This window comes from Rossellomorea sp. NPDC071047 (assembly GCF_050270195.1).
Lineage (GTDB): Bacteria > Bacillota > Bacilli > Bacillales > Bacillaceae_B > Rossellomorea.
Genome location: NZ_JBNNJT010000006.1, coordinates 1 through 57671 on the forward strand (window position 1 = coordinate 1; position 57671 = coordinate 57671).

The following is a 57671-nucleotide window of genomic DNA, read 5'->3' on the forward strand; positions in this document are numbered from 1 at the left end:
CTGATTTGGTTTTTGTTTTTACTTCAGAAACAGTCTAACCAAATTAACCTACGATGTTACGAGTAAGGAGCTAGTTTTCGTTCATGATAACTCGGCTGCGCCTGCGAGGTCTCACCTGTCCAGCTACGGGGCTTAGGGGCTCGAGGTCATAAGCCAAGTCTGTCAAAAAGGCAAAGAGCGCCTTTCCGGCAGACTCGTCTTATGCTTGTCGCCCCTGAGCAAAGCCCCTCCGCTTTTCGTACTGCCCCGCTATTCCCGCAGGAGTCGAGCGCCTTCCGCTACAATCCACTCTGTGATATTACACATTTACTACTTATACATTTTGATAGCTGCAAAAAAGCTCTTTGGGAGAAACTTGTTCATAATCTAAACTTTTCCCAAAAGGTGTTCTATACCAAATTTCTATTAGAACGAAACAAAAGAAAAAGAACGCACCTGGAAAGGTACGTTCTAAGGATGCAGCTTATTTTTTATTTGGGTTCTTTCAAACGTTGACTTCCTGTTTTGCGTTCATTTTTGATGCAACGAATTTAGCCAGGTCAACGACGCGGCATGAGTAGCCCCACTCGTTATCGTACCAGGCCAGTACCTTCACTTTTCGATTTCCCATGACCATCGTGGATAATCCGTCGATGATCGCTGAATGAGGATTTGTATTGAAGTCGATAGAAACTAAAGGTTCTGTTGTAAATTGCAGCACTCCGTGTAAAGAACTAACTGAAGCCGTAATGAAAGCTTCGTTAATTTCTTCTACAGTCACGTCTCTTTTCACATCCACAACCAGGTCCACTAGTGAGACATTTGGTGTAGGTACACGCAATGCCATTCCGTGAAGCTTGCCGTTTAATTGAGGCAGTACCAGTGATAATGCTTTTGCTGCACCTGTCGTGGTCGGGATGATCGACTGGCCGCACGCTCTCGCTCTTCTCAAATCTTTATGTGGATTATCAATATTCTTTTGGTCATTTGTGTAGGCATGGACAGTCGTCATAAGTCCATTTTCAATACCAAATTGCTCATCTAATACTTTCGCAACCGGCGCTAAGCAGTTTGTTGTACATGATGCATTCGAAATGACGCTGTGATCTTCAATATTTAATGCGCTTTCATTTACACCCATCACAATGGTTACGTCTTCATTTTTACCAGGGGCAGTCAGGATGACCTTTTTTGCTCCCGCTTCTAAATGAAGGCTCGCTTGATCTTTAGAATTGAATTTTCCAGTAGCTTCAATCACAATGTCGATATTTAATTCGCCCCAAGGCAATGCTTTAGGATCACGATTGCTTAATAGTAGGACACGTTTTCCATTGACGATTAGTGCATCATCTTCCGTCACCACATCTGCCTGAAATGTCCCATGATTTGTGTCATACTTTATTAAATGTGCTAGTGTTTCAGCCGGGTAGCTTGCGTTAATGGCTACAACCTCTAAGTTTTCCTCTAATATTGCTTTTCTGAAAACCATTCTCCCAATACGCCCAAAACCATTGATTGCAATTTTCGCCTTCATAAATCCGGCTCCCCTCTATATTAATGTTATACTTATATGTTTATTTGCTAAAAATAGTATAACATATTTAGAGAATATGTTAATAAGTATTTTGCGGATTTTTAATGTTTTATTATTCTGACAAATATGCTTATTGAATGTATATTTTTGTGGTTTGAATTCATACATCTTTTTCAAGGCTCTTGACTTACATTTGTCAACGGAGCATGCAATGGTTGAGTTCCGCTACAGGCTGCTCGCTTTCCGCGGGGTGGGCGGTGAGCCTCCTCAGCTTCGCTTCCGGGGTCTCACCTGTCCCACTTCTCCCGCAGGAGTCGAGCAGCCTTCCGCTCCACTCAACAATGTTTTCAGATCTTCACAAAGAAATAAATGATTATTCCATTAAACAGCCAAAAGCTAAAATATAATAAAAAGCCGACAAGGATTTTCCTTGTCGGCTCATAAGTCATTCTATGGTTTTAGATCCCACTTGACTAGCAGCGCATCAAGCTGTTCTTTAGTTTCATGTAAAGAACCGTTGTTGTCTATGACTGCGTCGGCAAGGCCTGCTTTGTCCTTTAAGGGGAATTGGGAAGCGATGCGGGATGATGCATCTTCACGGTTAAAGTTGTTCCGTTCCATTAGACGGGATAGTTGGGTTTCTTCGTTCACGTATACTACGATTGTGCGATCGACCATCCACGTCAGGTTGCTTTCGTATAAAAGGGGGATATCCATGAAAATCGTGTTTTTACCAGCTGCAATGGCTTCATCCTTGTGAGCGAGCATCATGCTTCTGACGGCAGGATGAACGATTCCATTCAGCTTTTTTCGTTTTTCTTCAGAGTTAAAGATGATCTGGCCGAGTTTTTCCCGATTGATGGTGGAATCGTGATTGTGCAGTATGTGTTCACCGAATTCTTCCACAATCGCAAGGTAAGCCGGCTGATCAACTTCAACCACCATACGGGCTGCAAGATCAGCATCAATGATCGTATAGCCTTTTTCATTTAACATTTTCGAAACTGTACTTTTACCACTTGCAATACCACCTGTTAATCCTATAATGCTAGCCATTATCTAATCCTTTCCAGCTCAGCCATTAAAACCTCAGGATCCCTATAAGGATCAACAGAACTCCAGGGAGAAATGACACTCGGTGAATCCACCGTAAATGAGAGAAGAATTCCCCCATCTTCAATCCTGAGAATAAGAACGTAAAGCTCATCACCAGGATGGCTAAAGTAAGTATGAATGGCGAGAAATTTAATAACGCAGCACCAATTCCGGCACCGAATGCATCCAATGACAGTGCGATTCCAAGCATAAATGCTTCAATACCGGTAATTGTACCTGATCTATCAAAGTCTGCCGTTAACGGCCTTCTTAAAATTTGAACCACTAATCCTATGGATTTAATCTCAAAGTTAATTAACGTTTTTTCTTGGGATAATACCGTTTCTTTTTCCGGTCTAAAGAACTGGTACAGTACCGCCGCCCCGATTACAACCAGAATCAGCCCGCCGATCCTTCCAGCCCAAAGCGGAGAGATAATGGATCCGATCGTCTGACCAAGCAACATGGCCAACAATAAGGAGCTCGCCGAACAAATGGATATGATGCTGATTGATTTTGTAGGGATTTTCACTTTTCGTAATCCGTAAGTTAAACCTGTGCTAAAACTATCAAGACTTACAGCAAACGCCAGCAGTAATAAGGAGATTGTTTCACTCATCTAATAGCCCTCCCGAAAATCATTACAATACTATATGGTAAGGGCTTATCAGATGTTAATTGTTCATTCTAACGTTGGCAGTCGGGACAATAGTGCGTCCCTCTTCCTGCTGATACCTTCTTCTCAATGGGAGTACCACATTTTCGACAAGGTTCTTCTTTCCGGCTATACACGAAGAGGTTCTGTTGGAACATACCCATTTGTCCCTGTGAATTCACATAGGAGCGAATCGTACTTCCTCCCATCTCTACGGCTTCGGTTAGCGTGTGAATGATTTCTTTGTGCAAACGTTCAATTTCTTCCTGTGAAAGAGATTTCGATTTCCGGTCAGGATGTATGCCTGCACGAAATAACGCTTCATCCACATAGATATTCCCCAGTCCCACGAGAACCGTTTGATCTAATAATGTGGCTTTCACAATTCTCTCTGTCTTGCCCAGCTTTTCTATTAAGTAGCCAGCAGTAAATTCGGATTGGAATGGCTCCGGTCCCAGCTGCAGGAGGGGAAGATGAAGCAATTCCTCCCCTTTCCTGAATAGGTGCATCGTCCCAAACTTCCGGACATCACGGTATCTGAGTTCTGTGTTATCCGTAAAGTGAAAAATGACGTGGGTGTGCTTTTCAATTGGATCCCCGCTGTCGGACAAGTTGTACTTTCCTTCCATTCTCAAGTGAGAAACAAGGGCAACGTCGTTTAAATAAAAGATCAGGAATTTCCCTCTTCTTCTCATTTCAAGTATTTCCTGCCCCTTCAAGCTTTGAACAAACTCCTCGGATTCGTCGGGGCTTTTAATCATCTTTGGCCAAAAAACCGAGACGTTTTTGATTGTCTTTCCAATAACAAGAAGCTCTAACGTCCTCCTGACCGTTTCTACTTCAGGCAGCTCCGGCACTCTGCCACCTCCTTATGAAAAACTCTACTTCGCGTCATACCATGTTTGACCGTATGAGTAATCGACCTTTAATGGGACTTCCAACTCCATCGCATTCTCCATTACTTCAGGAACGATCTTCTTTAACACTTCGATTTCTTCTTCAGGCGCTTCAAAGATCAATTCATCATGCACCTGCAGCAATAATCGTGATTGAAGATTTTCTTCTTTTAACCTGGCAGCCATATCAATCATGGCCTTCTTGATGATGTCGGCTGCACTTCCTTGAATCGGCGTGTTCATCGCTGTACGTTCAGCGAAACTTCTTAAGTTAAAATTACGGCTGGTGATTTCCGGCAGGTAACGTCGGCGATTAAGCAGAGTCGTCACATAGCCCTTCTGTTTTGCATCCTGTACGATATCATCCATATATTCTTTAACACCAGGGAAACTTTCCAGGTACTTCTTAATGAATTCCCCTGCTTCTTTTCGTGTGATATCAAGGCTTTGAGAAAGACCGTAGTCACTGATTCCGTATACGATCCCGAAGTTAACGGCTTTCGCATGCCTTCTCATATTGGATGTGACCTCTTCCTTCGCCACCCCAAAGACGTCCATCGCTGTTTTCGTATGAATATCCATATCATTTCTGAAAGCTTCAACTAATTTCTCATCCTTGGCGATATGAGCCAGTACACGCAGCTCAATCTGAGAATAGTCGGCAGCGAACATGACCCAGCCCTTTTCAGATGGAATGAACGCCTGACGGATCTTCCTGCCTTCTTCAAGACGGATCGGAATATTTTGCAGGTTAGGGTCCGTCGAGCTTAATCGGCCCGTTTGAGTCAGTGCCTGGTTGAATCGTGTATGAATTTTACTCGAATCTTTATGGACGACCTTCAATAATCCCTCTAAATAAGTGGATTGCAGCTTCCCTAGCTGACGGTAATGAAGGATATGGTCAATGATTTCATGCTTGGATTGCAGCTTTTCCAGAACATCAGCTGAAGTGGAATAACCGGTTTTGGTTTTTTTCACGACCGGTAAGCCAAGCTTTTCAAAAAGAATCACGCCGAGCTGCTTCGGAGAATTAATATTAAAGCTCTCTCCTGCTTGTTCATGTATGTTCTTTTCCAGTTCTTCCAAGCGAAGTGCCAACTCATCTTTCATGGTGAGCAAACGCTCTTGATCCACCTTCACTCCGGTGAATTCCATTTCGGCTAAAATAATGGCAAGGGGGAGTTCTAACTCTGCAAATAATTCATATAAATCATTTTCTTTTAACTCTTCCATACAAGTGTTTTTCAAATCATGAAGAATGAATGCTTTTCGGGCAAGATGCTCTGATAGAATCTCAGTGGAAGGGACCTTCTGTTTGGCACCTTTCCCATATACCGATTCATCCGATTCGATGGAAGGCTGACCGTGTCCTCTTGAAATAGTAGCGAAGTCTTCACTCGATTCAGAAGGATTGATAATGTAAGATGCTAACAGCAGATCGAACTCGATCCCTTTTATGTCAATTCCCTGTCTCTTTAGTGCAACTACCGTTTCCTTCGAGTTATACACATACTTTGCTGCGCTTTCGTTTTCAGCCCATTCCTTGAATGCCTCTGAATTCAATGCGGTTTCAAGCGTAAAGAAAATCGTGCCCTTCTCATTGTGCAGACTCATCCCGATTACTTCTCCGAGATGATAATTCTCCTCCAGCATTTCAATGTATAACGAGCTTTCGTTTGAAAGGTGCTCTTCTTTGATGGTTTCAACTACTTCAAAGGAGATATCATCCAGCTCCTGGGGCTCCTCTTGGGTAGACTCACCCATCTTCTCCAGTAATGAGTTGAAGCCGAGGTCCCGGTATACTTCCTTTAGTTTTCCTTCATTCATTCCATCATAATTCAGCTCTTCCACTCCAATCTCGATTGGAGCTTCCCTTAGGATGGTGGCGAGTTCCTTACTCATGATCGCTTGATCTTTATTTTCTTCGAGCTTTTCTTTTAATTTCTTCCCACTGACCTGGTCAATGGAGTCCAGCAGCCTTTCAAGGGAATCAAATTCTTTTAGCAGCTTGATTGCCGTTTTCTCACCTACACCCGGCACGCCCGGAATATTATCAGAGCTATCCCCCATCAGGCCTTTCATATCGATGATGCGATCAGGTGTGATTTCCCACTTTTCTTTTATATGCTCCGGAGTGTACACTTCGATATCCGTTATGCCCTTTCTCGTAATACAAACCGTAGTAGTCTTCGAGCTTAACTGGGTTAAATCCTTATCCCCGGAATACACTTTCACTTCGTACCCGTCAGATTCCGCCTGCAGGGAGAGCGTTCCGATAATATCATCCGCTTCATAGTTTTCTTTTTCATAGCGCTTAATTCCATATGCATCCAAAAGCTCGCGGATATAGGGAAATTGCTCGGACAATTCCGGTGGAGTCTTTTGTCTGCCGCCTTTGTATTCCTTGAATGTCTTATGTCTGAAAGTCGTTTTTCCTGCATCAAACGCGACTAGAATATGAGATGGTTTTTCGTCTTCGAGTATTTTTTGCAGCATGGTGGTAAAACCGTATACTGCGTTTGTATGTACACCTTTGTCGTTATTTAATAAAGGCAGTGCGAAGAATGCACGGTAAGCTATACTATTACCGTCGATCAATACTAATTTTTTGGACATGTAAGTACCTCCTGTAAAGGCTTCTGATTCTATATGTTTATTCTATCATGTTGGGGAATGAAAGGAAAAAAGGGGACCTTATCAAGTCCAGTGAAAAAAGCTGACTTTGTGGATTTCGACAAAGGCCTTCATAAAAAAACTGCTGAAGAATGAGATTACTCAATCTTCAACAGTTTTTTCTTTTATTCTGTATACCCCATCAACAGCCTTGCATACGGGGAGTCGGATGGTAAGATGATAACCGTTTTATCATCCACTGTTTTCTTATATGTTTCCAACGTTTTGTAGAGGTCATAGAAACCGGGATCCTTGGAGAACGATTTGTTATAGATTTGTGCCGCTTCGGATTCTCCTTCTGCCCTGATGACATTGGCGTCAGCGCCTGCTTTTGCCAGCAGCTCCTTCACTTCACGATCTGTTTCAGCCGTGATCCGTTGTTTCTCGGCATCCCCCATTGAGAGGTATTCCTGAGCCTTTGATTCACGTTCTGAAATCATACGCGTATAGACAGAGTTCTCATTCGCTTCCGGTAAATCCGTACGTTTCATACGGACATCCTGAACAACGATTCCGTATCCATCCCGTTCCAGAAGCTCGTTCACTTTGTCCGTCACCCGATCGTTCAAACTTCCCCGGGAAGACTTTTCATCATTGATGATTTCATCATATTCTAATTGCCCGAGCTCCGACCTGACGACTGAGTAGATGAATTCTTCCATTTTCGTCTCTGCGTTGATGACCGTCCTGGCATTCTTGATCATTTTAAGTGGATCTTCGATACGCCATACCGCATAGTTGTCGATGAGCATCCGCTTCTTATCTTTTGTATTGATTTCAGCTTCCGTTACATCATACGTCATTTGATGCTTAGGCAGGGTCGTAACAGACTGAATGAACGGGAGCTTATACTTCAAACCTGGTTCTTTGTCAATTCTTACGACTTCCCCGAACTGACGGACGACTTTATACTCTCCTTCTTTGACCATAAAGAGACTGGTAAACAGCAGAAGAATGACGGCAGCGAGAATGACCAGGAAGATTCCTAACTTTGTATAACGCTTCCACTCAATAGGTTCTTTCTTCTTTTGATTGATGTCAAAGACGTTTTGATCACTCATTCTCTTCACTCCCTTCCTGCTTCACCGGGCCGTTTTGATTTTCAAGCTGTCGAATCGGGAAGTATTTCAACGTTTCTCCACTATCCTTCATAATGTAGATTTCCGCATTCGGAAGAACATTCTCCAGGGTTTCTAATACAAGTCGTTTTCTCGTAATCTCAGGATTCGATTTATATTCGTTGTACAACTTATCAAATACGGCTACATCTCCACGGGCCTGCTCCACACGTGCAATTTTATCCCCTTTTGCCCTGGACATGATCGCATCTTTTTCACCTTTTGCTTCATTTGATCGCTGGTTCCGATATTTCTTTGCTTCATTGATTTTCGTGTTCATCGTTTCCCTTGCATCCGTCACGGCTGTAAAAGCTGATCGGACCTCTGCATTCGGCAGCTCGACATCCTGCAGTTTCACTGCAAGTATGGAAATACCAATATCGTAATCATCAATCAGGGTCGTTAGTAAATCTCTTACATCCGCCTCGATTTCGGCTTTTCCAGATGTTAATGCATCATCTATCAAAGAGCTTCCTATAATGCTTCTCAAAGAAGATGAAGTAGCATCGTAAAGGATTTCCTTCGGGTTGTCAGAGTTAAATAAGTACGATTCAGGATCCGTGATTTTCCATTGAACCACAAGATCAGCGAGAACGATGTACTCATCTCCCGTGATCATTTTCGTTTCTTTAGGGAAGTCCTTGATCTTCCCGTCTTTTTCTTCATATCCAAATTGAAGACTGAAGGTTTCTTTAGACAGAACTTCCACTGATTGCATCGGCCATGGCATCTTGAAGTGCAGCCCAGGCTCAACGACCGGCTCTCCCGCTTCTCCAAATGTCAATACAAGCGCTTGTTCTGATTCATCAACGGTATACCAGGAAGTCAATAACACAACAATTAAAATAATGGCTGCTACTACCATCCCTGTCACCATGTAAATTCGTTTTAAACTCATATGCGCCCTCCCTTTTCTATCTCTATATCTTATTAATCACCTACTAAGATATACGGACTTACTACAAAAAGGTTTCAAGAATATTAAGAGAAGATGACAAACGAGGGAGTTAGTGGAGTAAGGTCGAGGTGAATGGATTCCTAACTGGATGCATTCGTCAGCGGGCGAGTAAAGTTTTGATCCAAACCAGCCTTCATTAAGCTGATAGCGCTTTCAAAATAAAAAAGCGAAAAGACGAGAACGGGGTTAGTTCTCGCCTTTTCTTAACACCTTGGATGAAGGGGTTTCACTTAGTATCGTAACACCCTTTTATTAACAGGATTTAAACCTATTGTAAATGCAATGTAAAATAATTGTAAACTTACTAAGATTTTCTCTTCCCTTCACCCAACGAATAGCTTGAAGACTGTTTGTATAAGGAGACTGTGAACATCGTACCTTCATTCACTTCACTCTCTACTTCAATTTTCCCTTCATGAGCTTCGATGATATGCTTCACAATGGCTAAACCTAAGCCTGTTCCGCCCGAATTACGGCTTCTTGCTTTGTCCACCCTATAAAACCGTTCAAAAATGCGGGGAAGTTCTTCTTCACTGATTCCCATCCCGTTATCCTTGACGCTCACATGAACCATTTCTTTATCTTCCATCACTGAAATCAAGACATCCCCGCCCTTTGGAGTGTACACGATCGCATTACTGACCAGATTAATGAAAACCTGTTTTAGTCGGTAGGAGTCTACTTCCGCATGGCCTCTTGACTCAAATGACGTTTGAAGGGAAATGTCTTTTGATTTCGCTTTTTCTTTCAATATCGGAATCACATCTTCAATTAAACCGGCAATCTCTACTTCCTGAAGGGAGAGTTCGAACCCCTGTTTCTCAATCTTGGATAATTCCAATAAGTCTTGTATAAGGGATTGCAGGCGGTCGCTTTCCATCAGAATGATATCCAGGAAAGACTTTAACGTATCGGGATCATTCATCGCCCCGTCCAGTAATGTCTCCGAGAAACCTTTAATGGATGTGATCGGTGTTTTCAATTCGTGAGAAACATTCGCTACGAAGTCTTTTCTCATTTGCTCAAGCTTTTTGAGCTCCGTGATGTCATGGAATACCACGACGATCCCTTTCCACTCATCGTTATGACCGATGATAGGAGCCCCATATACTTCATAATGCTTTCTTTCTATTTTGTGAGGAAGAAGGATTTGCTTTCTTAACCGTTCTTCTGTCATGAAGATTTCTTCCACAAGCTTATTCACTTCCTGATAGTGAATGACCTCATGGTATCTGACTTTTTTCAGCTGACTTTCTTTCAGATTAAAGAAGTCCCTGAACGTCCGGTTCGTCAAAACAACAAACCCTCGGTGATCAATTAAGAGAAGGGCACTCCCCATGTTTTCGATCAGCGTTGTTAGGCGATCCTGCTGCATTTCCTGGGAATTCACCATTTCCTGCAGATTACGGGCAAGAATATTAATGGAGGTACTTAACATAGTCGTTTCATCCAGGCGATCTTCATATGTCCTTGCCCGATAATTCCCCTTGGCGAGCTCCATTGCCACATTCGTTGCCGATTCAATGGGTTTTGTGTACCTCACCGTAATTCTTGATCCCAAAATGATAATGAGAATTAATGCAAGACCCAAGGAAATGGACAGCACAAACCAAATTTGCTGTATTCCTTTCTCAAAGGCCTCTACCTCGGTACTCATGATAAGCAACCCATTTAACTGGTTATTTCCGCCCTTTAGCGGGTACCAATAATACCTGTACTCCACACCTGAAGTCACCAGTTTTCTATGCTTTTGCTTTACATCCCAGTTCTCCTGGATTTCATTGATGATCCTCTTTTGCTGAGGGCCTACCAGTGATTCCGAGGTTTCCGTATCATGGACTACACTCCCTGATTTATCAAGAATCGTAATCCTGACATCCAATATGTCACTCAATTCTTTAATCATCTCGGGATCGATCTCTTTCGGTGTCCCGTTTTCTTCAATGGAATTTGCCAATAACCTTGCCTCTTTTTGAATCCGGGAATTAAATGTATCCAGATAGAAATTCTTGAAAATTTGACCCAGAAGCAACCCGAGTCCTATCAATACAGCGATGATCAAGGTAATTAGAGCAAAAAGAAGTTTTGTTCTAAACTTGGTCATCGATTTTTAGGCTCCTCCAATTTATACCCAAGCCCACGGATGGTTTTTATATAAGTGGGTTTCTTCGTGTTGGATTCTATTTTTTCCCGTAAGTGACTGATATGAACATCCACTATTCTGGTGTCCCCGGCAAAATCATAATTCCATACCGCACTTAATAGCTGGTCTCTCGTTAAGACTCTGCCTTTATTTTCTGTTAGATATAAAAGGAGTTCGAATTCCTTAGGTGTCAACTCCATTAGATCACCTTGGAAATAAGCTTCATACTGTTCGGGATAAACCTTTAATTCTCCCACTTCCTTGTAATCTGTCGGTTCGATGGAAGATGGTTCCACCGCTTCCTGTATGGCTTGACTGCGTCTTAGAATAGCCTTGACCCTCGCAACCACTTCACGTGGACTGAACGGCTTTGTCATATAGTCGTCTGCCCCAAGCTCCAGTCCGAGAACTTTATCAAATTCGTCATCCTTAGCCGTTAACATAAGAATGGGGATATTGATCTTCCTTTGTCTCAGTTCTTTACACACTTCGATTCCATCCATGGAAGGAAGCATCAGGTCAAGAATAATTAAGTCAGGGGATTGCTCAATCGCTTTATCTCTTCCTTCTTCACCATCATGTGCCGTTGTAACGGAATAACCGGATTGCTCAAGATTGTACTTTAAGAGTGTTGCAATAGACTGTTCATCATCGACTACCAAGATTTTTTTGCTCATTTGATGTGCCTCCATACAAAAGAAAATTAACCCCAACATCCAACGTAATTATGTAATTGTACTTTCATTATAATATAAATCTTGAGGGTTACCATCATTTAGAGAGATTTAATACTTTTTAGTTTTCTTGCCGTACGTTACTAAACCGCCACAAAACTTGTTATCTTCTTTTATATGATGCACTTCTCCCGCATTCTTTATCATTTTTTTGCATAACAAAAAGAGGCTAGGGCAAAACAAAAAAACACATTTAAATACGAACAATAGATGTGTAGGTTCTTAATACCGCTAATGATTTCCGTGCAAGACTACGCTTTCCGCGGGTAGCCCGTGAGCCTCCTCGGCAAGCCTGCGGGTAGGAAAGTGGAGGGGCTTCGCTCAGAGGCGGTTGGCATATGGCGGATCGGCCTTGAAGGCGTTCTTTGCCTTCATGGACGATCAGACTTATGACATTTGCCTCTAAGCCCTATAGCTGGACAAGTCTCACATAAGCTACTTTTCCCGCAGGAGTCTTCGTCTTGCACTCCAATCAACCGCTGGAAACAGCTTAAATCAAATGGACCGAAATAAATAATAAACCCGAACCAATCTGCCTACCAGTAAGCAGATTGGTTCGGGTTTTACTTAGGCTAAAACACTTTCGTCCCAGCCTCCTTAAGTTGTTTAAAAGTTTTCTAATGCATGGCTATTCATTTTTTCTAATCGGTGAGGGGGGCATACTTTGATGGTACCATTGATGACCTTCTCATCTTCTTCATTGGTAGCTGTTACATCGATCGTTACCAAATGAGTATGGGGATCCACTTCCTTCACTTCAAACAGGAATTGTACTGTTGCGTAGTGATAGACCGGTTTAGGGAATTCAATGTTTTGCTCTACTATATGGGAACCCGGACCCGGTAGATACTTAGAAACGGCAGATGTAATGATGCCCGTTAACATGATTGAAGGAACAATCGGTTTTTTGAATGGCGTTTGAGAAGCATAATCATGCTGGATGTATAATGGATTGGCATCATTTGTGAGCCCTAAGTAAAGAAGCAGTTCGTTATCTTCTATTTTTTCTGTAAGGGTCAGCTTTTCACCAATCGTCATTTCTTCAATTTTTCTTCCCAGTTTTCTCTTTTTCCCTAATAACATAAGAAGCACCTCCGCGTATGTAAACGATTACAATTTTAAATAATAAAAATTGTTTTTATTATCTGTCTATTACTATTTTATCATTTATAGGGTTTCCATACAAAGAGTTTTTACGCGTAGGACAGTGATTTTTAATAGCAAACTATTTGTACGTTATCTCGCAGCTAACTTAGCTGTTACGCCATGTTCTTTGAGTTTGATGATTGAAAGTGAGAAACGGCTTAACTTCTCTGGAGAGAGCTAAAATCTAAAAGAACATTGAATAAAAAAACCAAACTAATTTGCCTCCTGGCATGCAAATTAGTTTGGTTTAACTTAGACAAAACACTTTTGACCTAGTCTTTATATACGTATAATTATTGTTAATTAGCTTCTTCTACCTGTGACACTACTACTTCACCATTCTTATCTAATAAAGGGGTAAGAGCGCATCCTTGCGCACTCCATGTGTATAAATAATTTACACCTGTTTGACGATCAACCCATATAGATATTAAACTTCCCTGCTGAGAATTTTGCACCAACTTTTCATCAAAACGTTTATCACCTTTTTTTTTTGAACATCATTTACCTCTCCTTATAAATAATTTTTGATTCTTAGTCTAAATATTCCTGGAATCATACAGTAAATTTTCCCCAGTAGTTAACTATCTAATCCATTTTTCTTGTACGCATAAACAAAGATAACTAAACAAATAATGAACCAACCGAAGAGAATGCTAATATCAGTTAGGTTCCATTGATATCCAGTCTCAGAAAATATGCTGTTTGCAAAGTTTGTTAACACACCTGTATAAGTGTAGTCCAGAATTTCCGACAAATCTTCTTTGAAGAGTTTTACTGCAGGCACTGATGTTAAAAGTAATGTAATAGGCATTGTATATAATGATGTTTGTGTTTGGTTTTTTGTAAGAATTCCAATAATGTATCCAATTAAAAGGCTGATCAAGCTAGCTACTGTTGTCATTAACATGTAACTTCCAAACTGAATCTCTCCAAAAGAGGATCCACTTACAGGAATCATTAGAATATTCACTAGAATCAGGATAAATAATGGTGGAAGAAGAGTCCCAATCAAGTACTCTAAGCCGTTTACGGAAGATGTCATTAGAACTCTTAAAGTGTTTTTTTCCTTTTCTTCTGCTAAAGGGCTACTGCTCATTGAAATACCAGCTATTGCAATATTAAAGATAATCCCGAAGCTAAGCACAAATGCATTCGTAGAAAAGCTAATTCCTTCCTTATTTACATCTATATCTGGCATTATATTTTTTATAGCAAATACAAACCCTAAGGCAAGAATGGGTCCTAACATAACACTGGTATTACTTAGCAATGTCTGAAATTTCATTCCTATGATTGCTTTTATCTTTCTTATTGAAATTCTCACAGTAATTCCCTCCCGGTCAATTCTATGAAGACCCTTTCTAATGTCGGTTCAGTTGAATGAATGGTTACAAGTTCATTGTTAGCTATCCACTGATAAATTTTTTTTGCCGTATCATCAGAGTGAGGGAGTGTGAACTCCTTTTCACCCTTTAACACGATCTGATAGCTTTTATCCTTATTGTACTTTAGGCTTAAAGCTTTAGGAGTTCCATGCTCTACAATGATTCCATCATTCAGAAGGGCAACATTATCGCAAATTTTCGTCGCCTCGTCCATATTATGGGTCGTAAGGAATATTGCTGTCCCATTCCCTTTTAATTCAGAAAGTAGTTCATGAACTGCTAAAGCTGTACTGGGATCTAACCCGCTGGTAGGCTCATCTAAGAAAAGTACCTTCGGCTGATGTAAAAGAGCTCTTGCAAGGACTAATCGTTGGGCCATTCCCTTGGATAATTTACTGGCAATTTTATCTTTATGTTCAAATAAACCAACTCTGGTTAGAAGGAAATCAATACGTTCTTTCTCAACATCTAAAATGTTTGCGAAAAATTTCATATTACTGTAAACGGTCATTCTTTCGTATATTCCGCTATTGTCTGTGACAATTCCCACTTGTTCATAAATACTTTCATTAATTTGTTCAACGGGTTTTCCTAAAACCATTGCCTTTCCCGAAGTTTGCACTAATTGTCCAGTCAATATTTTGATAGTTGTTGTTTTTCCTGAACCAGAAGGTCCAAGAAAACCAAATATTTCTCCCGAATGAACTGAAAAGTTGAGATCTTTTAAAGCAGATTCGTTATTGAACTTTTTTGATAAATGTTCAACACGAATCACTGTGTGTTTTTCCATTTGCTTTTCTCTCCTTTTTTAATAATGAAGAATGTTTAGGTGGACTGGAAAAATTTTGTATAAATACCAAAGTCCATTTTATATTGCCCAACTGCTTTTAGTTTAGAAAAAAACAATAGAAAAGTCGTAAATATCCGGTGAATAGTACTATAAAATTGCTCGAATGTAACAAAATGAGGTTGAAATGGACTCATTTCAACCTCAAATGCACCTCAAAACTCTATTAATTTTTTCATATCTTCCAACCGATTTCGAGAAAGGGGCAGTTTCACATTAGATTTACCTCTCAAAATTAAGGTATAACTATTCTTAGAATAGCTAATCAATTCAGACACCCGCTGCAAATTAACTAAATAAGAACGGTGACACCTGAAGAATCCAAATTTCAACAATCTCTCTTCCAGTTCATTCATCGTTAAGTCAGTTGGAAAATATTCATCATCTATCCGTATATTACTTACGCTGTTAACACTTTCAATAAAATCAATTTCATCAGGACTGAAAAAAATCGTTTTATTCGCCAACTTACAAGTCACTTTGAAGACGTTGTTTGGTATGAAATTTTCGCTATCATTTTTTTCCCCAGAGATTGAATCAGGTTCGTTAGTAAGATCCGTTTTTTCAAGTCCATTTAATCGGTTATAGCGATAGATTTCGTTGCTTAACAGCAATAAATCTTCTATAGAATTGGAAGTGAATAATGTGGCAGTATTAGTTGAACGAAGATGCTCCAATGCTTTTAAATAAAGTTCAATTCCTTCGCCTGTTAGATTATTAAGTGGATTTTCAATTAATAGAACTTCTGGGGAAAATAGAGACATTCGGAGTAAACTCACCCTTTTCTTCTGGTCGTCTGTCAGTTTCTTAATTTTAGTTCGCCAAACATCTAAAAGCGAAAATGTTGCAATGGAGTTTTGTAAAGGGTGAGGAAAACCTGCGATTTTTTTAAAAAAATTCAAGTAGCTTTGAACAGTTAAATTATCGTATAAGCCATCATCTTTATATTCTGATACTATAAATTTTGTTTCTCTCTCAATATAACCACTGGAAGGGGGGATTTCCCCTGATATCAGATCAAATAGTACTGCACTTTCTTCACTGGCCATTTTTATCCCAATATGTGAAGTTTTTTCAATAATTAAATCTATATTTTTCAATACAATGCGATTCTCTTCTTGTTTCATTACTTTTTCTAATGTAATTAACCTCAAGTTATACACACTCTCTTTTACTTATTTATATAAATTATACACTGTCAGATTCAGCAAATGAATTTATAGAGCAGTTCCTCATTTTTTCCCCCTTCTTCTGTTGAGTAGTTTTTTAAAAATCACTCTGAGTTACTACCTCCCTTAAATAAATTTGATTTATTATATATGGCTAACTACATCAATTTCCCCTTTAACTGTACTTTAGCTGAATTCCATTCTTTCATAGTGTTATTAACATGTGAAGGTTCTAGTTGCATCATTTTAGGTCACCTGTAAAAATGAGTTATAAACTGCCCGTTTGTTGAATAAAAACACTGTTGTGAATCATTCAAAAAAGTTTTTTACGGTCACTTATAATACAAAAAAACTGGCCCTAAAAAGAGAGCCAGTTTTGGAATGAATGTGTATTAAGCCAAAGAAGACATGACGTTTTTGACAGCGTCTGCGGAGTTAGCGAGTGCAGCTTTCTCTTCTTCGGTTAATTCGAGTTCGATGATTTTTTCCAGTCCATTACCGCCAAGGATGGTTGGGACACCGAGGTAGATACCTTCGAAACCGTATTCACCTTCCAGGTATGCAATGGCCGGGATGACGCGGCGTTGATCCTTAAGGATGGATTCTACCATTTGAACAAGAGAAGCAGCAGGAGCATAATAAGCACTACCGTTACCCAGAAGGCCTACAATTTCCCCTCCGCCTTTACGGGTACGCTCGACGATCGCGTCTAAACGGTCTTTAGGAATTAATGTTTCCAGAGGGATGCCTCCAGCGTACGAGTAACGAATAAGAGGAACCATGTCATCCCCATGGCCGCCAAGAACGAATCCTGTAATATCTTTCACAGAAAGGTTTAATTCTTGAGCGACAAATGTGCGGAACCGGGCTGTATCCAGAACGCCGGATTGTCCGATCACGCGCTCTTTAGGGAACCCGGATTCTTTGAATACTGTATAGGTCATAGCATCCACTGGGTTTGTAAGAACGATGATGTAGCAATTTGGAGAATACTTAACGATTTGCTGCGTGACTGATTTCATGACCTTTTGGTTGGTTTGAACCAGATCATCACGGCTCATTCCCGGTTTACGGGCAATTCCTGCAGTGATGACAACAATATCGGAATCCTTTGTATCTTCATAATTGGAAGTACCGATAATGTTTGAATCAAATCCTTGTACCGGGCTCGCTTCAAGCATATCCAGCGCTTTCCCTTTCGTTGGGTCTTCATTTTGAGGAATATCAACCAGTACAACATCTCCAAGCTCTTTCTGAGCAAGCATCAATGCTGTAGTCGCCCCTGTAAATCCTCCACCGATAACAGATACTTTTCTACGTTTAATAGCCATCATAATTCCTCCTATTCGTGTCATTATGTAAAGGAAGGAGTGCTCCGATTCGAAGCACCCCATCCCTATTTTAAATTGAAATTATCCCATGTTTTCGATTAAAGCAGAACCGAACTCAGAGCATTTCACTTCTGTTGCTCCATCCATTAGACGGGCAAAGTCATATGTTACGACTTTAGAAGCGATAGTTTTCTCCATGGATTTTGTAATCAGGTTAGCAGCTTCTGTCCAACCAAGGTGCTCAAGCATAAGTACACCGGAAAGGATGACAGATGAAGGATTCACTTTATCCATACCTGCATATTTTGGAGCTGTTCCATGAGTCGCCTCAAAGATTGCATGTCCTGATTCGTAGTTGATGTTTGCTCCAGGAGCAATACCGATTCCACCAACTTGAGCAGCTAATGCATCAGAGATGTAATCTCCGTTTAGGTTCATTGTTGCCACTACATCAAACTCAGCCGGACGAGTAAGGATTTGCTGTAGGAAGATATCAGCGATTGAATCTTTAACGATGATCTTACCTGCTGCTTCAGCCTCTGATTGAGCTTTGTTAGCAGCTTCCAATCCATCAGCTTCTTTGATCTTGTCATATTGAGCCCAAGTGAATACTTTATCGCCGAATTCTTTTTCAGCAAGCTCGTAACCCCAGTTTTTGAAAGCTCCTTCAGTGAACTTCATGATGTTCCCTTTGTGAACCAACGTTACTGATTTACGGCCTTCTGTGATCGCGTAATTGATTGCTGCACGAACAAGACGGTTTGTCCCTTCTTCAGAAACAGGCTTGATTCCGATACCGGATGTTTCTGGGAAACGGATTTTGTTAGCACCCATTTCATCTTGAAGGAAAGTGATTAATTTTTTAACTTCATCAGAACCTTTTGCGTATTCGATACCAGCATAGATGTCTTCAGTGTTTTCACGGAAGATGACCATATCTGTATCTTCAGGACGCTTAACCGGTGATGGAACACCTTCGAAGTAGCGTACAGGACGCAGGCAAGTGAACAGGTCTAATTCCTGGCGCAGCGCAACGTTCAATGAACGGATTCCGCCACCGACAGGAGTTGTAAGTGGACCTTTGATCGCGATGAAGTATTCACGGATTGCTTCAAGTGTATCATTTGGAAGCCATTCGCCCGTTTTGTTGAATGCCTTTTCCCCTGCATATACTTCTTTCCATGAAATCTTGCGCTCACCTTTGTATGCTTTTTCAACAGAAGCGTCTAATACGCGTTGAGCTGCTGCCCAAATATCTGGACCCGTTCCGTCACCTTCAATGAATGGGACGATTGGATTGTTTGGCACATTAAGCTGGCCGTTCTGGTTTGTAATTTTTTCACCTTGTGTCATTATGTAACCTCCATTTATTCATTATCAAAGGGGATGACCATAAGTGCCCTATGCATTTAGAGTCAGTCCCCTTCTCATATTCATTACACCAATATTTTCACCATTTGTAAATATTGATGTTTACCCTCTTTGTTCTACAGGCACATATTCCTGCTTGCCAGGCCCTACGTAATCAGCACGAGGACGGATCAGGCGGTTGTTTGAATACTGCTCAAGAATATGAGCTAACCAACCGGATACACGGCTTACAGCGAAGATCGGAGTGAATAGGTCATGATCGATGCCTAAGCTGTGGTAAACGGATGCTGAATAGAAATCAACATTAGGCGGTAAGCCTTTATTAGACGTAAATACATCTTCTACCTTAACGGACATTTCGTAGTATTTACTTTGTCCAGTTAATTCAGTTAATTTTTTCGACATTTCTTTAAGGTGCTTGGCACGCGGGTCTCCTTGACGGTATACACGGTGACCAAAGCCCATGATTTTTTCTTTCTTCTCTAATTTGTCGAGGATATACTCTTCCGCTTTATCGACAGAACCGATTTCAGTAAGCATCTTCATTACCTGCTCATTTGCTCCACCGTGAAGAGGTCCTTTTAAAGCACCGATTGCAGCAGTGACGCCTGAGTACACATCAGAAAGAGTAGCGACACATACACGTGCAGTGAAGGTAGAAGCGTTTAACTCGTGATCCGCATGAAGAACAAGTGCCTTATTGAACGCCTCGATTTCAACCGGCTCAGGATTTTTCCCTGTTAACATATATAGGAAATTAGCAGCGAATCCTAAATCTTTGCGGGGAGTAATCGGCTCTTGTCCATTGCGAATTCGTGAAAAGCTCGTTACGATTGTAGGAATCTTCGCTTGAAGTCGAACGGCTTTCAAATAGTTTTCCTTTTCGTCCATTACATCTGCTTTATCATCATATAATCCAAGTAAAGAAACGGCAGAACGTAAAGCTGCCATAGGATGGACTTCCTTGATGTTGTACATCTTGAAGTGCTCGATGACCTCTTTAGGCAATTCAGCGTTATCTGCTAATAGCTCTGTAAATTCCTGAAGCTCTGATGAAGTAGGTAATTTCAGATGCCATAATAAGTAGATAACCTCTTCAAAACTGGCATTGTTTGCTAAATCATCAATGTTGTAGCCAACATATGTAAGAGTATCATCAATGATCGAACTAATGGATGATGTTGTTGCTACAACCCCTTCTAACCCGCGAGTTGCTGTCATAATAACCTCTCCTTTTGTTAAGTATTTCTCTTTACCCATTTTCATATGAGCATAAAACCCTACAAGACTATCAAATAAGTCAGTAGGCTTGTTTAAAAAGAACATAAATAAAGGTTGAGCGATTGCTCAATTCCTATACAAAAAATGATTCCCGGCTCTTCCTATGATATCACGAGAGCTTGGGATGCGCTTACATTTCCTATTATAAACAATTATCTGACTTTTGTGAATGAAAACGCATCAATTTCTATAAAAATTATTTTTCTAGAAAAATAAACCATAGCATTGAGGCACACAAACGGAGTGGTGACAGGGGTTTCTCATCCTGTTATAAAAGCACTAAATATGTCGAAGGTGTATAATCAAAGTCAAATGATATCAATTTGAAAACTCTCATCTGAGAATGGGAGATGGATTCTCAAACCGGCAGAACTCCGGTGGTATTCTATAAGAATAACTCGTATAATTTCATCGCAAGGTACGCAATACCTGCTCCAATCAGCGGTCCGACAGCTACTGCTTTAAAAAATGCCACCGCTAAGACTGTACCGAGGACAAGAGCTGTCGTAATATGAGGATCCTCTTCCAACAGTGTTAACCCGCTCTTCGCAATCAACGCCACAGCCATTCCAGAAGCGAGGGCAATCCACGCATAAGGGGACTTTAATGAGTCATACAGTTCTTTAAATCCGATCTCACCTGTAGCGATCGGTGCCAATACAGCAATCGTTATGATTGTTACACCCCAGTTAATTCCTTTGGACTGAATGGCCGCAAACACTTTTTCATCGATACCTGCCAGCTTAAGAATGATTAGAAATGTTACGGCTATAATAATCGACTGGTTTTTTGCAACGAATCCAATTCCCAATAGTAGCAGCAAAAACATGAATGCCTGTGACATAAGTAACCTCTCCCTTTCGTAATCATTATCCTGCCATATCAACTTTTATCATTTGTTGTAAATTTGAGCAACCTCGTTAAATTAAACTTCCTTTCATTTCCTGTCTCCTTTAAAATAGAAGTAGAAGATCGGGTAGGAGGGAAGCCCTTGAATGTAGAATATGTTTATCGAACGATCCGGTTCATAATCGTTTTAGCCATCATTATGCTCTCATTGATTTCACTCTATTACATATGGAAGCTTGCTTATCCGTTTATCATTGCCATTGCCATCGCGTTAATTATTAATCCTCTTGTGAATTGGCTTGAAAAATGGCTGCCGCGAATATGGGCAGTTGCTTTATCTCTCATATTGATTATTGCGATTTTTGCTGGGCTTATCACCTTATTGATTGCTGAGATTGTTTCCGGAGCGAATTATTTAGCTGAAGAGCTTCCTAAGCATGTGCAGACCTTGGTCAAATATGCTGAGGATTTCATCGTAGGTCAGGTGATTCCACTATACAACCAGCTATCAGGTTTATTCAAGAACCTTGAAGCCGGTCAACAGGATACCATACTAGAAAATGTCCAGACCGCAGGAACGAAAATCGCCACATCTGCAGGGGATTTCCTGCAAAACTTTTTCACCAAATTGCCTCAGTTGATATCATGGATTCCCAACGCGGCATCCGTCCTGATTTTTGCCGCTTTAGCTACATTCTTCATCAGTAAAGACTGGTATTCATTATCTGCCAAAGCAGAGAAAATCATTCCCGGAAAGGCAATGAGCAGCGGGAGAAAAGTATTCATCGACCTGAAAAGGGCCTTATTCGGATTTGTAAGGGCACAGTTCACCCTCATATCCATCACGGCTATCATCGTGTTAATCGGATTGATCATACTGAGAGTGGATTATGCTATCACCATCGCCCTCGTTACGGGTCTCGTAGATATATTACCGTATCTTGGAACAGGAGCGGTTTTCGTACCTTGGATCATTTATGAGTTTATTACAGGGAACGTCGGATTAGGAATCGGTTTATCCGTTCTTTATTTGGTTGTTGTCGTACAGCGCCAAATCATGGAGCCGAAAGTACTGTCATCAAGCATTGGACTCGATCCACTCGCCACTCTGATCGCTCTCTTTGTCGGCTTTAAGCTCATCGGGTTTCTTGGCTTGATCGTTGGTCCGGTAGTACTGGTCATTCTATCCACTCTCAAAAGAGCCGGTGTTTTTGAAGATACGTGGAAGTTTATTATGGGTGTAAAATAGCAAAAAGCACTGCTCCCCGAGAGCAGTGCTTTTTGTATTATCTGTATATGATCACATTCCCATTGTTGATCCAGCGCTTGAATAGCTTATAAATGAACGGTTTGAACATTTTACGTGTAGGTGGGAGTAATAGCAGGAATCCTATTGCATCGGTAATAAAACCAGGCGTTAATAGAACGACCCCTCCGACCAGGATGCACAATCCATCAATGATGGCATCTCCAGGCAGCTGACCGTACTGCATATCCTGCTGTGCTTTTCGAAGTGTTTCCATTCCTTGTTTTTTCGCCAAATAAGCTCCGAGAATTCCTGTTGTAATAATCAGTAAAACGGTTGGGATCAATCCAAACGCTTGTCCGGAAAGAACTAGCAACCCAATTTCCAATGCGGGCACGATAATTAACAATAACAATATATATCTCATGAGGGATTCCTCCATAATTTTATTACTTATTACTCTCTATTATAACATATTAAGTATTTCAAGGTATTATGTGAGGATTGTCTTAGTTACGTACAAAAAGCCAGAGTCCATTCCCAGACTCTGGCTTTTCATATTTAAACTTATAATACGCTTGCGTGTCCGTTATAGATGACACCGCGAGTAGCGTCTACTGTAATTTCCTGACCATTTGTGAATAGAGAAGTGGCATTGTCCACACCAACGACTACAGGAATTCCCAGGTTGATACCTACAACTGCTGCATGACTTGTCAGACCGCCTTCTTCAACGATCAAGGCAGAACATTTCTCTAGAGCAGGCATCATGTCTTTATCAGTCCCGATTGTCACAAGAACTGATCCTGGCGTAGTATTCTTCACTGCTTCATCTGCAGTCATCGCCACTACTGCTTTACCGTAAGCAGATCTGCGCCCGATTCCTTGACCTTTTGCAACGACGTCGCCTACCACATGGATTTTCATCAGATTGGTTGTTCCAGATTCACCGATTGGAACACCAGCTGTGATGATAATGCGATCTCCATGCTTCGTCATTCCTGAATTGACGCTTTCTTCTACTGCCATATCAAGCATTTCGTCAGTAGTCGTCACTTTACGTCCGACTGTAGGGTAAACGCCCCAGACAAGTGCCAATCGACGTGATACGGAATCTGTTCCCGTTACTGCTACGATTGGTGCTTTTGGACGATACTTGGAAATCATGCGTGCTGTGTGCCCGCTTTCCGTTGGTGCCACAATCGCATTAACGTCAAGGTTAAGAGCAGTGTGGGCTACAGATTGACCGATGGCATCCGTCATATTATGCTCACTGTCTTTACTGCGTGCTGCCAGGATGTCATTGAAATTAAGAGCTGTTTCTGCTCTTGAAGCGATATTGTGCATCGTTTGCACCGCTTCAACAGGGTACGTACCTGCAGCTGTTTCACCAGATAGCATGATCGCATCTGTACCATCGAAGATCGCATTAGCTACGTCACTAGCTTCCGCTCTTGTCGGTCTAGGGTTGCGTTGCATGGAATCAAGCATTTGAGTTGCCGTGATGACAGGCTTACCAAGAGAGTTACATTTCTTGATCAACATCTTTTGGACCAATGGTACTTCTTCAGCAGGGATTTCAACACCAAGATCTCCACGAGCCACCATCAATCCGTCTGATACTTCAAGGATTTCATTGATATTGTCTACACCCTCTTGATTCTCGATCTTAGGGATGATTTGAATGTGGGAAGCGTCGTGTTCTTCCAATAATTGACGGATTTCCAGTACATCAGAGGCACGGCGAACGAATGATGCCGCAATAAAGTCGACACCCTGCCCAATACCGAATACGATATCCTGAGCATCTTTATCCGTAATACCCGGAAGGTTTACGGAAACTCCCGGTACGTTCACACCCTTTTTATTCTTTAAAACTCCGCTGTTGGCAACATACGTATGAATCTCGCCATTCGCTTTATCAATTTCCGTTACTTCCAATCCGATCAGACCATCGTCAAGAAGAATTTTGGAACCAACATGAACATCATCGATTAATCCTTCGTATGTAACGGAGAATTTCTCAGTTGTCCCGAGTACTTCCTTCATGGAAACGATGACGTTTGAACCTTGGGTTAATTCGATTGCACCATCTTCCATATTATTCGTACGGATTTCCGGACCTTTTGTATCGAGAAGGATCCCGACTGTTTTACCGGCTTTTTCGGCTGCTTCACGGATATTGACGATTCTCTGTCCATGTTCTTCATGGTCACCATGTGAAAAGTTTAAGCGGGAAACATTCATCCCGGCTTCGATCAGTTGCGATAACTTCTCTACACTCTCACTTGCAGGACCGATCGTACATACTATTTTCGTTTTTCTCATTTTCTTTACCTCCTGAAATCTTACAACAATTTAGATTGAAAGCTCTTTGGAAAGTCTGTACATGTCCAAGTCAATTTGATGTGGCTTGGCAAGTGCTTCAATAATATCGTAATCAACTAGTTGATTTTTCTCAATCCCTACTGCTCTTCCACCTTTTCCTTTAACCAACAGCTCTACTGCGCGTGCACCTAAACGGCTTGCCAACACGCGGTCAGATGCAGTTGGTGTTCCACCACGCTGAATATGGCCCAGGACAGAAACACGTGTATCCATCCCCGTCGCTTCAGTGAAACGATTAGCAAATTCATTTGCAGACATGACACCTTCCGCCACAATGATGACACTATGTTTTTTCCCGCGCTCCTGACCTTTTTTCAAACGGGTCACGACATCATCAAGATCGAATTTCTCTTCAGGAATCAGGATGGTTTCAGCACCGCCTGCAAGACCGGACCAGAGGGCAAGATCTCCTGCGTTACGTCCCATCACTTCAATGATGAAGGTTCTTTCATGAGAGGTTGCCGTATCACGAATCTTATCAATCGCGTCGATGACCGTGTTCAAAGCCGTATCGAACCCGATTGTATATTCAGTTCCCGGAATGTCGTTATCGATCGTTCCCGGTACACCCACACATGGATATCCCCATTCGGTTAAAGCTTTTGCTCCTTGGTACGATCCATCTCCACCAATGACAACAAGACCTTCAATACCATGCTTCTCTAATTGTTCGATACCTTTTTTCTGACCTTCTTTTGTTTTGAATTCTTCACAGCGGGCTGTATACAACATTGTACCGCCACGATGAATGATATCTCCAACAGAACCAAGTTCCAGCTTCTTGATGTTTCCGTTAATTAATCCGTTATACCCTTGATATATACCGTACACTTCGATGTCAAGGAAAATAGCTTTACGCACAACCGCACGAACAGCTGCATTCATACCTGGTGAATCCCCACCACTTGTTAATACACCAATCTTTCTCACTACGATCACCTCATTAAGAAATATTCCTTTATATGTAAATGAATGTTACAACTTGTTAATGGTTTCACATATATCTAAAAAAAGGAAAATGGAACAATCTATCCTGTGCATTCATTACATTATTATGGACCAATAGACTATGGATTATTTCTAAAATAACACGAAGATACAAGGTTCTCAACAAGTTACTAGAAGGAAATGCTAAAGACGAAATAATCTATTAAATGGAAGCGTTTTAATTGTTAAAACCTTCAAAATACCGTCACAAATCTTTAATTTGATGGAAAATTAATGAAAAAGACTGACAAATGGTATTTCCTATTTGTCAGTCCATAGTTCATTATGATTTTACCCCAATTAAATCATTTAAAACAGAATATTCACCCATCGCTTTAAATTTTTCATAGCGATGCTGTATCAATTCATCTTTCTTCATTGGAATTAGTTCTTTCAAGGATGCCTTTAGTACATCATTGATATATTGTGCTTGCTCTTCGACATCTTTATGAGCACCGCCTTTGACTTCCGTGACGATTTCATCAATGATTCCAAGCTCCTTCAAATCCGGTGCTGTGATCTTCATGGATTCCGCCGCGCGTTTCGCTTGTGTGGAATCCTTCCACAGAATGGCTGCCGCCCCTTCAGGTGATATCACGGAGTAAGTGGAGTTTTCAAGCATATGAATATGGTTCCCCACTCCAAGTGCGAGGGCACCTCCACTACCACCTTCACCGATGACCATGCAGATAACGGGAACGGTCAAGCCTGCCATCTCTACAAGATTTCTTGCAATGGCTTCACTTTGACCTCTTTCCTCTGCCGCTTTACCGGGATATGCACCCTTTGTATCAATAAAGCAGATGATCGGTCGATTGAACTTGTCCGCTTGCTTCATCAGGCGCAGGGCTTTTCGGTATCCTTCCGGATGAGGCATCCCAAAGTTCCTGCGAATATTTTCTTTCGTATCTTTCCCTCTTTGGTGGCCGATGATGGTCACCGGGACATCATGAAATTTCCCTACGCCAGAAACAATGGCTTCGTCATCCCCGTACAGGCGGTCTCCATGCATTTCGATGAAGTCCGTAAAGAGATAGCCGATATAATCAAGAGTCGTCGGGCGATTGGGATGTCGTGCTACCTGAACCCTTTCCCAAGGCTTCATGTTTTCATAGATATCATTTTCAAGCTTCGTGAGCCTGCTCTCCAATTTTTCGATTTCATTTGATAAATCGACGTCTGAATTTTGAGTGAACTCCTTCAGCTCGGCTATTTTTTTCTTGAGCTCAAGTACAGGCTTTTCAAATTCCATCTCATTTACCATGGCAGATCACCGTCCCACTGATGTATATCAAGTACTGTCCCGATTTTCTCTTTTAACTCGAGCCTCGAGATGACTCCGTCAAGTTGACCATGCTTCAATAAAAATTCTGATGTCTGGAAGTCTTCCGGTAAATCTTCCCTGATCGTCTGCTCAATGATCCTTCTGCCTGCGAAGCCGATAAGTGCTCCAGGCTCAGCAAAATTATAATCCCCTACGGACGCGAAACTTGCGGATACCCCGCCTGTCGTCGGGTGCGTCATGATCGAGATGAAGAGACCTCCATTTTCGCTCAATCGATTAAGGGCAACACTGGTCTTGGCCATTTGCATCAAGGAAAGGACACCTTCCTGCATTCTCGCGCCTCCAGATGCCGTGAAGATGATGAATGGGACTTTTCGCTTGTCGGCTTCTTCGATGGCTCTCGTAATTTTCTCTCCGACCACAGAGCCCATACTTCCCATTCTGAAGCGTGAATCCATGATGGCCGTCACCACTTCGATTCCGTTTACCTTACCTGAACCAGTTAATACTGCTTCATTCATACCTGTCTTCTTCCGATCCTTCTCCACTTTACCTTCATAATCAGGAAAGCCCAGGGGATTCGCGGAAACAAGATCATGATCAAGCTCCTTAAAGGTACCTTCATCTATAAAACTATCGACTCTCTCTGGTGAGCTCATCCCATGATGGAATCCGCAATGGATGCACACCTTTAAGTTTTTTTGAAGTTCTTTCGTGTACATGATCTTTTTGCAATCAGGACATTTGGTCATGATGCCTTCTGGAACGTCATGTTTAGCCGCTTCAGAAGGGATCGTTGCATATTTTTTCTTTTTGGATTTATTAAAAAGTTCCTTAAGCAAGGTGAAACCTCCTTAACTAATTACAGTAGCTTATACGTCTTCTGAAGGAAAATAATGAAGGTGAATTTAGCTTAAAATTCAATTTCCCAGGGACAGCTTCCGCTTTCGTTTCTAGTAGTAAATGCACGATATATAACTGCTTGACTATCAGTTTAATGGAAAGGTTTAAAAAAAGATGTTGGAAATTGTCGCATCCTTATCGACAATTTCCCTGACCCTTTTATACGTCTCTTGCACGGTTTTTTTATCTTCGTTTTCTATTCCTTGAAGCATTCGGGCAATTTCTTCTCTCATTTGATCCGTTATCTTGATTTCTCCACAAATCAATGTTTCAAAATCATTTAAGATATTCCAGATACGTTGAGCCAAATGATTGGCGTTCATCATCACGATGTCACGGAACACATCATCCAGGTTTTCCGCTTCTGACACTTTCTCGAATAGAGCATCCATCTTCTTTTTCTCTGAAAAGAGATCTTTCAGCGCTTCCTTTTCAATCATCATTTTTGTATAAAGAATATCTTCCTGGGCTTTGTGGTCCTCGAGGATGAACATTCCCAACAAATCGATGAGGTGATGATCCCGAAAATCCCTTAAGAAGGTACCTTCGCCTCTTTTAGTTTCAATCAGGCCCAACAATTCCAATGCCCGTAATGCTTCCCTTACAGAAGAGCGCCCAACGTTCAATCGTTCGGACAGCTCTCTTTCAGAAGGGATCTTATCGCCCGGCTTGAGGCCGTCTTTAGATATCATTTCTCGTAATTGGTGAACAATTCCAATATATACTTTAGCGTGGGAATGGAGAGAGTTCACTTCTGTCATCATTCACTCTTCCCGATTACCGCTAAATCTTCTGTCTTTTTGCGAATATCTTCCGGATCCACCTTCAAACGGGCTACTCCCGTCTCCATGGCGGACTTCGCGACTGCAGCTGCTACAGCAGGTGCTACACGCTTATCAAATGGTGCAGGGATGACGTAATCCTCATTCAACTCGTCTTCTCCGATTAATGCCGCAATCGCTTCAACAGCAGCTTGTTTCATCTTCTCATTGATGTGGGTAGCGCGAACATCCAGTGCCCCTCGGAAAATCCCGGGGAATGCAAGGACATTATTTACCTGATTAGGAAAATCAGATCGACCGGTTCCGACCACTTTTGCTCCAGCCGCTTTTGCCAACTGAGGCATAATTTCAGGAACAGGATTGGCCATGGCGAAGATGATCGGGTCCTGTTTCATAGAAGCGACCATTTCTTCTGTTAACGCTCCTGCTACGGACACGCCGATGAACACGTCTGCATCTTTAAGTACTTCTGTCAATCCACCTTTGATCTGATCACGGTTCGTAAACTTGGCTACTTCATCCTTGATTCCATTCATTCCTTCAGGACGACCCTCATAAATCGCTCCCTTGGAATCACACATAATGATGTCTCTCACGCCATAACGATAAAGAAGCTTAATGATCGCCATGCCCGCAGCACCGGCTCCATTTGCCACTACTTTGATTTCTGACATCTTCTTCCCAACAATCTTGAGCGCATTCACCAGACCTGCCACAGTTACAATGGCTGTACCATGTTGATCATCGTGAAACACAGGGATATTGGTTTCTTTCTTCAAGCGCTCTTCAATTTCAAAGCAATTCGGAGCTGCTATGTCTTCTAAATTCACTCCGCCAAAGGTAGGCTCAAGAAGTTTAACCGTTTCTACAATCTTGTCCACATCCGTTGTGTTCAAACAGATCGGAAACGCATCAACACCCGCAAAGCTCTTGAAAAGAACCGCTTTACCTTCCATAACGGGCAAGGAAGCTTCCGGTCCGATATTTCCAAGACCCAAAACCGCCGTACCATCTGAAACAACGGCTACCATATTCCCTTTCATTGTGTAATCGTAAACCGTTTCAGGCTTGTCATAAATGACTTTACACGGTTCTGCCACCCCTGGGGAATAAGCCAGGCTAAGGTCTTCCGCATTCCGGACCTCCACCTTGGATGTTGTTTCTAATTTTCCTTTGTTTACCCGATGCATATGCAGAGCTTCTTCACGCAATGACAATCCACTCACTCCTTCTGTTTCTTTACATGCTATATGTCGATTCATGATTCACATGAATCTTCTGAATGTACATGATTTATATTGAAATTAATAAAGTTATAGAGGTGGTCTGACCACCTTTTTCTATTAAACAATAATATAAATATTGGTTTTAGTAAAGTATGTTATTGTAATATGACATTCGCCTCACCCAGAATCCCCTGCATTTCCTTAAGAGCCTCTTGAGATGGGGAAACGCGTAAATGGTCCGGAAGCTTAACACTCTTTTTTTCACGTTCATAATAAATGATGACAGGATTCTTCCCTTTGAATCGGTTGATCGTTTGATGAATATGCTGCGTACACGCCTCTTCATCCTGATCGATGGGGATTTTCAAATAGAGCTTTTGATCCCTTGCTTTCACTCTCGCCTGCACTTCTTCCATCGCTTCCACCTGATTCACAATGAACTGTAGCTTATCGTTACGTTCTTCAACATTTCCACCAAACAGGAGTATATTCCCTTCTTTTAGTCGAGTCATATTATTTCGATAGACATTCGGAAACACCACCGCTTCGATCTCTCCACTTTCATCACCGATTTCAAGGAAGGCCATCACTTCCCCTTTTTTCGTCCGGATGGATTTCACTCCGGTAATATAACCGCCGAATGTGATTTTCGATCCCTTTTGAAGATCCGCTATTTGCTGTAAGCCAAGATCATCGTACAGTTGACGGTAGGATGAAACGGGGTGGTCAGATAAGTAAAGACCCAGCACCTGTTTCTCGAATTGAAGCTTCGTATCGATCGTCATATCTTCTACTTCGACATACTTAGGCTTTAAAAGGAACGCCTCTTCCTCATGAAACAGATCGGGATCACCTTCAGGGTTCACAAGCTCCGCATGCTGGGCCGCTACATCAAGGCTCGCAAGCAGTGTGGCACGGTCCATTCCGAATTCATCGAACGCCCCGGACAACACCAGGTTTTCAAGGATTTTTCGGTTAATCGTTTTGGAAGAAACCCTCATGCAAAAATCAAACAGGTCCTGAAATGGCTTTTCTTTTCTTGCACGAATGATTTCCTTTAAGGCTGCTGCCCCTATTCCTTTGATTGCCCCTAAGCTGTAACGGATCTTATTCTTTCCTTCCACCGTAAAGACAAATTGACTCGTATTAATGGATGGGGGCAGGATCTCAATATCATAAAGCTTTGCTTCCCGTATATACTGAGCCACTTTCGTCTCATTTCCCACTACCGATGTAAGGAGGGATGATAAGAAAAAAGCAGGGTAATGTGCCTTTAAATAAGCCAATTGATAGGCGATCATACTATAGGCAACAGCATGGGAGCGGTTGAATCCATAATCTGCGAATCTGACAATCAAATCATAAATGGTATGTGCGACTTTTTCGGTATATCCTTTCCGAGTTGAACCGGATACAAAATGCGCCCGTTCCTGATCGAGGACATCCTTTTTCTTCTTCGAAACCGCTCTTCTGAGCAAATCTGCTTCCCCGAGGGAGAAACCGGCCATTTTTGATGCAATTTGCATGATTTGTTCCTGGTATACAATGACGCCGTATGTCATTTCAAGAATCGGCTTTAAGTCAGGCAAAGGATATTCCACCTTTTCCACGCCGTGCTTCCGTTTGATATACGTCGGGATGTTTTCCATTGGCCCCGGTCGATACAATGCATTTACGGCCACGATATCTTCAAAAGAATTAGGCTTCAGTCTCTTTAATACATTCCGCATTCCTTCTGATTCAAGCTGAAAAATTCCATTGGTCAGTCCTTTGCTTAATAATTCAAAGGTTTTAGGATCATTCATGGGAATCGACTCAATGGAGAATGACTTATTTGTTCCCATTTGAACGTTCTTCACGATTCGCTCTAAAATACTTAGATTACGCAGTCCCAGGAAATCCATTTTCAACAATCCGATTTCTTCCAGTATATCCATAGAGAATTGAGTCAGATGGATGCCGGATGAACTTCCCTGGATGGGTACCCATTGCACTAATGGAGCTTCACTCATCACGACTCCCGCCGCATGGGTCGACGTATGTCTTGGAAGTCCTTCCATTTTAAGAGCCGTCTGAAATAATTTCTTATAATGATCAGAGCTCGTCACAAATTCCCGGAATCCCTTGGACTTTTCATAAGCTTCCTGCAGCGTGATCCCCAACTGATTCGGAACAAGCTTGGATACTTGCTCCTGCTCCTTCATATTCAAGCCGAATACACGACCTGTATCACGCAGGGCTGCCTTCGCTGCAAAGGTCCCGAACGTAATGATCTGGGCAACGTGAAGGCTTCCATACTTCCCTTCCACATATTCGATCACTTCGTCCCGTCTATGATCGGGAAAATCGATATCAATATCCGGCATGGACACCCGCTCAGGATTTAAAAATCGTTCAAACAACAAATGATGTTCGATCGGATCCACATCTGTAATCCTCAATGCGTAAGATACCAAGGAACCCGCTGCCGATCCCCTTCCAGGTCCAGTCAGGATCTTTCTTTCCTTCGCATACTTCATAAAATCCCAAACAATCAGGAAGTAATCGCTGAATCCCATCCTGCCGATGACTTCAAGCTCATAATCCAATCGTTCTATGTACTCATCGGAAACCGACTCTACCCGTTCACTCAGGCCTTTCTCACAAAGGTGGGTCAATTCCTGAAGGGCTGATACTCCCTCAGGCAGAGGATATTTCGGGAGGAGCTGCTGATGGAAAGGGATGGTCAGTTGGCACTGATCAGCAATCTTCATGGTGTTTTCAAGCTCCGTTACATGATCAGAAAACAACTCCACCATCTGTTCTTTGGACTTGAAGTAGTACTCCTGTGAACCCAATACATCCCGGTCATCTTCAGAGAGCTTCACTCCGTCCCTGATCGCACCCATGCATTCATGGGCGAAATGCTCCTCTTCTTCTAGGTACTGCACATCGTTGGTGGCGACCATCTCCGTCCCTGTCTCTTCCGCCACTCGCTGCAGTAGGGGAATAAGCACATCCTCAGCCGGAATCCCATGCTTTTGAACGCTTAAATAAAAGGAGTCCCTCCCGAACATCTGCTGATAGGTGCGGACGCACTCCTTCGCTTTTTCACTTTCATCATTCAATAATAGTCTCTCTATCTCCCCTTTGACGCCTGGAGTGATGGCGATCAATCCCTTACTGTAGGAAGAGAGCCACTTTAGCGGTAATCCCTCTTTCGACTTTGCCCCGATCGCACTCGAAATCTTTAATAGATTCTGATAGCCCGTCTCGTTTTTCACGAGGAGAACAAGGGGGTAGGATCCTTCCTCTGACGCAATATCTGCAGTCAACCCGATAATCGGTTTTATGTTTTCTTTTAAACACGCCTTATAAAAAGGGATGGCGGCATACATCATATTTTTATCGGTTAAAGCCAATGCTTTATACCCTGAATTCTTCGCTTTATGTACAAGTCCATTTATCGATATCGTGCTAGACAAGAGACTATAGGCACTCGCTACTTGTAAATGAACAAATGACATGTTATGCACAACCTTTTTCTCAATATACTTTTATTATAGGAAAGAAACCGCAAAAAAGAAAATATGTTCTCCCTCATATCTTGTCTACTAATCCCATATAGTTATCGTAAAGACACGTAATAGATGGAGATGATGAAATGGCAGAAGCTTTCTTTCCGGAATTATTCAAAAGCTTCTTTATCGCTATGGGGGTATTACTTGGAGGGTCACTCCTCGGCGGGCTCGCTTCATTCGCCATGGGACAGCCTTTATTCATTGAAATGAGACGACTATCCGATTTCCTGCGAATCTGGGCCATCATCGCAGCGATCGGAGGCACATTCGATACGGTCTACAGCTTTGAAAAAGGATTTCTGAACGGGGAGACAAAAGAACTCTTCAAACAATTCCTTTTAATTCTTTCCGCTTTAGGAGGAGCCAACACCGCTGCCATGATCATCTCATGGCTCACACAGGAGCATATGCCGTCATGAGAATCCCACCCTTTTATCGGCTTCCTTCCTGGCAGCGATTCTTCGCAGGGATGGTTGTAGGCGGAATCATCAGCTGGATGATCTTCTTATTCATGTTCGGAACCATGCATGAGAAGCAGGCCCAAAAGATAGAAGAACAGAAAAACGACATCAGCAAGCTGAAGAACACCTTGTCCTATCTTCAGGAAGAATACAAACAATTAAATACCGAAAACGAAGACGAACTCACCATCCAGGAAGTAAAAGTGAAAATCATCAACAATACAAAAACAAAAGTCGAGTTACTCAGTATACACGAAACCGAGGATCAATTGAGCGAAGATTTGCGGAGCCTACTTACTATGAACCTGGAGACAGCCTATGGTAATAAAGAGCTTGTCAAAAAAATCATTGAAAACAAAACGGTGGAACTGAATGATAAGTCCTTCAACTTGAAAGTGCGTGAAATGTACTTTTATACGACTACACAGATTACGTTGGAGTTGAAGTATGAGGAATGATGTTGCTGGACGAACCTTCCCGAGAGGTGATTGTGCCTTTTGATGAGAGGTTCGTCTTTTTGTTGGTTAATGGCTTTTTCTTTGCTGAAAATGATTCATTTATTTGAAAACAGTTGGGATATTCTTTTCCTACCTTTTGAAAGCTCTACTTAAAAGGCATTTCGAGTCTATTTTTTCAACCTTTTCGATTGTGATTGCGTCGTTTTCCTTCACAATTGCGTCTAAATGATGTTAATTGCGTCATTTTAGTAATTATTGCGTCTGAAATCATCATAATTGCGTCTATACTCTTAGTTATTGCGTCAATTCCCATATTATTACACAATCGTGATAACTGATGAAAATGATGGAATCATCTATACCCTTTCATTCCACTCTCAAATGCTTCCCGATCATCATTCTCAACTCCGTGGAGAGCTTCTTGCAATGCGAATGTGCTCTTATAAAAGGTCATTCTTTCAAAGATTTTTTCCCCATCCGGATACATATTCAAGCACCTTTTAACGAATGGCTGGCCGTAACTGGATAATAAACCTGCAAAGTCATATGCAGGATCGCCTATTTCCGTTTCCCCAAAATCTATGATTCCCGTTATCTCTTCCCGTTTTGAATCCCACAAAATATTAGATGCTCCAAAATCTCCATGGATAAGGACGGTGTTGAATGATAGAAGTTCCTTATTCGATAAAAACCTTTCAAAAATATGATCGATTTCAGACTTGGATGTTTCATTCATATACGGGAACAGCTTATCTTTAAATTTCCCATATAAATTTACGATCGAATTCAGTGCGTCTACTGCGCTCTTCTTCTCAATTCCTAAGCTGTCGACAGGTTGGGAATGCAATTCCGTCAAAAATTGAACCAATTGGGAAGCTATGCGTTCTTCGTTATGAATGTTCTTCATCATATCGGGCCATAAGGGAGTACCCCCAATGCGTTGATAGCCAGTGAACACTTTTCCCACTTCATTGGTTTCCATCGATCTGTACTGAGGATATGGGATGGATAAACTGAGCTTCCCCTTTATCTGTTCCAGGACTTCGGTTTCTTTTATTAATTTTTTGATCCCTTCCACATACTTCGGGAACCTGAAAACGAGGTTATCATTTACGATTAGTACATCATTATTCTGACCAAGATCGATCACTTCACTATGATTTATGTTTAACTCTGGATATATTTCTCTTATTCTTTCTTCATGCATCAAGTACCTAAACCTCCTCACTGTCTTCTTTCTAAAGAATCATCATGATTTTCCTTTAAAAACAAATCATACTCTTCACCAAATTGCTCTGCCTCTTCCAGGAATGGATAATGGTTACTTTTCTCAAAGATTATTAATCTTGAGTGAGGTATACCTTCAGCCATTTCAATCGAATACATTAAAGGACATTGGACATCATATCTGCCACACATGACTAACGTGGGGACTGATATGAACTCCAGTTTCCTACTGACATCATAAACTTGTAATTCACGGATAAAAAAATTCATTCGTGCAGCAGACATCCCTTTATGTATGTTCAGTGAAAAAAGCTCACCATATTTTTCAGGAGAATATAAAGACAATTTCGTCCTTTCCACCGCTAGTTCATTTCTTTTTTTCAATGGTAAATCAGACTGTTTTAACGTTTCTATCAGTTCCTGCATCCTGTGGAAATCCGGGTGCGCAGGATTGTAAATGCAATCTTTTGAGAAGGTCATATATTCTCTTGCAGCTGCCCCGACGATTACATTAAAATGGAGGCTTTCTGAAAAGTGGATTCCGTAAAGTATCCCTAACATCCCTCCTGTTGAATGACCGGCGAATCCCCATTGAAGAAACCCTAAAGCTTCACGAATCGCTTCCAAGTCGAATATGGATTCCAGCATACTCAGCTGATAGGGTTCGCTTGCTTTCTCCGATTGACCTGCTTCCCGTAAGTTGATTAAAAAGACTTGGTTTGTCCTTGTAAATGATTCTGCAAAATAGTCACCGGTTTGGTTAAATTCTGAATAATGGTGGGTCACACAAAGCGGGGCTCCCTGACCCTTGATAAACAGCTCAAATACTCCGCGTGTTGTATGTATTAATTTCCTTTCCCATTTCCCCATAATCACGTCCCTTTCTGATATACAGCTTTAAAAAAGGTCTCCCTAAATGGGAAACCTGATTTATCACGATTCTTCAAAACTGACACTTAAAGGCTTGTTTAGTTTTTTCAAAAGAGGATTGGCCAAGAAGTATACGGCAAAGATCAGGTAACCAATACCTGAAATCACCAATAGATATCTCCCCGAAGTGAACTCTCCTATGACGCCACCAAGAAAATATCCTAAAGGACTCAATGACCCCAACAACGAAGAAATAAAAGCAAATCCAATTCCTATATATCCTTTTGGAAGGTTTACTTGAATTAAGGTCTGTACAAAAATACTCAAGATTCCAATACCCATCCAGGATAAAGCAAACAACATATAAGGAACTATCGACACCTCAATCAATACAAAAGCCAGCAGCCAAAACAATCCAGACCATAAAGACAAGGCTGGAAGAATGCGATTAAGAGCAAATTTCTCTACCTTACTGGATAGAATGGTCCCTGTTAAAGTGCCCAAAGAGATGGCCGTCAACCAGAATCCGTATTCCATAGAAGAGTCCGAAATAACCGGAAGCATGGCAATCCCCATAGTTGCCATCACATTCATCCCAACGATACCGATCACCATGCTTAAAAGCGTATGACGTTTCTTCACGACCAGAAATCCTTCTTTAAAATCCTCCTTATACTGCTTGATAATGCTAAGGGTTTGAACCTCTGTTTCCTTTTTCGATCGAGGAACCTTTAAATAGAATAAAAACAGCATCCCAGTACCGATTAATAAAACGCTATTTGTCACATAAATCAGTCCTAATCCAATAAAGGCAATCAGGATTCCCGATACAGCATCACATATGATATCCAACGTTTGATAAGAAAAAGCAAAAATCGAGTTAACCTTTGTCAGCTTATCACGTGGGGTCAGGCTCTCTATCAGGGCACTTTCGGTAGGGTAAGTACATTCCGACAAGGAAAGGGCCAGGAACATCAACGAAAACAATAAAGGTAACCATAAGAGATTCGTAAAGTATAAGACTGAGATGACGCTGACCAGGACACCCTGTCCCACCATCGCGAAATAAAGAATCTTCCGTTTTGAAAAGCGATCGATAATGGGTCCATAAAGAAATTGTATGGTTACGGGCATGATCGCCACTGCACTTGTCAGGCCGATCAAAAAGGGAGAAGCCGTGGCAGACTTCACGTACCAAATTGTTGCAATCATGTAAAAGCTATCTGCAAAATTAGTGATTATCCTGCCAATCAATAAAATCAGTAATTGTCTATTCATCTTTAAAATCCTCCTTAAAAATTAACAAATAACCCGTGTTATTTTGTTAATCTTAAGGCGGTTTCCACACAATATATGAGGTCTAATGATCAAATGGATTTAGAAAAAGGATAAGGATCATTTTAGTTCTCCTTTCATTTACTAGTAATGGTAATTATTTCATAATTATTTTGAATCTTCAACTTATGTTCGAAGGTGGATCTATCTACATTGGTATCTTAATATGAAGCTAAATAAGAAAATAAAAATATTAACACCACATATTTATAAGCATTGCTTGATGATTTTTCAGTGTGCGTTCTCCTATTTATGTCTATGGTTAAAAATCCAAGTAAAACAATGATCAATACATATGTAATATCTTCCTTTATTGACGACAGTCCATTCATAAGTGTAAGCAGTAAAACTGAACTCACGATGAATATGAACGTTATAGGAATGTACTCAAGTTTAAATTTGACGTTTTTCAAGTGAATCACCCAAATATTTCCCTTCGTTTTCATCAGCTTGCTCTCCTTTTAGAATGAATTAGAATAAATAATCGTAAGTTTAACCTAAATCACTTTCTCTCTCAGAGCATCTTTCATCTCCTGATGTAATATCATAGTTTTGTCTTAATGAACAAAAAACTGAGACATCCAGGCAATATAGTATGAGCCCGGGATAAAGATCAGTTGAGCGATCACTGTTCCAAACAGTCTAGAAATGATCATCATGATGGAAAGACCTTTTAATTCTGTATAATTCCCCTTCCCATTTGCCACATCATCAGCCAACACGGAAATCTTTGGATCAATGAACAGGGTAAGTAAAATGGTTGCGATACCATTGATCAACCCCGAAGCCATGGTCGCACTGTGTCCTCTATCAGGTACGATGATAGCAGCATATAGCGCAGATAGAACACCAATCGTGTAAACCGCTGTAATCATCATATTGATGAAAAACAACCTCTTGGGAATTGCCCTGAAATTGATCCCCGTCAAATATCTTCTACCCGGTTTGGCGAAATGATTGATTCCTCTTTTATAATGGTCATTTTTAAACCCAAGCTTGATCAATCGGGGAACAGAACCTCCCTGCTCTGAAAGATGGATAATCCCTCTGGAGAACAAAGCAACGAATGTAGGCAATAATACAATTCCCAGGATTGTCCCTAAAGTCGATGCACCAATCAACACCCTGAATTGCCCTTCTATCACTTCTAATTCTCTGCCCTCAGGTGCAGCATCGATGAGACCGCCTGTAAAAGGCTGCTGCATCATATTCGACATCCTTGAAACAATGACCATCATATTAAACAAAGAAAGACCCGAAGCAATTAGCTTCACCCTTGCCCCGGATAACCGGACAGCATAAGCAAGGGTTTCAATGCTATGTATAATCAGAATAAATAGTGCAATCGATATAACTGGTAACGAAACAAACTCCACGACTACAGCTCCCTTTTTTATCCAAAACATATTATAGCATTAAAAAAAGGAACATTCCGTATTTTTGAAATGTTCCTTAAATTCGTTATTTTCTATATGCCTCATACCAGTGAAAAGGTTGTACTTCTTTTAAAGTCTTAAATAGTAGGTCACCTTCAGGATGAAAAATTCCAACCTTCACGCTCGTTCCCCAATAAAACAGCCTCTCCTGACATATACCACAAGGTGTTAGAACTTTGTACTCGGAGTTTTCATCATCACGCACGACACAAATGGAATGAGTCACTTCAGTATCCAGTTTATGTGCTTCCAGTATGGCTCCCGTTTCGATACATAGTTCTGTTGAAGCATTAATGATTTCCGGGGAAACACTAGTGAGGATTTCTCCGCTTTTTGTATACATGGCAGCAGCACCTCCCCAGCCTGTCGGGTATCTTTTTTCGATTAAGGCTACCGCTTCTTCGAAAAGTGTTGTTTCAATATTCATCTATTAGCCCCCTCTAAAATGTAAATTACAAACTTTCTATGTACTCTATACTACGTTCGACATTTTCATTTTACCAGGCGAATGAGGACTGAAATCTTTCTTTTCTACCTCGAATTCTATTGAAATCAAATGAAATATTTGTATTTTTGTTTAAATGAGCACTTTTACAGAGTAAAACCCTCACTCAGTACTCTCTCCAGCGTTTTATGATCCGGTTTTGGGAACTTATGATCCTTAATTTCTGTATATAATCCCGATTATCATTTTATGACCCGTTTAGGGCTTCGATCGTCTTCCCAACAAAAAAGAAAAGCTCCCAGGCATTTGATCAAATACCTGAGAGCTTCGGTACAGTTTATCCTTTTACTTCTGAACCGCCGGAAAATGTGGTACCACATACTCCCCCAGTTCCTGAATAACTTCATCAGCCGGACGCTCACTGTCAAACAGTGCAAAGAAGAGATGATTCACTCCGGCGGCCTTATAGATGTTCAGCAATTCTATGAGATAGTTCCGGCCGATCCGGAAGCCAAGGCGGATCGGTGATGGGATTTCATTCGGATCCTCGGCAAGATCGAGGTGCATCGGTTGGCTGAATGGCTTGAAGAGATCTGGATGGTACTCTTCTACAAGGCTTCTCCAACGGTGGATGGTCACCTCTTGATCATGAGGACTGCGTGGATAGTACATCCACCCATCTCCATGTTCAGCGAACCACTTCATGTCCTGCTGGGCATAGCCGGTAATGAAAGTCGGGATGCGTGTGGTCGGTTTTGGAACCAGATTCGCCACGCGGATATCCCCTCTCGTTGACTCAATATGAGGAAATTCACGGTACAGGACGTCCTGTAGATAATGATAGGCTTCTACGAATGTCTGCCCCCGGTCCGGATGGGATGCACCGAGTGCGGCAAAGTCAGCCCGTCGGTCACCCGATGATACACCGAGCAGAACCCTGCCAGGGAACAATTGATCAATAGTGGCGATTTCCTTCGCGACACGCAATGGATGGCGAAGCGGCAATACCGCCGCAGCCGTTCCAAGTGCAATATCATTGGTCTTCCCTGCGAGATAGGTTAAATAAATCATCATGTCATAGATCTGCCCGACTGCGGGATCTCCAAAGTTCGGATCCACGAGGAGAACATCCCTGAACCAAAGGCTTGTGAAACCAAGTTTCTCTGACAATTGTGCCAGTTCTACCTGATTCTCCATCGTCGGAGTGTCGAAACGGTAATTTTCAAGGGGAATGTGAAGGCCTAACGTCAATTCTCCCTCTTTATACATGCAGTTATAAGCTTTGTGATGTGAGAATGGATTCATCTTTTCCTCTCCCTTTTTTCATTTGGCAGGTGGCGGCGTATTGGGCCGCCACTGTCCAACTGGTCATGAGAATATCCTTTTTGCCCAAACAATGGTTCGCTCTTTCCATGCTCGAAACTTTCTAACTTCCTTAGTCTGATTTTCGTTCAATGCCGCGGAGCCATGCTGTTAATACAACGGCCCCTGCCACCATGATGGCACCGATCCACGGGGTATGGATCAAGCCGATTCCATCCACGATCATTCCGCCGACAAAGGAACCGATGGCGATCCCGACGTTAAATGCAGCGATATTCATGGCTGACGCCACATTGACTGCTGACGGTACATATTTTTCAGCCAGGTTCACAACAAGGACCTGTAGCCCTGGCACGTTCATGAAAGCGAATAATCCCATTAGGAAAATCGCGATGAGACCTGCCACTTTAAATGGTGCTGCAAAGGTAAGAGCTACCAAAATGATGGCTTGCAGAACAAACATCCAGAATAACGCTTTTAACGGATTTTTATTGGAAGCTTTCCCACCGACTACATTTCCAATGGCAACGGCAATCCCGTATACGAGAAGGATGATACTTACCCATTTCGCGCTGAATCCTGTTACGTCTTCTAATAATGGTGTTAAATACGTGAACGCGACGAACGTTCCGCCATACCCAAGGGCTGTAATGGCAAAGGCTAATAATAACTTGCCGTTTGTTAGAATCTTCAACTGTTCACTGAACTTGGCAGGTGGTGATTCTTTCAAGTTTTTCGGTACAAGGATGGAACTGGCAATGATTCCTACAATCCCAAGAAGAGCAACTCCCCAGAATGTGGCTCTCCATCCGAATGCCTGTCCGATGAATGTTCCGAGTGGTACTCCTGTAACTGTTGCAACTGTCAATCCTGTGAACATAAAGGCAATCGCACTGGCCCGCTTATGTGCAGGCACTAGATCGGCCGCAATCGTCGATCCGATCGAGAAGAATATCCCGTGTGAAAATGCTGTGATAAAACGTGCAACTAACAATAGTCCAAAGCTTGTGGACATCGCAGCAACCGAGTTTCCTACAATGAATACGAGCATCAAGGACATAAGCAGAGATTTTCTGCTCATCTTACTGGTCAATGCCGTCAACACCGGTGCTCCGATGGCCACTCCAATGGCATAGCCTGAAATCAATAATCCTGCGAGTGTGATCGATATCGATAAATCATCGGCAATCGATGATAATAATCCAACGGGAACAAACTCTGTCGTTCCTATTCCAAAGGCACTGATGGCCAGGGCAAGTAACGCCGGTGTGCCGCCTTTCGTTTTTGACTGATTTATAGTAGCTGAAGTTGTACTCATAACGAAACTTCCTCCTTAAATGTTTGAATGAAATGAGAAACGAAGGCGCCTTCCGTTTCTCTGTACACATAATGATAATGGGTACAAATATTTATTAGAAGTACGCACTTTAAAGTCATGTAGGTACTTTTTTGTAACCTAGAGACTATTTAGTGCCTATATACCTTTCAAACCTCTTCCGCGAAATCCGGTAGGTACTGTTTGAAAAGCTAAACTGAATTATGAAGGATAGCTAACTTTTTGGGAAGAACGCACTTTGAAGTGGCATAGGCACCTGGAAGTACCTATGAACGGTAAGCTCTTTCCTAGTCAAACGCCTGGGAAGTGGGTACACTAAATAAGGAATGATGTTATAGAGGAGAGTATATGATGAAAGCACTTGTGTTTGAAAAATTTGGTGGACCGGATGTCCTGCATTATCAAGAGATCGATGTGCCCGAAATCGGACCGGATGACGTTTTAGTGGAAATGAAGGCAATCGGCCTGAACTTCGCCGATGTATATAGAAGAAAAGGAAACTATCACTTAGCAGGAAATCCTCCGTACATATGCGGTTATGAAGGGGCAGGGGTTGTCAAACGTGTAGGTAGCAACGTGAAAAATATCGAAGTAGGAGACCGTATCGCTTTTGCCGATGTACCCTATGCGAACGCTGAACTTGTGGCCGTACCAAAGGAAAAAGCCATTCCGCTGCCGGAAGATATATCGTTCGAAACAGCTGCCTCCCTTTTATTACAAGGGCTCACTGCTCATTACTTAACGAAAGACAGCTATAGTATCAAAAGTGGGGATACAGCTTTAATCCATGCGGCTGCAGGCGGAGTGGGACAGCTCCTTGTCCAAATCATCAAGATTTTAGGTGGCACAGTCATTGGGTTAACTTCTTCGGAAGAAAAAAGGACAGCTGCCCTGTCTATTGGAGCTGACCACATGTTTTTATATAGCGAAGACTGGAAGCAGCGAGTCGAGGATGTGACTAATGGTAAAGGCGCGGACGTAGTATATGAATCCGTAGGTTCCACGTTAATGGACAGTTTTGAGGTCACCCGCATCGGAGGGACGGTCGTATTCTTCGGTATGGCTGGAGGCGATCCAGTTTCCGTTGATCCCCGAATGCTGATGGACACCTCGAAAACTCTGACAGGCGGAGACCTATGGAATGTATTGACGTCTCACGAAGAACGGGTGACCCGCTCTCACGAATTATTCGGATGGATTCAAGAAGGGAAGTTGAAGGTTTCTGAACCAACGGTCTTTCCATTAAGCGAAGGCGCAAAAGCCCATGAATACCTGGAAAGCAGAAAAAGTACAGGAAAGATTTTATTGATTCCTTAAAAAGGACAGACCTATTTACGCACATCCATTCACACATCTTTCCAAAACGCTGATTGATTATAGAGTGATCATTAGGATGACGAATTCAGCTGTTAAATGAACCTAAAGAAAGCCATAACGAATTCAGCTATTCGTTATGGCTATAACGTTAAATGTAATTTCGGTTATCTTCATACTATGAAACAACCTCAAATTTCAAGGTGTTTCGATATACTTGGATATACTCACCGGTTGACTTATTCATTACTTGAGACACTTCGTTGGTATGCGTTACCTCAAACCAATCATTTTGTATATCCACCATTAATTTTATTTCCACATCACTTTTTCCATATTTTAATCCACTAAAAGATAATTTCGCCATCATTATCATCCCTTTTAAATGAAGATTATGGGTCGACACTTCATCAGTTTCTTAACTTTATTATAAGGTATTTTCCAAAAAAATAGTGTAATTATCCTTATGAATGATAGTGCATTTTCACATGTAAAAAACGATGTTAAAAGTAGTTATATTTAGTGTTCACTTGTAGGGACCGGGTCTTTTTTCAGTTTCTACCTCTTGCCCCCCTGCCGTCTATAAATCCTGAGCTAACCGAATCATATCCCGGCACTGAATTCCATTCTCAACTATTTCTTCTGAATAGTGTCTGATGAAAAAGTCCATATCCACACCAACGATCCTAAATCCACATTTCTGATAAAGAGCCAATTGGCCAATTCCAGAATTCCCGGTACCCACTTCAATGGTCTTGTAGCCTTTGGATCTTGCTACCTTAACAGCATCCATCACCAGCTGCTTTCCAATCCCTCTGCCATGCATCTCTTCCGCAACCGCCACATTCACTAATTCGATGGTCTCAGGTCTTGTTGGAAGGAGTACATACACTCCAACCATTTCCTGTTCAAGTTCAGCTACAAAGCACTCTCCGCGAGTAACATATTCTTTTACGATTTCTTCTGAAGGATCGGCCAATAGCAGTAATTCCATTGGGAGATCTTCATCTGGCTTTCGTTTTCTAATGATCATTTTTTACCTCGCTTAAAAAATTTGGGATTTCTAACATAAATCATTATACTACCCGTTTACTGAAAAGATAAAAGGCAACGATTTCTTATGAGTGGTGTTAAGACCGATACCACAAAAAAAGACCCAACCGTATGGCGAGTCAAGATTCGTTTGCTTTTTTTAAAATAGGACTTTCCCCAGGAATTAGTTCTTGTAAACCGTCAACTTCTCTTCTGCTGATGTTCGCTCCCTCACCTGAGGTACTTTATCAAAGTATCCCATATGCAAGAATCCAACAATTTTCTCGCCAGGCTTCACGTTTAATAAGTCACGCACTTTTGGATCATAAATATGTGGATTCGTTTTCCATACAACTCCAAGCTTTTGTTCCCAAGCCAGCAACTGAAAGTTTTGTATGAGCGAGCTGACCGCACCAAAATTCTCTTCCCATTGCTTTTGTCTCGGATCTTCCTCCATGACCACAATAAGGAATGCAGCCGGTTGGCTGAAATAATTCCTTCTATTCTCCTGCATGTCTGGAGAAAATGTCTTCACTAACTTTTCTACAAAGCCTTCCTTCTCTTTTGTCGATACAAAAATAAAACGCCAAGGCTCTCTTAATCCATGGTTCGGTGCCCAGATGGCATCGTCCAATATCTCAAGCACGGTTTCCTCTGTCACTTCTTTATCTGTATATCCACTTTTAATCGAACGGCGTTCCCGAATGATGTTTGCTAAATTCGATTTTGTATTTTCCATTGTACAATCCCCTCACATAATAGATACCATATAAATGATAACAATTATCATTCTCATTTGTAAAGGTATATTTCTGTAAAACTCTGATATATTACCCTGGCTCAAAAGGACCTCCAGTGCGGCTCACTGGAGATCTTATTCTTCAACTATTAAATTTCAATATCGCGCCTATTAAAGCCAATAAATCCTGCCACTGTCAGTACAACGGCAATCATGCATAAAAGTAGAAGTGGCATGAAAGAAAAGTCATCAATTGGTGTTTGCGGCACGTGACCATAAGGTGAGATGTTGCCAATCCAATCCGAAAATTGGAATAATCCTCCCAGATACAACACGATAAAAGAATAAAAAACATAAAGCCATATCATGCTCGTAAGCTTTGGCAAATACCCCATAAGAAATACAGCTATACTGATCATGACGAGCATGGCTGGATAGTAGGACAGGGCTGCGCCAAAGATCATCTCAAAAGATAATCCTCCTTCCACCACTGCATTCCCCGCCGACCATAGTCCGAGCGCTGCAAGGGAAATCATGACAAAACCATTAACAATAGAAATGATGAAGTAACTGCCCAATAGTTTTGTTCGTGAAACGGTTCTGCTTAACAGGTGGAAAATTCGTTCCTTCTTCTCCTCCCCGCGCAGTTTATTCATGGACATAACGGGAGGGACGGTTGCAAGCAATGAAATGACGATCATCAACATAGGGATGAATTGTTCTATCAACGTGACCCCTTCCGCTGGTTGAAGCAGTTGTTTCATTGCTTCGCTTTCAGAAAAAAAGGATTCGAGATCTCCTAAAACAGATCCATAAGAGGCACCTAACACATACATACCAATGGCCCAAGATATGATTCCGGTTCGTTGCAATCTTAATGCAAGACCGATTGGACTTTGCAAAAAGCGGGATGCATGTTTTTTTCCTGGTTTGGATGGTAAAAAGCCACGATCCAAGTCACGAATGGCGTTCAAATAATTCGCTGCGGCATAAAGAACGATTGAAACTGCAATCATTAAAATAATCGGCCACCAATTATTTGTATCGTATACTTCTGCTTTTGTTACCCATGCCAGTGGTGAAATCCACGATAGCGCTTCGTTGCTTACGTCCGTGATGGCCCGAAGGAGATAGGAAAGAAGAAGTACGGCCATTGAATATCCGATGGTACCTCGTGAACTGTCCGACAACTGGGCAAATATGGCTGTTACTCCGGCGAAGAATAAACCAGTTGCCCCTAATGCCGTACCATACAGTAAGGAACCTTCCAGATCAATGCTATCAATCCCAAGGGCAAAGAGACCGAAACCATTGATCAATGCGATTCCAACACACGTAGCCGTTAAGACAAGTAAGACTGCATTTAAGTAGGAAAGACGCCCCGTCGGTAACGATCGAAGCATTTCCAAACGTCCATCCTCTTCGGCAGCTCGCGTGTGGCGAGTGACTAGCAGGATGGACATTAATCCTACCACTGCAGCGGTCATGAGTAACATCTGATGAGCTGTCATGACACCAATCGTATAGTTGCTTAAATCAGCTGGACCCGTCATGGCAGTCATCGCGGGGTTGGCCATTGTTTGGGCCATCGCATCTCTTTCCTGTTGAGAGCTGTACAAATCCTTAAATGCTGTTGGGACTACTAATGTAAAAAATGTAAGGGCCATGATCCAGATTGGGATCCGGATACGATCAAGACGGAAAATGAACGTAGAAAGGGAAGCCGTTTTAGCCATTAAATTGGCTGCCATCAGTGAACACCTCCCACTCCTGTATCCTTTTCTCCTTCATAATGACTCATAAATAAATCTTCCAATGTCGGTGGGGCACTTTCCAGCTTAACAATACCAAATGGACTAATATGCTTCATAACAGCATCCATTTGCTCAGTATCAACCTGAAACGAAATACCATGTTCGCTTTCTTCGATTTCATGGATGCCTTTCAGCTCATTTAAACCTGTTAGCGGCATCTTGGTATCGACCAGCATTTGTGTTCGTGTTAAGTGACGAAGCTCGCTTAAGGACCCAGACTCAATAATCTTACCCTGGCGAATGATACTGACTCGGTCGCACAACTTCTCTACCTCTGATAAAATGTGACTGGAAAGCAGAACACTTTTTCCTTGTCTTTTCACATCCATCACACATTCCTGAAACACCTTTTCCATTAATGGATCGAGTCCAGAGGTGGGTTCATCCAGAATATAGAGATCTGCATCAGATGAAAAGGCCGCGACTAAAGCTACCTTTTGTCGATTCCCTTTGGAATATGTTCTACACTTCTTGGATGGATCTAAATCAAATTTTCTTATCAATTCTTCCCGTCTTTCCCTATTCGTTGTACCATTGAGTTTCACGAATAAATCAATGACCTCTCCTCCTGTCAGGTTTGGCCATAAATTCACATCCCCGGGAACATAAGCAATGTTCTTGTGAATGTCTACAGAATCCTGCCAGGCGTCTTTGTTGAAAATTTTCACCTCTCCATCTGATGCCTTTAAAATTCCTAATAGTACGCGGATTGTGGTTGATTTACCTGCACCATTTGGACCGATGAACCCTACAACCTCTCCTTTATTCACCTCAAGATTGATCTTGTCCAATGCAGTAAACTTGCCAAACTTCTTCGATAAGTTGGTTACTTTCAATAAGCTCATTTGTTCACTCCTCCCCATCTTTATAGAAACATCGCCTCAGAATTTCGGAATAGCTGTTCCATTCATTGAATATCTCCACTCCAACATGATGAAAAGAATCTAACTTCGCCATTTGTAATTCTGCAAATCCAAGCATTGTCCAATTAAGGATATGCACTGCTTTTTCCGGATCTACACCCTCTCGGAATTTTGACCAATCTATATTTTGATAGATCCTATTCAAGCCATCATCCAGAATGCTCCCCCTTATCCGCTCAATATCAGATTTTACTTCCGGTGCTTTCTCGTCACCAATCGATTTAAGGAAATCAAATACTAAGGGGTATTTTTGTTGAATATTTAATTTAACCAATCCCACCTGATAGATCCTTTTGAAAAGGTCCCTTTCATTCATGTCGATTTCCTCAAAAATTTGTTCGATGATTTTCGTTGAATTTTCAATTAAAAACAGGTACAAATCCTTTTTATTTTTAAAATAGTTGAATAGGGATCCTTTTGAAATCTGTGCTTCCTTTACTATTTCATTCGTTGATGCCTTATCATAACCACTGTTAACAAACTCTTTCATTGCTGCATTGATAATTCGTTCTTGTTTTTCTATTTTCAAATTTTTAAATTTAGTACTAATATTTATGCTGCCTCCCTTCACAAAATGACCACTTTGGTCATTTTTAATATAACAATAAATGACCATTGTGGTCAATATTTACTTTTTAAGGATATAGAGAGCCACAAGAGAAAGGTGATCAGTAATAAGAAATGGCCATTCATTTGAACGGCCATTTTTAGCGTTTAAAGTAAATCTAGCAAAGATAAACTCCCTCTATAAAGATAGAACATGAAATTTCTTAGCTGCCAGCTCACATTGTTTGTTTAGTAACAACTCAATAGCTCTCAAACTTTGATTTTCCGTTCGATCATTCTTGCACATTCTTCTGGAGATGTCTTAGTTGTATCAACTGAAATATCATATTGCATACCTTCGTGTACCGCAGCAGCCTGCGAAACGGCCATACCTTGAATTCGGTCCCCTCGTCCCCTCTCCCGGACTGCCGCTACAGTGGGATCACACCTGACACCGACCCACAGAACCTGCAACCCATCCAAGGAAATTTCCCATCTTTTACGAGCTTCTATTCCACTAAGGAAGACATCGTCAATAATGATCCTTGCTCCTCTTCGTGCCATCTCTCCCATACCGTGCCTCCATGCAGATTCCAGGGCACGAAATTCCGTACCTGGAATGACCGACCCATCTTCAACCAGCTTAATTCCGCTATCTTTCTTAAGCATGGCATCGGGCATAGCCTCAATCAAATCGTCAATACTGAACCTTAGCCATGACGCTGTCGATGTATTCTGAAGACATTTCGCGATCGTCGTTTTTCCGGAGCTGGATCCACCGTTTAGGATGATTACGTCTGTCATATGTATAACCTCACTTTAAGAACGATTTGTTCATTTTATCCTACTTCCTATCAGCACATCTTTTATCCCGACGACATTTTTGACAATATAAATGGGATCAGACTCGCTTATCTCTTCAAACGAACCATATCCATACGTCACCCCAATAGAGTCGATTCCGGTATTATTTGCCCCGATAATATCGTGCTTCCTGTCTCCTATCAGAATAAAGTTACCTGGTTCATATTCATTATAGATATCCAGAATGTATTGAATGATCTCAGTTTTTGACGTTCTCGTACCATCAAGGTTGCTTCCTGCAATCAGGGCAAAGAACTGTTCTATATTGAAATGCTTTACTATTTGTTCAGCAAATACAGTAGGCTTTGAAGTTGCAACAACTAACGTAAATCCCTTTTCTTTTAACGTTTCCAATAGTGATGGAATATTTGAATAGAGCTTATTCTCAAACATCCCCTTCTCCTTGTATCGCTCTCTGTAAAAATCAATTGCTCTTTGTGTTTTCCCCTCATCAAAATCGTAATACTCAGCAAATGACACTTGTAGTGGTGGGCCAATAAAACATTCGAGCTCTTGAACATCAGGCACCTCAACATCCAAATTCTCTAATGCATATTGAACCGATTTAGTGATCCCTTCCTTTGGGTCGGAAAGTGTTCCATCTAAATCGAATAAGATGATTTTATAGTTGTTCATATAAGCTCCTTTCAATTGATTTCGGGAACTTCTGAAAACGGATGTTTCTTTTCAGTTGGACAAGAAAATGAATAAAGGTTCGTTTACTATCTTTCAATCTTCAAGACATCCTCAGAAGGAGACAGATGCTCCTTTTCCCCAATCGAAAAATCCGTTTTTTGACGAGAGATTTCTGCATACTGAACAACGTTCCCATCATTAAGAAAAACGATTAAGTAGATATCATCTCTACTCCTGATGTTGCTCGGATCTTCAAATTCAGCCCCCATCCGCTTTTCAATATGCTCTTGAGGAGTATATGGTTCAAACAAGTAAGCTTTATCCCACTTGAAGTCCGTTAATGGTTTGATATTTATTTCCTTAGTATGTTGATCTTTAACTATTGAGTACATGGTTTTCTCAAAGTCTATATTATGTAGAACATCACTTTTGCCACACCCTACGATCATAACTACTATAAGAAGGAAAGAAACTGTTAGTATCCTCATTGGTAACGGTCCTTGATGTCATGCAGGGTCAATTCCCTGAGGTAAACCTTTGGCCATTGAATTGTTATCATTGCTGTTCTCCCTCTCACCTTTTCAATTCATTCTACTGTGTCTAACCGATCGACACTAAACCTGTTCTGTTTGATTAAGCTTATATCGTTCTAATATTTGGATTAGCACCTGTTTATTATATTTCGTTTTCCTCTGAATTCTATCAGCCCATTCTTCTACCGTTTCCAACCTGGAATCCTTCATTAGCCCTTCTGTCGTACTCAGAAAGCTTTCCCAATTATAGAACTCCCAATGAGCGATTTCAGATCTGTATGGAATTCTGCATTCCAGCAATGGGTTATTCTTTATCAAATGTTGAGAATGCTCGGCAGCCTTTAGAAACGCATTCATTTCAATCCGTTGGGTCTGGAAAATTTGTTTCGATACTTTTCCATTCGGTCGATGATACAGAATTTCTGTGCCTGAAGGATGATCTTGAACTTGAACCTCTGCTGCAGGGAAGAACCCACTTACCTTTTCGTTGGTATAATCCATGCTATCCGTATCTATTAAAATGGGGTTCAACCATTGATCACCCAGGTCACAAAGAAATCGTTCCCCTTTATCATTCAATGCGATAACGGCCGCATGAGCATCTTCCGAGTTCAGGTTATGACCGACGGGATACGCCTCGACCCCATCCCTCTTAAACTCATCAAGTAACCATAGTGCAAGATCAAAACAATTCCCGGACATGCCGAATTGTTCCCTGTGCTCACGCATAAGAGAGACATCCCGCTGTTTCTTAATGGTTCCCTGGTAATAAAACCAAACTTTCGTTAACGTCTCCATGGGAAAATCATTGAATTTCCCCCATGTCCTTAAAATGCTTTCTGAAGCTAACATTTGAGTTCCTACCTTCTAAATTGGATTCCGAGATATGCAGATTAATAGGATTATATAATTCATTGATAACGTGGCATTTCTTATCTGGTTTCACTTTATTTCTTTGATCTCCAACTTCTAAACCCGTTATTTTTTTGTACATTCATTCAACTTTCTCTTCCACAAATCAACGATGTGATGGCCAGGACCCCTGCATCTTCCTAATTTGAATTATTTGACCCGTATGGTATGCATCGTGAAGCATGATGTCTAATAACTTCTCTTCAAGAGAATTTTGTTCTAGCATTTCAATTGTCGTTTTACTGAGTGCTTCTCTTAATCCGCGATGAGCCGTTTCAACACGTTCAACGACTGCTATCCATTTTTTGTCATCATTTAATTGATCGGTAAGGTAGAAGGTTTCATTACCATCGAGGGTTTGTGTCCATTCACGTCCTTCTAATTTTGCTGTTAACCTTTCTTTATAATAAATAAGGTGATTAACATTCTCCCATATGGTTTTGGTCGCCTCTCCAGCCGGTCTCCACCTAGCCTGTTCTGCAGTGAGCCCTTCTATTGCAGGTTTGAATGGGGCATACCAGCTCTCCTTGTCAAACGTAGTATCGAGCACTCTTATGAGCAAGTCAGTTCTGTTCATTAGTATCTTCCTCCTTGATAAGGATGTTCCATATAGATAGTACTTCATCAAAAAGTGAATAACTCCTTCTTTAAAAGAGACCATAATAAAAAATGAGGGCCGTACCTCATCTTTCCTTCCCATATACAAAAGCGATCTGTGGATAGGGAACAGTGATGGAACTGTAGGTAAGGAATGGCCCCGTGATATCGAGGAGTTTGTCATTTATGGAAGTTACCTACGAACAAAAGAAAACAAAATCCAAAAAAGCCGGGCATAATCCCGGCTTAACAATTGTTCAATCACAAATCACTTAAACAAGTCACTTCTCAATCCCCAACACAATCACATCAAATAACTTCCCATCCCCGTAAAGCACGAACGCCCACTCACCACGTTCAGGAATAGTAACAGCCGATGGAGTATGAACATCAGCACCATTATTCTCCCCGCCTAGTGGAATGGTCCAGCTCTCACCGTTATTCAATACGGGGTGGATGGTTCCCGTTGTTCGGTGATAACCAACCACTGTTAGTTCTGAAGCCTCCGTGTCCCACAGATGCCACATCCATTTTTGTGGTGTCAAGCTTGGCATATCCGCACCAATGATACCTGATTGATGTTCATTTCCGATAATATTACGTCCAAATATGCTTGCTTTTCGATCCCAGTTGATTTTGTCAAAATCACTTTTCTTAACGTAGTCCGGGATATCTTTCGGTAAAACGACAGGCGTCTCTTCTTCCTTTTCAGCCACACTCACGACAACATCACCGTAAGCCTCGCCGTCAAGGTAGACTTCATACCTCCATAAACCACTATAAGGAACTTGAAAGCTGGTGGTGAAGCGCTGTAAACTTGAGTACCCTGGTGATGGTTCGGTTATTTTTTGAGGAGATAATACTTCAATACGTTGACCCGTTTCCTTGTGAACCGCCAAAATGGAGAGTTCTTTTTCTTTAAAGATATCAAAGGGCTCCTTGAAACTGAAAATATAGCCATAAGGCTTTCCCGCATGAAGTTCAGGGTCAGGAAAGATGCTGAATACGACTTTCTGATTCTCCTTATAATCGTGTGTTACTTGCCATGTGTCTGGGCTGCCGTTGATGGTTTCATTCTGTTTGATCAAAAACTCAGTTGAAACGAAGAAGCCTATTAAACAGATGGCGAAAGTGGTCATGAGGAAAATTACGAATGTATTAGGGCTTTTTGTCTTGACCGTACGATTTGTATGAACCGCATTCCTAATCTTATTTTTTTGAAATTCCGTAAAGTGAAGACCTTTGTGAGTCGTAGAATCCATCGCGTTCTTTAATTCTTTAAGCTTGCTCTCCATCATTCCCCCACCTTTCCATCATATCTTTCAGCTTTGTCCTGCCTCTATTCAATCTCGTTTTGATCGTATTGTGGTTCAGACCTAAAATCCCTTTAATTTCTTCAATCGAACATTCTTCATAATAATATAGCGTGATCACTTCACGGTACTTTACAGGCAAGGACAATACACACTTGGAAAGAAACTCTTCCTCACTTCGCTTAAGAAGACTCATTTCAGGTAACAAGTCCCTTGATATGAAAAGGGAAAAAAGACTTGAATTCATCACCACTTTCTTAAATGAAGAACTCTTCAAGACATCCTTCGATTGATTAATGACCAGGCGATAAATCCACGCTTTGAAAGATTGAATCTCATCTATTTTTTCATGATGCTTGTAGCATGTGATAAATACGTCTTGAACAATGTCTTCGGCCTGTTTCCATTCTTTCACATAGTTATAGGCTAACTTGGTGAGCCGTTCGCCATACTCATCCATTATCGTTTCAAGCCAGGCATCCCGATCTTCAAAGTACTCCTCATCCTTAACTTTTCTCACACGATCCTCACCTCATTCCCCTTTAATGCTAAGACGAATCAATCAGGGTTTGGTTTCATTTTTTATAAAAAAACTAACTCTAACAGGTTGTAAGACAAGAGGGACGGACCTATGCTTACCTAAAGCTGAAGGTCCGTCCCTCTTCTCTTACCAAATGATATTATTTTTCACTTACTCTAAGTCTCACTTAACCAGCGCTGCTCTAAGGTTGACACCATACTCCATGTATCCTTTTAAGCATGTCAGCATGTATACCCAGCCCTCTTTATTGTCTAGTAATTGACTGATAAGGTTTTCGTTGGTCTCATCGAACCCTTCTTCTTTGACTACTACAATTGTGCTGCTTTTTTCTTCTTGCACAAATGTTATGGTTACTTTATGGTTTACTGCCCACTCGAAGACAATCTTCTTATGCTCTTGAATTTCTTTTATGTCTATATCACCTTGTGCATCATATTCTTCATATCTTAAAGTAACAGTCTTACCTTCCTCCCACCTTTCAGAACTTGAAGAAAACCAAAAGTTACCTATTTTATCTGGATCAACAAATGCCTCAAAAATTTCATGTGCCGGTTTTTGAATTCTCATTTGAGAGAGATTATTCACACATCTTCCACTCACTTTCATATATTTTGCGTTATTTTATTTATATACTGTCTCTATTTCTTGTCCATTTATTATACCATTTCGTTTTCAATAATCTTATTTCTTGAAGCGGTACCCAATGCCCCAAGTGGTTTCAATAAATTCAGGGGTTGAAGGCACCCAGGAATCAATTGTTTATAATAGGGACTATCCGGTCTATCCTATTTGTCCAAATACCACCATTATAACTCTCTGGAACACGCTCAAGGTCTGCCTTCTCATCAAATCCTTCTGACCAGTCACCATCACCGGCAACAAGAATAACCCTCGTATTGACATCTTCCATTCTATTAATAAACTTATCGGGGAACCCCCAAAGGTAAGAAGCATACTTCTCGGGTATATGAATTTGCGTATTTTTACAAGAGCCAGGTATATAGCCTGTCCAACTTAACGCTTCATAAGAGAGTAGACAACTCTTTAGTGTCTCTTTTGACATGACCCGCATTTCAGGCAATTTCTTCTTTAGAGTCTCAATGGGTTCATCCCCGCCATATACTGATAGATCACCTATCCTTTCCTTTGAATACGCAGAAAGGTAATCGGCTAACCGTTTTCCTTCCGTTGGATCGTTACTCTTAATGTGAATTAAAAATTCCTTGTTTGGAAAGTGGGTTAATACTTCATTTAATGTTGGGATCTGTCCTATGCCTTTTCCTCTAAAAGGATACGTCTTTCCATTGTCAGCAGTGTAACCATATCCTATATCCAGCTTTCTCAGTTCTTCCATTGTGTGGTCTCTTGTCTTCCCAGAACCATCCGTTCTACAATCAAGGGTCCAATCGTGGAAAATGGCAAATTCCCCATCTTTCGTAGGCTGAATATCCATTTCGACTATATCCGCTCCCGCTTTGAAAGCTGCTTGCATTGAAGGAATGGTGTTTTCCAGGTAAGGGTGTTCGGGTTCAAAGATAATTTCTGCTGTACACGTTTCGCCCGTAATACCTTCCATAGGAAAGGTTTGAGCCAAGCCCCGATGAGCCAAAAGGATTGGCTCTCCTTTTCTTTCTTCAGTAAACACAGAGCTATTATTTAGATAAACAAAAATTGTTAATGTAAGGCAGACTAGTATCGTTAATTTTAAGCATTTTTTCATTCGTTTCCCATCCCTATCTAACATCATAAATTCACTATCCACGATTTAAAGTTGTAGAATTTTCAGACAGTGTACCCTTTACATATATTTAATTCCCTTTCATTACATTTGTCTACTGTTAACAACACTCATGCTTTATAAACCGTATGTAAAAAGCGACGCAAGTGTATATTTTGCGCCGCTTCATATAATAATTGACATGAATCATATTTGTGTCTGTTTTGTCGTAATCTTAGTGGTTCCCCATGGTGACACACCGCTCAGTTACCTATCCGTGTCCATTACAACAATTCAATATACCCCTCTGTTCCATTCACGCGAATTCTTTGCCCGTCTTTTATCCTTTTGGTAGCATTTTCGACCCCAACTACTGCCGGTAAGCCATATTCACGTGCGATAACGGCACCGTGGGTCATCAGACCACCAACTTCGGTGACTAAACCTTTTATTGATACAAATAATGGTGTCCAGCTAGGGTCGGTAAAGGTGGTGATTAATATATCACCATCTTGCAGGTCTGCTTCTTCCATGTTTACAATCACACGTGCGCGCCCTTCAATCACTCCTGATGAGACAGCTAAACCAACGATCGCTCCTGCCGGAAGATTTTCCCGTTTGTATTCCCCGGTGATGATTTCACCCTCAGACGTGATCAAACGTGGAGGAGTTAGTTTCTCATATAAGGTGTACTCGTCTTTTCGCTCATGGATGAGATCCGCTTCCAGTTCGTGGGTCCGTACGACTTCCCGTAATTCTTCAAACTTAAGATAGAAAATATCCTCTTTTTCATGTAGGATGTTCTTTTGAACGAGTTGTTCGCCTTCTTTCAATAATGCCTGCTTATAGACGAAGTAGCGATTGATCATGCCGTATTTCGGATATTCACGATACCCGCTGAAATTCCGTATGATGTTGATCCTTCTATTCGTTTCTCTCACCTTTTGTTCACCATCGGGTAATGACTTCAATCGCTCTAGTAATTCTTGTTCTTTATGAATCGCTTCCAGCCGTCCTTCCTCAAATTTCCGCTTGCTTGCATGTGGCTCAAAGTTTTTGATGTTACTAAGAATCATCGGGAGAAGTGACGCTGGCTTTTCGCTCCAACGTGCTTTCGAAACATCGATTTCTCCGCTGCATCTCATTCCAAATTTGGTGAGAAAAGCATCGATGGCTTCCCGGGCTTCCTGTCCACCATCGACTTTCACCAGTTCATCCAGAAAGGGATCCTCTTTTACATGTCGTAAAAGATCAATGACTTCCGGATATGGACGCAGCACATCGGCTACATCCATCAGGGCAAGGCCCATTTCAGAAGTAATATTGTTCGAAACAGATTGAGACAGCGTATCCGCCACATTTTTTTCTCCTAACCACTCGTACATATGATCATTGATCCAGAATGAAGCATCCATCGCAGCCATAATCACCCGTGAACTTTGAAGGTCGAAAAGAATCTTCTTTAATTCCTTGATGTCTTCTAAGATGAAGTCGAATAATTCGGATCCTGATTTCATTTGAATGGTTCGTTTTAATTCTTCTATCGAGGTTTCACTTCTTTTGATCAACTCAGCGACGATTGAAGGATCACTGTCGATTGGATCCACACCCGCCTGACTTGGAGCAGGTGTTCCTTCATCATCTACTGTTTTGAGGAATCCTTCCCTTTCTACGATTGTGGTGAGGGCGTCTTTTATGAGTGGTTCGGATTTCCCCAGTGAATCGATGAATGTTTGTCTATTGGCTACAGAAGCT

General features: G+C 41.4%; 52 protein-coding genes and 1 pseudogene (1 of these 53 running past the window's edge). 4 read left to right on the forward strand and 49 right to left on the reverse strand.

Going from position 1 to position 57671, the window contains the following annotated elements:
- Positions 1-484: 484 nt before the first annotated feature.
- The 18 genes and pseudogenes from ACQKFO_RS18485 to ACQKFO_RS18570 all read right to left on the reverse strand — a co-directional run bounded on the left by ACQKFO_RS18485 (position 485) and on the right by ACQKFO_RS18570 (position 21162).
- On the reverse strand, positions 485-1513 hold the full coding sequence (locus ACQKFO_RS18485; RefSeq protein WP_427600308.1) for a glyceraldehyde-3-phosphate dehydrogenase: 1029 nt from the start codon (positions 1511-1513) through the stop codon (positions 485-487).
- Positions 1514-1963: 450 nt separating this feature from the next.
- Positions 1964-2569 (reverse strand): dephospho-CoA kinase, encoded by a 606-nt coding sequence (coaE, locus tag ACQKFO_RS18490; protein ID WP_427600309.1) that lies wholly within the window; start codon positions 2567-2569, stop codon positions 1964-1966.
- Positions 2570-2594: 25 nt separating this feature from the next.
- Entirely contained in the window at positions 2595-3227 is a 633-nt protein-coding gene (gene ytaF, locus ACQKFO_RS18495) for a sporulation membrane protein YtaF (protein ID WP_148969893.1), read from the reverse strand.
- Positions 3228-3295: 68 nt separating this feature from the next.
- Entirely contained in the window at positions 3296-4120 is an 825-nt protein-coding gene (mutM, locus tag ACQKFO_RS18500; RefSeq protein ID WP_427600310.1) for a DNA-formamidopyrimidine glycosylase, read from the reverse strand.
- A 24-nt stretch (positions 4121-4144) separates the two neighbouring features.
- Entirely contained in the window at positions 4145-6775 is a 2631-nt protein-coding gene (polA, locus tag ACQKFO_RS18505; protein WP_427600311.1) for a DNA polymerase I, read from the reverse strand.
- A gap of 182 nt (positions 6776-6957) precedes the next feature.
- Complete coding sequence (hflC, locus tag ACQKFO_RS18510; RefSeq protein WP_427600312.1) at positions 6958-7893, reverse strand: protease modulator HflC; 936 nt, start codon at positions 7891-7893, stop codon at positions 6958-6960.
- On the reverse strand, positions 7886-8848 hold the full coding sequence (hflK, locus tag ACQKFO_RS18515) for an FtsH protease activity modulator HflK (protein WP_427600313.1): 963 nt from the start codon (positions 8846-8848) through the stop codon (positions 7886-7888). The genes hflC and hflK overlap by 8 nt, the downstream gene beginning before the upstream one ends.
- Before the next feature lie 364 nt (positions 8849-9212).
- A complete protein-coding gene (gene pnpS / locus ACQKFO_RS18520; protein WP_427600314.1) occupies positions 9213-11012 on the reverse strand; it encodes a two-component system histidine kinase PnpS in 1800 nt (599 codons plus the stop codon).
- Complete coding sequence (locus tag ACQKFO_RS18525) at positions 11009-11728, reverse strand: response regulator transcription factor (protein WP_427600315.1); 720 nt, start codon at positions 11726-11728, stop codon at positions 11009-11011. Before ACQKFO_RS18525 ends, pnpS begins: the two co-directional genes overlap by 4 nt.
- Positions 11729-12391: 663 nt before the next feature.
- Positions 12392-12868, reverse strand: coding sequence for a MaoC family dehydratase (locus tag ACQKFO_RS18530; protein WP_427600316.1), 477 nt, complete (start codon positions 12866-12868; stop codon positions 12392-12394).
- A 362-nt stretch (positions 12869-13230) separates the two neighbouring features.
- A pseudogene (locus ACQKFO_RS18535) lies at positions 13231-13395 on the reverse strand (DUF6440 family protein); the annotation flags it as partial.
- 116 nt (positions 13396-13511) lie between these two features.
- Positions 13512-14258, reverse strand: a complete 747-nt coding sequence (locus tag ACQKFO_RS18540; RefSeq protein ID WP_427600317.1) for an ABC transporter permease — start codon at positions 14256-14258, stop codon at positions 13512-13514.
- Positions 14255-15109: an ABC transporter ATP-binding protein gene (locus tag ACQKFO_RS18545; RefSeq protein WP_427600318.1), complete on the reverse strand. Its 855-nt coding sequence runs from the start codon at positions 15107-15109 to the stop codon at positions 14255-14257. The genes ACQKFO_RS18540 and ACQKFO_RS18545 overlap by 4 nt, the downstream gene beginning before the upstream one ends.
- 212 nt (positions 15110-15321) lie before the next feature.
- The gene (locus tag ACQKFO_RS18550; protein ID WP_427600319.1) at positions 15322-16320 is read right to left on the reverse strand and encodes a LytTR family transcriptional regulator DNA-binding domain-containing protein; all 999 of its coding nucleotides are present in this window, start codon (positions 16318-16320) and stop codon (positions 15322-15324) included.
- Positions 16321-16727: 407 nt separating this feature from the next.
- A complete protein-coding gene (gene mdh / locus ACQKFO_RS18555) occupies positions 16728-17666 on the reverse strand; it encodes a malate dehydrogenase (protein ID WP_427600320.1) in 939 nt (312 codons plus the stop codon).
- An 81-nt stretch (positions 17667-17747) separates the two neighbouring features.
- Positions 17748-19019 (reverse strand): NADP-dependent isocitrate dehydrogenase, encoded by a 1272-nt coding sequence (gene icd, locus ACQKFO_RS18560; RefSeq protein ID WP_427600321.1) that lies wholly within the window; start codon positions 19017-19019, stop codon positions 17748-17750.
- 120 nt (positions 19020-19139) lie between these two features.
- Complete coding sequence (gene citZ, locus ACQKFO_RS18565; RefSeq protein ID WP_427600322.1) at positions 19140-20258, reverse strand: citrate synthase; 1119 nt, start codon at positions 20256-20258, stop codon at positions 19140-19142.
- A gap of 445 nt (positions 20259-20703) precedes the next feature.
- Positions 20704-21162 (reverse strand): DUF441 domain-containing protein, encoded by a 459-nt coding sequence (locus tag ACQKFO_RS18570; RefSeq protein ID WP_427600323.1) that lies wholly within the window; start codon positions 21160-21162, stop codon positions 20704-20706.
- Between the two features lie 147 nt (positions 21163-21309).
- Here ACQKFO_RS18570 and ytvI point away from each other — a divergent pair, with 147 nt between their 5' ends.
- Positions 21310-22416: a sporulation integral membrane protein YtvI gene (gene ytvI, locus ACQKFO_RS18575; RefSeq protein WP_427600324.1), complete on the forward strand. Its 1107-nt coding sequence runs from the start codon at positions 21310-21312 to the stop codon at positions 22414-22416.
- Between the two features lie 37 nt (positions 22417-22453).
- Here the strand turns inward: ytvI and ACQKFO_RS18580 are convergent, their stop codons facing one another.
- From ACQKFO_RS18580 to dnaE, 8 genes are all read right to left on the reverse strand, one after another.
- Positions 22454-22840 carry an FxsA family protein gene (locus ACQKFO_RS18580; RefSeq protein ID WP_044339278.1) on the reverse strand — a complete coding sequence of 129 codons (387 nt, stop codon included), beginning with the start codon at positions 22838-22840 and terminating at the stop codon, positions 22454-22456.
- Between the two features lie 140 nt (positions 22841-22980).
- Positions 22981-24741 (reverse strand): pyruvate kinase, encoded by a 1761-nt coding sequence (gene pyk / locus ACQKFO_RS18585; RefSeq protein ID WP_427600325.1) that lies wholly within the window; start codon positions 24739-24741, stop codon positions 22981-22983.
- A gap of 30 nt (positions 24742-24771) precedes the next feature.
- Positions 24772-25731 carry a 6-phosphofructokinase gene (pfkA, locus tag ACQKFO_RS18590; protein ID WP_149156207.1) on the reverse strand — a complete coding sequence of 320 codons (960 nt, stop codon included), beginning with the start codon at positions 25729-25731 and terminating at the stop codon, positions 24772-24774.
- Positions 25732-26071: 340 nt separating this feature from the next.
- Positions 26072-27052 carry an acetyl-CoA carboxylase carboxyl transferase subunit alpha gene (accA, locus tag ACQKFO_RS18595; RefSeq protein WP_148969911.1) on the reverse strand — a complete coding sequence of 327 codons (981 nt, stop codon included), beginning with the start codon at positions 27050-27052 and terminating at the stop codon, positions 26072-26074.
- The gene (accD, locus tag ACQKFO_RS18600; RefSeq protein ID WP_427600326.1) at positions 27046-27915 is read right to left on the reverse strand and encodes an acetyl-CoA carboxylase, carboxyltransferase subunit beta; all 870 of its coding nucleotides are present in this window, start codon (positions 27913-27915) and stop codon (positions 27046-27048) included. Before accD ends, accA begins: the two co-directional genes overlap by 7 nt.
- 165 nt (positions 27916-28080) lie before the next feature.
- On the reverse strand, positions 28081-28737 hold the full coding sequence (locus ACQKFO_RS18605; RefSeq protein WP_427600327.1) for a FadR/GntR family transcriptional regulator: 657 nt from the start codon (positions 28735-28737) through the stop codon (positions 28081-28083).
- The gene (locus ACQKFO_RS18610) at positions 28737-29975 is read right to left on the reverse strand and encodes an NAD(P)-dependent malic enzyme (RefSeq protein ID WP_324744809.1); all 1239 of its coding nucleotides are present in this window, start codon (positions 29973-29975) and stop codon (positions 28737-28739) included. Before ACQKFO_RS18610 ends, ACQKFO_RS18605 begins: the two co-directional genes overlap by 1 nt.
- A gap of 164 nt (positions 29976-30139) precedes the next feature.
- A complete protein-coding gene (dnaE, locus tag ACQKFO_RS18615) occupies positions 30140-33490 on the reverse strand; it encodes a DNA polymerase III subunit alpha (RefSeq protein WP_427600328.1) in 3351 nt (1116 codons plus the stop codon).
- A gap of 137 nt (positions 33491-33627) precedes the next feature.
- Between dnaE and ACQKFO_RS18620 the strand changes: the two genes are divergently transcribed.
- Complete coding sequence (locus ACQKFO_RS18620) at positions 33628-33963, forward strand: YtrH family sporulation protein (protein ID WP_044339284.1); 336 nt, start codon at positions 33628-33630, stop codon at positions 33961-33963.
- Complete coding sequence (gene ytrI, locus ACQKFO_RS18625) at positions 33960-34463, forward strand: sporulation membrane protein YtrI (RefSeq protein ID WP_427600329.1); 504 nt, start codon at positions 33960-33962, stop codon at positions 34461-34463. The genes ACQKFO_RS18620 and ytrI overlap by 4 nt, the downstream gene beginning before the upstream one ends.
- Positions 34464-34815: 352 nt before the next feature.
- On the opposite strand, the gene ACQKFO_RS18630 is transcribed toward ytrI, so the two are convergent.
- From ACQKFO_RS18630 to ACQKFO_RS18660, 7 genes are all read right to left on the reverse strand, one after another.
- The gene (locus ACQKFO_RS18630; RefSeq protein ID WP_427600597.1) at positions 34816-35670 is read right to left on the reverse strand and encodes a phosphotransferase family protein; all 855 of its coding nucleotides are present in this window, start codon (positions 35668-35670) and stop codon (positions 34816-34818) included.
- A gap of 17 nt (positions 35671-35687) precedes the next feature.
- Positions 35688-36560: an alpha/beta fold hydrolase gene (locus ACQKFO_RS18635; protein ID WP_427600330.1), complete on the reverse strand. Its 873-nt coding sequence runs from the start codon at positions 36558-36560 to the stop codon at positions 35688-35690.
- A 63-nt stretch (positions 36561-36623) separates the two neighbouring features.
- Positions 36624-37838 carry an MFS transporter gene (locus ACQKFO_RS18640; RefSeq protein WP_427600331.1) on the reverse strand — a complete coding sequence of 405 codons (1215 nt, stop codon included), beginning with the start codon at positions 37836-37838 and terminating at the stop codon, positions 36624-36626.
- 614 nt (positions 37839-38452) lie between these two features.
- The gene (locus ACQKFO_RS18645; protein ID WP_427600332.1) at positions 38453-39271 is read right to left on the reverse strand and encodes a lipid II flippase Amj family protein; all 819 of its coding nucleotides are present in this window, start codon (positions 39269-39271) and stop codon (positions 38453-38455) included.
- Between the two features lie 85 nt (positions 39272-39356).
- Positions 39357-39758, reverse strand: a complete 402-nt coding sequence (locus ACQKFO_RS18650) for a cytidine deaminase (protein WP_427600333.1) — start codon at positions 39756-39758, stop codon at positions 39357-39359.
- Between the two features lie 363 nt (positions 39759-40121).
- The gene (locus tag ACQKFO_RS18655; protein WP_427600334.1) at positions 40122-41081 is read right to left on the reverse strand and encodes an LLM class oxidoreductase; all 960 of its coding nucleotides are present in this window, start codon (positions 41079-41081) and stop codon (positions 40122-40124) included.
- 130 nt (positions 41082-41211) lie between these two features.
- Entirely contained in the window at positions 41212-42417 is a 1206-nt protein-coding gene (locus tag ACQKFO_RS18660; RefSeq protein WP_427600335.1) for an MFS transporter, read from the reverse strand.
- 369 nt (positions 42418-42786) lie between these two features.
- Here ACQKFO_RS18660 and ACQKFO_RS18665 point away from each other — a divergent pair, with 369 nt between their 5' ends.
- Positions 42787-43752 carry a quinone oxidoreductase family protein gene (locus ACQKFO_RS18665; RefSeq protein WP_427600336.1) on the forward strand — a complete coding sequence of 322 codons (966 nt, stop codon included), beginning with the start codon at positions 42787-42789 and terminating at the stop codon, positions 43750-43752.
- 175 nt (positions 43753-43927) lie between these two features.
- On the opposite strand, the gene ACQKFO_RS18670 is transcribed toward ACQKFO_RS18665, so the two are convergent.
- The 16 genes from ACQKFO_RS18670 to ppsA form a co-directional block, all read right to left on the reverse strand.
- Positions 43928-44116 (reverse strand): hypothetical protein, encoded by a 189-nt coding sequence (locus tag ACQKFO_RS18670; protein WP_427600337.1) that lies wholly within the window; start codon positions 44114-44116, stop codon positions 43928-43930.
- A 213-nt stretch (positions 44117-44329) separates the two neighbouring features.
- Complete coding sequence (locus ACQKFO_RS18675; RefSeq protein ID WP_427600338.1) at positions 44330-44782, reverse strand: GNAT family N-acetyltransferase; 453 nt, start codon at positions 44780-44782, stop codon at positions 44330-44332.
- A gap of 183 nt (positions 44783-44965) precedes the next feature.
- Complete coding sequence (locus ACQKFO_RS18680) at positions 44966-45520, reverse strand: nitroreductase family protein (RefSeq protein WP_427600339.1); 555 nt, start codon at positions 45518-45520, stop codon at positions 44966-44968.
- A 149-nt stretch (positions 45521-45669) separates the two neighbouring features.
- Complete coding sequence (locus ACQKFO_RS18685) at positions 45670-47271, reverse strand: ABC transporter permease (RefSeq protein WP_427600340.1); 1602 nt, start codon at positions 47269-47271, stop codon at positions 45670-45672.
- Complete coding sequence (locus ACQKFO_RS18690; RefSeq protein ID WP_427600341.1) at positions 47271-48179, reverse strand: ATP-binding cassette domain-containing protein; 909 nt, start codon at positions 48177-48179, stop codon at positions 47271-47273. Before ACQKFO_RS18690 ends, ACQKFO_RS18685 begins: the two co-directional genes overlap by 1 nt.
- Before the next feature lie 4 nt (positions 48180-48183).
- The gene (locus tag ACQKFO_RS18695; protein WP_427600342.1) at positions 48184-48828 is read right to left on the reverse strand and encodes a TetR/AcrR family transcriptional regulator; all 645 of its coding nucleotides are present in this window, start codon (positions 48826-48828) and stop codon (positions 48184-48186) included.
- Positions 48829-49073: 245 nt separating this feature from the next.
- Positions 49074-49607: a chloramphenicol phosphotransferase CPT family protein gene (locus ACQKFO_RS18700; protein ID WP_427600343.1), complete on the reverse strand. Its 534-nt coding sequence runs from the start codon at positions 49605-49607 to the stop codon at positions 49074-49076.
- A gap of 30 nt (positions 49608-49637) precedes the next feature.
- Positions 49638-50303, reverse strand: coding sequence for an HAD family hydrolase (locus ACQKFO_RS18705; protein ID WP_427600344.1), 666 nt, complete (start codon positions 50301-50303; stop codon positions 49638-49640).
- An 86-nt stretch (positions 50304-50389) separates the two neighbouring features.
- Positions 50390-50791: a hypothetical protein gene (locus ACQKFO_RS18710; protein WP_427600345.1), complete on the reverse strand. Its 402-nt coding sequence runs from the start codon at positions 50789-50791 to the stop codon at positions 50390-50392.
- Between the two features lie 126 nt (positions 50792-50917).
- The gene (locus ACQKFO_RS18715; protein WP_427600346.1) at positions 50918-51688 is read right to left on the reverse strand and encodes a hypothetical protein; all 771 of its coding nucleotides are present in this window, start codon (positions 51686-51688) and stop codon (positions 50918-50920) included.
- 166 nt (positions 51689-51854) lie between these two features.
- The gene (locus ACQKFO_RS18720) at positions 51855-52325 is read right to left on the reverse strand and encodes a DinB family protein (protein WP_427600347.1); all 471 of its coding nucleotides are present in this window, start codon (positions 52323-52325) and stop codon (positions 51855-51857) included.
- 301 nt (positions 52326-52626) lie between these two features.
- Positions 52627-53640: a hypothetical protein gene (locus tag ACQKFO_RS18725; RefSeq protein WP_427600348.1), complete on the reverse strand. Its 1014-nt coding sequence runs from the start codon at positions 53638-53640 to the stop codon at positions 52627-52629.
- Positions 53624-54178, reverse strand: coding sequence for a sigma-70 family RNA polymerase sigma factor (locus ACQKFO_RS18730; protein ID WP_427600349.1), 555 nt, complete (start codon positions 54176-54178; stop codon positions 53624-53626). Before ACQKFO_RS18730 ends, ACQKFO_RS18725 begins: the two co-directional genes overlap by 17 nt.
- A gap of 183 nt (positions 54179-54361) precedes the next feature.
- The gene (locus ACQKFO_RS18735) at positions 54362-54784 is read right to left on the reverse strand and encodes an SRPBCC family protein (RefSeq protein ID WP_427600350.1); all 423 of its coding nucleotides are present in this window, start codon (positions 54782-54784) and stop codon (positions 54362-54364) included.
- Between the two features lie 166 nt (positions 54785-54950).
- Entirely contained in the window at positions 54951-55919 is a 969-nt protein-coding gene (locus ACQKFO_RS18740) for a glycerophosphodiester phosphodiesterase family protein (RefSeq protein WP_427600351.1), read from the reverse strand.
- A gap of 281 nt (positions 55920-56200) precedes the next feature.
- Positions 56201-57671 carry the 3' portion of a phosphoenolpyruvate synthase gene (ppsA, locus tag ACQKFO_RS18745; RefSeq protein ID WP_427600352.1) on the reverse strand. The gene runs 1118 nt beyond the window's last position, so only the last 1471 of its 2589 coding nucleotides appear in the window; its start codon lies off the right edge, out of view — the gene reads right to left on this strand; the stop codon is at positions 56201-56203.

Coding starts and splice junctions, on each gene's coding strand:
- pnpS (WP_427600314.1), bottom strand. CDS start 11,012: ATGACCAAGTTTAGAACAAAACTTCTTTTTGCTCTAATTACCTTGATC.
- ytaF (WP_148969893.1), bottom strand. CDS start 3,227: ATGAGTGAAACAATCTCCTTATTACTGCTGGCGTTTGCTGTAAGTCTT.
- ACQKFO_RS18640 (WP_427600331.1), bottom strand. CDS start 37,838: ATGAATAGACAATTACTGATTTTATTGATTGGCAGGATAATCACTAAT.
- ACQKFO_RS18740 (WP_427600351.1), bottom strand. CDS start 55,919: ATGAAAAAATGCTTAAAATTAACGATACTAGTCTGCCTTACATTAACA.
- ACQKFO_RS18715 (WP_427600346.1), bottom strand. CDS start 51,688: ATGTTAGCTTCAGAAAGCATTTTAAGGACATGGGGGAAATTCAATGAT.
- dnaE (WP_427600328.1), bottom strand. CDS start 33,490: ATGTCATTTGTTCATTTACAAGTAGCGAGTGCCTATAGTCTCTTGTCT.
- ACQKFO_RS18530 (WP_427600316.1), bottom strand. CDS start 12,868: ATGTTATTAGGGAAAAAGAGAAAACTGGGAAGAAAAATTGAAGAAATG.
- pyk (WP_427600325.1), bottom strand. CDS start 24,741: ATGAGAAAAACGAAAATAGTATGTACGATCGGTCCTGCAAGTGAGAGT.
- coaE (WP_427600309.1), bottom strand. CDS start 2,569: ATGGCTAGCATTATAGGATTAACAGGTGGTATTGCAAGTGGTAAAAGT.
- accA (WP_148969911.1), bottom strand. CDS start 27,052: ATGGTAAATGAGATGGAATTTGAAAAGCCTGTACTTGAGCTCAAGAAA.
- ACQKFO_RS18630 (WP_427600597.1), bottom strand. CDS start 35,670: ATGCATGAAGAAAGAATAAGAGAAATATATCCAGAGTTAAACATAAAT.
- icd (WP_427600321.1), bottom strand. CDS start 19,019: ATGACACAAGGTGAAAAAATTACAAACCAGAACGGCCAGCTTAATGTG.
- ACQKFO_RS18655 (WP_427600334.1), bottom strand. CDS start 41,081: ATGAATCCATTCTCACATCACAAAGCTTATAACTGCATGTATAAAGAG.
- hflC (WP_427600312.1), bottom strand. CDS start 7,893: ATGAGTGATCAAAACGTCTTTGACATCAATCAAAAGAAGAAAGAACCT.
- ACQKFO_RS18580 (WP_044339278.1), bottom strand. CDS start 22,840: ATGAGATATATATTGTTATTGTTAATTATCGTGCCCGCATTGGAAATT.
- ACQKFO_RS18720 (WP_427600347.1), bottom strand. CDS start 52,325: ATGAACAGAACTGACTTGCTCATAAGAGTGCTCGATACTACGTTTGAC.
- ACQKFO_RS18485 (WP_427600308.1), bottom strand. CDS start 1,513: ATGAAGGCGAAAATTGCAATCAATGGTTTTGGGCGTATTGGGAGAATG.
- ACQKFO_RS18665 (WP_427600336.1), top strand. CDS start 42,787: ATGAAAGCACTTGTGTTTGAAAAATTTGGTGGACCGGATGTCCTGCAT.
- ACQKFO_RS18670 (WP_427600337.1), bottom strand. CDS start 44,116: ATGGCGAAATTATCTTTTAGTGGATTAAAATATGGAAAAAGTGATGTG.
- citZ (WP_427600322.1), bottom strand. CDS start 20,258: ATGACAGCAACTCGCGGGTTAGAAGGGGTTGTAGCAACAACATCATCC.
- ACQKFO_RS18700 (WP_427600343.1), bottom strand. CDS start 49,607: ATGACAGACGTAATCATCCTAAACGGTGGATCCAGCTCCGGAAAAACG.
- ACQKFO_RS18545 (WP_427600318.1), bottom strand. CDS start 15,109: ATGGAAAAACACACAGTGATTCGTGTTGAACATTTATCAAAAAAGTTC.
- ACQKFO_RS18635 (WP_427600330.1), bottom strand. CDS start 36,560: ATGGGGAAATGGGAAAGGAAATTAATACATACAACACGCGGAGTATTT.
- ACQKFO_RS18660 (WP_427600335.1), bottom strand. CDS start 42,417: ATGAGTACAACTTCAGCTACTATAAATCAGTCAAAAACGAAAGGCGGC.
- ACQKFO_RS18570 (WP_427600323.1), bottom strand. CDS start 21,162: ATGTCACAGGCATTCATGTTTTTGCTGCTACTATTGGGAATTGGATTC.
- polA (WP_427600311.1), bottom strand. CDS start 6,775: ATGTCCAAAAAATTAGTATTGATCGACGGTAATAGTATAGCTTACCGT.
- ACQKFO_RS18525 (WP_427600315.1), bottom strand. CDS start 11,728: ATGAGCAAAAAAATCTTGGTAGTCGATGATGAACAGTCTATTGCAACA.
- ytrI (WP_427600329.1), top strand. CDS start 33,960: ATGAGAATCCCACCCTTTTATCGGCTTCCTTCCTGGCAGCGATTCTTC.
- ACQKFO_RS18620 (WP_044339284.1), top strand. CDS start 33,628: ATGGCAGAAGCTTTCTTTCCGGAATTATTCAAAAGCTTCTTTATCGCT.
- hflK (WP_427600313.1), bottom strand. CDS start 8,848: ATGAGTTTAAAACGAATTTACATGGTGACAGGGATGGTAGTAGCAGCC.
- ACQKFO_RS18650 (WP_427600333.1), bottom strand. CDS start 39,758: ATGAATATTGAAACAACACTTTTCGAAGAAGCGGTAGCCTTAATCGAA.
- ACQKFO_RS18680 (WP_427600339.1), bottom strand. CDS start 45,520: ATGGAAAATACAAAATCGAATTTAGCAAACATCATTCGGGAACGCCGT.
- mdh (WP_427600320.1), bottom strand. CDS start 17,666: ATGGCTATTAAACGTAGAAAAGTATCTGTTATCGGTGGAGGATTTACA.
- ACQKFO_RS18685 (WP_427600340.1), bottom strand. CDS start 47,271: ATGGCAGCCAATTTAATGGCTAAAACGGCTTCCCTTTCTACGTTCATT.
- ACQKFO_RS18690 (WP_427600341.1), bottom strand. CDS start 48,179: ATGAGCTTATTGAAAGTAACCAACTTATCGAAGAAGTTTGGCAAGTTT.
- ACQKFO_RS18725 (WP_427600348.1), bottom strand. CDS start 53,640: ATGGAGAGCAAGCTTAAAGAATTAAAGAACGCGATGGATTCTACGACT.
- ACQKFO_RS18675 (WP_427600338.1), bottom strand. CDS start 44,782: ATGATCATTAGAAAACGAAAGCCAGATGAAGATCTCCCAATGGAATTA.
- ACQKFO_RS18710 (WP_427600345.1), bottom strand. CDS start 50,791: ATGAGGATACTAACAGTTTCTTTCCTTCTTATAGTAGTTATGATCGTA.
- ACQKFO_RS18705 (WP_427600344.1), bottom strand. CDS start 50,303: ATGAACAACTATAAAATCATCTTATTCGATTTAGATGGAACACTTTCC.
- ACQKFO_RS18605 (WP_427600327.1), bottom strand. CDS start 28,737: ATGACAGAAGTGAACTCTCTCCATTCCCACGCTAAAGTATATATTGGA.